Annotated in this window: 55 protein-coding genes (1 of these 55 running past the window's edge); 34 read left to right on the forward strand and 21 right to left on the reverse strand. The window is 69.0% G+C overall.

Features of this window, described 5'->3' with window-relative positions:
* The first annotated feature begins 123 nt into the window (after positions 1-123).
* Positions 124-747, forward strand: a complete 624-nt coding sequence (locus ACFXBC_RS04440; RefSeq protein WP_385018765.1) for a TetR/AcrR family transcriptional regulator — start codon at positions 124-126, stop codon at positions 745-747.
* Here ACFXBC_RS04440 and ACFXBC_RS04445 read toward each other — a convergent pair.
* From ACFXBC_RS04445 to ACFXBC_RS04455, 3 genes are all read right to left on the reverse strand, one after another.
* Complete coding sequence (locus tag ACFXBC_RS04445; RefSeq protein ID WP_385018571.1) at positions 707-1576, reverse strand: MaoC family dehydratase; 870 nt, start codon at positions 1574-1576, stop codon at positions 707-709. The two genes, ACFXBC_RS04440 and ACFXBC_RS04445, sit on opposite strands and share 41 nt — an antisense overlap.
* Positions 1577-1669: 93 nt before the next feature.
* Entirely contained in the window at positions 1670-1918 is a 249-nt protein-coding gene (locus tag ACFXBC_RS04450) for a DUF397 domain-containing protein (RefSeq protein WP_385018573.1), read from the reverse strand.
* Positions 1915-2784: a helix-turn-helix transcriptional regulator gene (locus ACFXBC_RS04455; RefSeq protein ID WP_385018576.1), complete on the reverse strand. Its 870-nt coding sequence runs from the start codon at positions 2782-2784 to the stop codon at positions 1915-1917. Before ACFXBC_RS04455 ends, ACFXBC_RS04450 begins: the two co-directional genes overlap by 4 nt.
* 124 nt (positions 2785-2908) lie before the next feature.
* Between ACFXBC_RS04455 and ACFXBC_RS04460 the strand changes: the two genes are divergently transcribed.
* The 5 genes from ACFXBC_RS04460 to ACFXBC_RS04480 all read left to right on the forward strand — a co-directional run bounded on the left by ACFXBC_RS04460 (position 2909) and on the right by ACFXBC_RS04480 (position 7432).
* A complete protein-coding gene (locus tag ACFXBC_RS04460) occupies positions 2909-3382 on the forward strand; it encodes an ATP-binding protein (RefSeq protein ID WP_385018578.1) in 474 nt (157 codons plus the stop codon).
* A gap of 223 nt (positions 3383-3605) precedes the next feature.
* Positions 3606-4631: an NlpC/P60 family protein gene (locus ACFXBC_RS04465; RefSeq protein ID WP_385018580.1), complete on the forward strand. Its 1026-nt coding sequence runs from the start codon at positions 3606-3608 to the stop codon at positions 4629-4631.
* 169 nt (positions 4632-4800) lie between these two features.
* Positions 4801-5139 carry a hypothetical protein gene (locus ACFXBC_RS04470; RefSeq protein ID WP_385018582.1) on the forward strand — a complete coding sequence of 113 codons (339 nt, stop codon included), beginning with the start codon at positions 4801-4803 and terminating at the stop codon, positions 5137-5139.
* Entirely contained in the window at positions 5136-6659 is a 1524-nt protein-coding gene (locus ACFXBC_RS04475; protein WP_385018584.1) for a C2 family cysteine protease, read from the forward strand. The genes ACFXBC_RS04470 and ACFXBC_RS04475 overlap by 4 nt, the downstream gene beginning before the upstream one ends.
* On the forward strand, positions 6656-7432 hold the full coding sequence (locus ACFXBC_RS04480) for a hypothetical protein (RefSeq protein ID WP_385018586.1): 777 nt from the start codon (positions 6656-6658) through the stop codon (positions 7430-7432). The genes ACFXBC_RS04475 and ACFXBC_RS04480 overlap by 4 nt, the downstream gene beginning before the upstream one ends.
* An 88-nt stretch (positions 7433-7520) precedes the next feature.
* Here ACFXBC_RS04480 and ACFXBC_RS04485 read toward each other — a convergent pair whose 3' ends face one another.
* Positions 7521-8921, reverse strand: coding sequence for a 3-oxoacyl-ACP reductase (locus ACFXBC_RS04485; RefSeq protein ID WP_385018588.1), 1401 nt, complete (start codon positions 8919-8921; stop codon positions 7521-7523).
* A gap of 71 nt (positions 8922-8992) precedes the next feature.
* Between ACFXBC_RS04485 and ACFXBC_RS04490 the strand changes: the two genes are divergently transcribed.
* Together ACFXBC_RS04490 and ACFXBC_RS04495 are read left to right on the forward strand one after the other, a co-directional pair.
* The gene (locus ACFXBC_RS04490; RefSeq protein ID WP_385018590.1) at positions 8993-10243 is read left to right on the forward strand and encodes an acetyl-CoA C-acetyltransferase; all 1251 of its coding nucleotides are present in this window, start codon (positions 8993-8995) and stop codon (positions 10241-10243) included.
* Between the two features lie 216 nt (positions 10244-10459).
* Complete coding sequence (locus ACFXBC_RS04495) at positions 10460-12349, forward strand: AMP-dependent synthetase/ligase (protein ID WP_385018592.1); 1890 nt, start codon at positions 10460-10462, stop codon at positions 12347-12349.
* A gap of 135 nt (positions 12350-12484) precedes the next feature.
* On the opposite strand, the gene ACFXBC_RS04500 is transcribed toward ACFXBC_RS04495, so the two are convergent.
* Positions 12485-12688, reverse strand: a complete 204-nt coding sequence (locus ACFXBC_RS04500; protein ID WP_008738468.1) for a cold-shock protein — start codon at positions 12686-12688, stop codon at positions 12485-12487.
* A 376-nt stretch (positions 12689-13064) separates the two neighbouring features.
* Here ACFXBC_RS04500 and ACFXBC_RS04505 point away from each other — a divergent pair, with 376 nt between their 5' ends.
* Entirely contained in the window at positions 13065-13877 is an 813-nt protein-coding gene (locus tag ACFXBC_RS04505) for a menaquinone biosynthetic enzyme MqnA/MqnD family protein (RefSeq protein ID WP_385018767.1), read from the forward strand.
* A gap of 223 nt (positions 13878-14100) precedes the next feature.
* Positions 14101-18597: an FtsK/SpoIIIE domain-containing protein gene (locus ACFXBC_RS04510; RefSeq protein ID WP_385018595.1), complete on the forward strand. Its 4497-nt coding sequence runs from the start codon at positions 14101-14103 to the stop codon at positions 18595-18597.
* A gap of 169 nt (positions 18598-18766) precedes the next feature.
* Here the strand turns inward: ACFXBC_RS04510 and ACFXBC_RS04515 are convergent, their stop codons facing one another.
* A complete protein-coding gene (locus ACFXBC_RS04515; RefSeq protein WP_328319006.1) occupies positions 18767-19027 on the reverse strand; it encodes a WXG100 family type VII secretion target in 261 nt (86 codons plus the stop codon).
* Between the two features lie 322 nt (positions 19028-19349).
* On the opposite strand from ACFXBC_RS04515, the gene ACFXBC_RS04520 reads away from it, so the two are divergent.
* The 4 genes from ACFXBC_RS04520 to ACFXBC_RS04535 all read left to right on the forward strand — a co-directional run bounded on the left by ACFXBC_RS04520 (position 19350) and on the right by ACFXBC_RS04535 (position 22616).
* Positions 19350-19610 (forward strand): WXG100 family type VII secretion target, encoded by a 261-nt coding sequence (locus ACFXBC_RS04520; protein WP_385018597.1) that lies wholly within the window; start codon positions 19350-19352, stop codon positions 19608-19610.
* 35 nt (positions 19611-19645) lie between these two features.
* Positions 19646-20479 carry a hypothetical protein gene (locus ACFXBC_RS04525; RefSeq protein ID WP_385018599.1) on the forward strand — a complete coding sequence of 278 codons (834 nt, stop codon included), beginning with the start codon at positions 19646-19648 and terminating at the stop codon, positions 20477-20479.
* A 356-nt stretch (positions 20480-20835) separates the two neighbouring features.
* Positions 20836-22029, forward strand: a complete 1194-nt coding sequence (locus ACFXBC_RS04530) for a PE-PGRS family protein (protein WP_385018601.1) — start codon at positions 20836-20838, stop codon at positions 22027-22029.
* Between the two features lie 11 nt (positions 22030-22040).
* Entirely contained in the window at positions 22041-22616 is a 576-nt protein-coding gene (locus tag ACFXBC_RS04535) for a hypothetical protein (protein WP_385018603.1), read from the forward strand.
* A 589-nt stretch (positions 22617-23205) separates the two neighbouring features.
* Here the strand turns inward: ACFXBC_RS04535 and ACFXBC_RS04540 are convergent.
* The 6 genes from ACFXBC_RS04540 to ACFXBC_RS04565 all read right to left on the reverse strand — a co-directional run bounded on the left by ACFXBC_RS04540 (position 23206) and on the right by ACFXBC_RS04565 (position 28876).
* Entirely contained in the window at positions 23206-24636 is a 1431-nt protein-coding gene (locus ACFXBC_RS04540; RefSeq protein WP_385018605.1) for a PE-PGRS family protein, read from the reverse strand.
* 149 nt (positions 24637-24785) lie between these two features.
* Positions 24786-25484, reverse strand: coding sequence for a hypothetical protein (locus ACFXBC_RS04545; protein WP_385018607.1), 699 nt, complete (start codon positions 25482-25484; stop codon positions 24786-24788).
* 237 nt (positions 25485-25721) lie between these two features.
* Positions 25722-26420 carry a hypothetical protein gene (locus tag ACFXBC_RS04550; protein ID WP_385018609.1) on the reverse strand — a complete coding sequence of 233 codons (699 nt, stop codon included), beginning with the start codon at positions 26418-26420 and terminating at the stop codon, positions 25722-25724.
* A gap of 128 nt (positions 26421-26548) precedes the next feature.
* Positions 26549-27082: a hypothetical protein gene (locus ACFXBC_RS04555; protein WP_385018611.1), complete on the reverse strand. Its 534-nt coding sequence runs from the start codon at positions 27080-27082 to the stop codon at positions 26549-26551.
* 103 nt (positions 27083-27185) lie between these two features.
* A complete protein-coding gene (locus ACFXBC_RS04560; protein ID WP_385018613.1) occupies positions 27186-28229 on the reverse strand; it encodes a hypothetical protein in 1044 nt (347 codons plus the stop codon).
* Complete coding sequence (locus ACFXBC_RS04565; protein ID WP_385018615.1) at positions 28217-28876, reverse strand: hypothetical protein; 660 nt, start codon at positions 28874-28876, stop codon at positions 28217-28219. The genes ACFXBC_RS04560 and ACFXBC_RS04565 overlap by 13 nt, the downstream gene beginning before the upstream one ends.
* Before the next feature lie 878 nt (positions 28877-29754).
* On the opposite strand from ACFXBC_RS04565, the gene ACFXBC_RS04570 reads away from it, so the two are divergent.
* The 12 genes from ACFXBC_RS04570 to ACFXBC_RS04625 all read left to right on the forward strand — a co-directional run bounded on the left by ACFXBC_RS04570 (position 29755) and on the right by ACFXBC_RS04625 (position 39139).
* Positions 29755-30498, forward strand: coding sequence for a hypothetical protein (locus ACFXBC_RS04570; protein WP_385018617.1), 744 nt, complete (start codon positions 29755-29757; stop codon positions 30496-30498).
* 59 nt (positions 30499-30557) lie between these two features.
* Positions 30558-31385: a hypothetical protein gene (locus ACFXBC_RS04575; RefSeq protein WP_385018619.1), complete on the forward strand. Its 828-nt coding sequence runs from the start codon at positions 30558-30560 to the stop codon at positions 31383-31385.
* Positions 31382-32692 carry a CpaF family protein gene (locus tag ACFXBC_RS04580; protein WP_385018621.1) on the forward strand — a complete coding sequence of 437 codons (1311 nt, stop codon included), beginning with the start codon at positions 31382-31384 and terminating at the stop codon, positions 32690-32692. Before ACFXBC_RS04575 ends, ACFXBC_RS04580 begins: the two co-directional genes overlap by 4 nt.
* Positions 32693-32702: 10 nt before the next feature.
* Positions 32703-33857 (forward strand): type II secretion system F family protein, encoded by a 1155-nt coding sequence (locus ACFXBC_RS04585; protein WP_385018623.1) that lies wholly within the window; start codon positions 32703-32705, stop codon positions 33855-33857.
* Entirely contained in the window at positions 33854-34783 is a 930-nt protein-coding gene (locus ACFXBC_RS04590; RefSeq protein WP_385018625.1) for a type II secretion system F family protein, read from the forward strand. The genes ACFXBC_RS04585 and ACFXBC_RS04590 overlap by 4 nt, the downstream gene beginning before the upstream one ends.
* A gap of 35 nt (positions 34784-34818) precedes the next feature.
* On the forward strand, positions 34819-35064 hold the full coding sequence (locus tag ACFXBC_RS04595) for a hypothetical protein (RefSeq protein ID WP_385018627.1): 246 nt from the start codon (positions 34819-34821) through the stop codon (positions 35062-35064).
* Positions 35065-35228: 164 nt separating this feature from the next.
* Positions 35229-35600 carry a TadE family protein gene (locus ACFXBC_RS04600; protein ID WP_385018769.1) on the forward strand — a complete coding sequence of 124 codons (372 nt, stop codon included), beginning with the start codon at positions 35229-35231 and terminating at the stop codon, positions 35598-35600.
* Positions 35601-35695: 95 nt separating this feature from the next.
* Complete coding sequence (locus ACFXBC_RS04605; protein WP_385018630.1) at positions 35696-36127, forward strand: TadE/TadG family type IV pilus assembly protein; 432 nt, start codon at positions 35696-35698, stop codon at positions 36125-36127.
* Between the two features lie 47 nt (positions 36128-36174).
* Positions 36175-36624, forward strand: a complete 450-nt coding sequence (locus tag ACFXBC_RS04610) for a pilus assembly protein TadG-related protein (RefSeq protein WP_385018771.1) — start codon at positions 36175-36177, stop codon at positions 36622-36624.
* Between the two features lie 51 nt (positions 36625-36675).
* The gene (locus tag ACFXBC_RS04615; RefSeq protein ID WP_385018632.1) at positions 36676-37359 is read left to right on the forward strand and encodes a hypothetical protein; all 684 of its coding nucleotides are present in this window, start codon (positions 36676-36678) and stop codon (positions 37357-37359) included.
* A gap of 59 nt (positions 37360-37418) precedes the next feature.
* On the forward strand, positions 37419-38387 hold the full coding sequence (locus tag ACFXBC_RS04620) for a hypothetical protein (protein ID WP_385018634.1): 969 nt from the start codon (positions 37419-37421) through the stop codon (positions 38385-38387).
* 32 nt (positions 38388-38419) lie between these two features.
* On the forward strand, positions 38420-39139 hold the full coding sequence (locus ACFXBC_RS04625; protein ID WP_385018636.1) for a hypothetical protein: 720 nt from the start codon (positions 38420-38422) through the stop codon (positions 39137-39139).
* Between the two features lie 116 nt (positions 39140-39255).
* Here the strand turns inward: ACFXBC_RS04625 and ACFXBC_RS04630 are convergent, their stop codons facing one another.
* The 6 genes from ACFXBC_RS04630 to ACFXBC_RS04655 form a co-directional block, all read right to left on the reverse strand.
* Complete coding sequence (locus ACFXBC_RS04630; RefSeq protein ID WP_385018638.1) at positions 39256-39969, reverse strand: hypothetical protein; 714 nt, start codon at positions 39967-39969, stop codon at positions 39256-39258.
* Positions 39966-40733, reverse strand: coding sequence for a hypothetical protein (locus ACFXBC_RS04635; protein WP_385018640.1), 768 nt, complete (start codon positions 40731-40733; stop codon positions 39966-39968). The genes ACFXBC_RS04630 and ACFXBC_RS04635 overlap by 4 nt, the downstream gene beginning before the upstream one ends.
* A gap of 23 nt (positions 40734-40756) precedes the next feature.
* Positions 40757-41992, reverse strand: a complete 1236-nt coding sequence (locus tag ACFXBC_RS04640) for a WXG100 family type VII secretion target (RefSeq protein ID WP_385018642.1) — start codon at positions 41990-41992, stop codon at positions 40757-40759.
* A complete protein-coding gene (locus tag ACFXBC_RS04645) occupies positions 41989-42216 on the reverse strand; it encodes a hypothetical protein (RefSeq protein WP_385018644.1) in 228 nt (75 codons plus the stop codon). The genes ACFXBC_RS04640 and ACFXBC_RS04645 overlap by 4 nt, the downstream gene beginning before the upstream one ends.
* Before the next feature lie 323 nt (positions 42217-42539).
* Positions 42540-43595, reverse strand: a complete 1056-nt coding sequence (locus tag ACFXBC_RS04650; RefSeq protein WP_385018646.1) for a hypothetical protein — start codon at positions 43593-43595, stop codon at positions 42540-42542.
* A complete protein-coding gene (locus ACFXBC_RS04655; RefSeq protein WP_385018648.1) occupies positions 43592-44245 on the reverse strand; it encodes a hypothetical protein in 654 nt (217 codons plus the stop codon). Before ACFXBC_RS04655 ends, ACFXBC_RS04650 begins: the two co-directional genes overlap by 4 nt.
* A gap of 230 nt (positions 44246-44475) precedes the next feature.
* On the opposite strand from ACFXBC_RS04655, the gene galE reads away from it, so the two are divergent.
* From galE to ACFXBC_RS04690, 7 genes are all read left to right on the forward strand, one after another.
* Positions 44476-45480 carry a UDP-glucose 4-epimerase GalE gene (gene galE, locus ACFXBC_RS04660; RefSeq protein ID WP_385018650.1) on the forward strand — a complete coding sequence of 335 codons (1005 nt, stop codon included), beginning with the start codon at positions 44476-44478 and terminating at the stop codon, positions 45478-45480.
* Positions 45481-45711: 231 nt separating this feature from the next.
* A complete protein-coding gene (locus ACFXBC_RS04665; RefSeq protein WP_385018773.1) occupies positions 45712-46563 on the forward strand; it encodes an aldo/keto reductase in 852 nt (283 codons plus the stop codon).
* Between the two features lie 274 nt (positions 46564-46837).
* Entirely contained in the window at positions 46838-49801 is a 2964-nt protein-coding gene (locus ACFXBC_RS04670) for a BTAD domain-containing putative transcriptional regulator (RefSeq protein WP_385018652.1), read from the forward strand.
* A 220-nt stretch (positions 49802-50021) separates the two neighbouring features.
* Positions 50022-51236 carry a cyclic dehypoxanthinyl futalosine synthase gene (gene mqnC / locus ACFXBC_RS04675; protein ID WP_385018654.1) on the forward strand — a complete coding sequence of 405 codons (1215 nt, stop codon included), beginning with the start codon at positions 50022-50024 and terminating at the stop codon, positions 51234-51236.
* A gap of 7 nt (positions 51237-51243) precedes the next feature.
* On the forward strand, positions 51244-51756 hold the full coding sequence (locus ACFXBC_RS04680; protein WP_385018656.1) for a hypothetical protein: 513 nt from the start codon (positions 51244-51246) through the stop codon (positions 51754-51756).
* A 111-nt stretch (positions 51757-51867) separates the two neighbouring features.
* The gene (locus tag ACFXBC_RS04685; protein WP_385018658.1) at positions 51868-52473 is read left to right on the forward strand and encodes a Uma2 family endonuclease; all 606 of its coding nucleotides are present in this window, start codon (positions 51868-51870) and stop codon (positions 52471-52473) included.
* Between the two features lie 88 nt (positions 52474-52561).
* Positions 52562-53260, forward strand: coding sequence for a demethylmenaquinone methyltransferase (locus ACFXBC_RS04690; protein ID WP_385018660.1), 699 nt, complete (start codon positions 52562-52564; stop codon positions 53258-53260).
* Between the two features lie 14 nt (positions 53261-53274).
* Here ACFXBC_RS04690 and ACFXBC_RS04695 read toward each other — a convergent pair whose 3' ends face one another.
* Positions 53275-53793 carry a GNAT family N-acetyltransferase gene (locus ACFXBC_RS04695; RefSeq protein ID WP_385018662.1) on the reverse strand — a complete coding sequence of 173 codons (519 nt, stop codon included), beginning with the start codon at positions 53791-53793 and terminating at the stop codon, positions 53275-53277.
* A 99-nt stretch (positions 53794-53892) separates the two neighbouring features.
* Here ACFXBC_RS04695 and ACFXBC_RS04700 point away from each other — a divergent pair, with 99 nt between their 5' ends.
* Positions 53893-55176 (forward strand): geranylgeranyl reductase family protein, encoded by a 1284-nt coding sequence (locus ACFXBC_RS04700; RefSeq protein ID WP_385018663.1) that lies wholly within the window; start codon positions 53893-53895, stop codon positions 55174-55176.
* Positions 55177-55254: 78 nt separating this feature from the next.
* Here ACFXBC_RS04700 and ACFXBC_RS04705 read toward each other — a convergent pair whose 3' ends face one another.
* On the reverse strand, positions 55255-56247 hold the full coding sequence (locus tag ACFXBC_RS04705) for a hypothetical protein (protein WP_385018665.1): 993 nt from the start codon (positions 56245-56247) through the stop codon (positions 55255-55257).
* Between the two features lie 199 nt (positions 56248-56446).
* On the reverse strand, positions 56447-56936 hold the final stretch of the coding sequence (locus ACFXBC_RS04710) for an MFS transporter (protein ID WP_385018667.1). It continues 770 nt past the right edge of the window; 490 of the gene's 1260 nt are visible here — the last part of the coding sequence; its start codon lies beyond the right edge, outside the window — the gene reads right to left on this strand; it ends in the stop codon at positions 56447-56449.

Below are 56936 nucleotides of genomic sequence, written 5' to 3' on the forward strand. Positions count from 1 at the left end.
AGACAGCCCCTCCTCCGTACGACGGGGAGGGGCCGGAGCCGTACCCTTGCCAGGTGCGTACCAATCGGCTGGAGGGGCTCTGAGGTGAGTGCGGTCAAGGCGGTCAAGGCCAAGGCCAAGCGGATGCCGAGGGCGGTGCGCGAGCGGCAGATGATGGACGCCGCCGTGCGGACGTTCGGGCAGCGCGGCTACCGGGCCGCCTCGATGGACGAGATCGCCGAACTGGCGGGCGTGTCCAAGCCGCTGGTCTATCTCTACCTCAACTCCAAGGAAGAGCTCTTCACCGCGTGCATCCGCCGCGAGGCGCAGTCCCTGGTCGCCGCGGTACGGGCCGGGGTGGACCCCGACGACCCGGCGGACCGGCAGCTGTGGCGCGGTGTCGGGGCCTTCTTCGAGCACACCGCGGGACACCCGGACGGCTGGAACGTCCTGAACCACCAGGCGCGTACGCACGGGGAGCCGTTCGCCGCCGAAGTCGCCGCGATGCGCGACGAGATGGTGAACTTCGCGACGGGCCTGATCGCGGCGGCGGCCCGTGAGGCGCACCGCGACCCGGCCCTGCCCGACGGCGACGTGGCGGGCCTGGCCCAGGCGTTGGTGGGCGCCGCCGAATCCCTTGCCGGGTGGGCGAACGGCACGCCCGGGGTCTCGGCCAAGGAGGCCGCGTCGACGCTGATGAACTTCGCCTGGGCGGGCCTGGAGAACCTTATGAACGGGGAGCGCTGGGCGCCGTCACCACGCCCGTGAGGTGCACCCGTTCCGCCCCGGGCGCCCCACTGCGCACCTCGAAGCCGCCCGCCCCTGCGGCGTACGTGACGGTCCCCGGCAGCAGCACCGGGGCCCGGAACTCGATGCGTACATGCACGGCCTCCGGGGTCCCGGCCTCGGCCAGGCAGCGGGCGGCCGTCCACATGCCGTGCGCGATGGCCCGCGGGAAGCCGAAGAGCCTCGCGGTCAGCGGGTGGAGGTGGATCGGGTTGCGGTCACCCGAAGCGGCGCCGTACCGCCGGCCGAGCCCGGCGGGCAGCTCCCAGGTGGCGGTGGCGCCCCCGTCGACGGGGCCCGGCCCGGGTGGGCCGGTACGGTCCACGGATCCGGCCGGGACGGCGTGCCGGGCCAGATAGGTGCTGCGGGACTCCCAGACCAGCTCTCCGCCGAGCCGTGCCCCGGTCACCATGACGACTTCGGTGCCGCGCCGGTGGGGTCGCAACTCCTCGGCGTACACAGTCAGTTCGGGTCGGCTGTCCAGCGGCAGGGCGCGCTGTTGAATGATCTCGATCCCGGTGTGGACGAGCCCGAGCACCGGCAGCGGGAAGGCGCGCGCCGTCATCAGCCGCATGGCCAGCGGGAAGCCGAGCACATGCGGATAGGTGAGGGGGAGCGGATCGGCTCGGTCGAACCCGCAGACCCGGGCGTACGAGGCGAGCCGCCCGGGATCGACCCGGACCCCGGGCCACACCAGCCGCCCCCCGGGCAGCCGCGCACCGGCCGCCACGCCCCGTTTGAAGGGCGAGGTCACCGCGCCACGCACCATGGAGGTCAGCAGGCCGGGAGGGCGCGTGAGGCGGTCACTCATGGTCCGGGCTCCCTGATCCGTAGGGTATTTACTCCGGAGTAAAGTTACCTGCGGGTCAGGTCCTGGTCGAGGCGTGCGTACGGGGCGGGTACGTCAGGCGTCGGTGCGGGCGTACGAGACGAACGCGGACCAGGAACCGGTGGCGACGGCGAGCTGCGGGCCGTCGGCGACCTTGGAGTCGCGGATGTGGATGGCGGTGGGGCATGCGGCGATTTCTACGCACTGGCCGCCTTCGCCGCTGCTGTAGCTGGACTTCTGCCAGTTGTAGGCGACTTCGAGGCAATCGCCTCCCGATCCGCCGCTGTAGCTGGACTTGAACCAAGTGAATATTTCGGTGTTCATCGATCTCCCAGCATTTTCTCGATCAGCGCCAGAGACTCCTGGGGCGTGAGTGCTTGGGCTCGGATCATCCCATAGCGATCAGCGAGTTCGCGCACCTCGCGCGCGTCGGTGATCAAGCGAGGGTGCCCTTGAACTTCCGTGTAGCCCAGTTGCTGTTCACGTCTGGTGGTCAGGAGATTGAATGCCCCCTCCATGGTGGGGTGTTGCTCGCAGTCGGTCGGCAGTACCTGGACCTCCACTGTTCGTAGACGGCCGAGGCGCACGATCTGGGATAGCTGTTGTCGATGCACGGTGCGGCCTCCGATGGTGCGTTGGAGTACCGCTTCCTCAAAGACGAAGCTGAAGGTCGGCGATGGCCAGTGTTCAAATACCTGCTGCCGGTAGAGCCGGTCAGCGACTCGCTTCTCGATGGTCTCCACGCTCAGCAGCGGGCGCTGCTGAGTGAAGATCGCCCTTGCGTAGTCCTCGGTCTGAAGCAGGCCGTGCACCACCTGATTGCCATAGTGCAGCAGCTCCACCGCCTCCGCCTCCAGCTTCGCGTAACCGCGATACCAGTCCGGATGCCGCGTCCGCGCCTTCTTCATCGCCTCCCGTACGTCCGGGATCGCCGCCCTCAGTACCCCGCGCGCCCCCAGCACCCCGTCCGCCTGATCCAGCCACTCCGGCTGCGGGGTCCGTACGCCCCGTTCCATCGCCGAGATCAGGTCGAGCCCGACGTGCGTGGCCGTGCCCAGTTCCTTCTGGCCGAGGCCGGCCAGCTCCCGGAACACCTTCACCTGTCTGCCGACCGCCCGGAACAGATGGGCCGTACCGTCCGCCTCTGCGGGCAATTCCGGGCGCGCTTCCCGGTCTGCGGAATCCGTCATCGTGTTACGGCCTTTCCGGTCACGGCCGACGTGCCGTACAGGGCGCCGTCCGAACCCGTACAGCTACGCAGCGTGCGTATGTCACTACTGGTCAGGATAGGCGGGAGCGGCCACGCTCAGTCACATGAATGCTGAAATCGCCTCTGCCGCAGCCGTGTTCGTCCAACGCTTCAGCTCCACCCGTCGCGGTGCGCGCCTCGCCCGCAGGCTCGCCGTGCACCAACTCGACCAGTGGGCCGTGCCGCACGCGAGCACCCAGTCCGGTGCGGTCGAACTCGTCGTGGCCGAACTCGCCGCGAACGCCGTGACGCACGGGCACGTGGCCGGGCGGGACTTCGAGCTGAGGCTCGTGCTGTTCGACGACGGCGCCGTGCGGGTGGAGGTGGCGGACACCAGGGGCGAGCGGCGGCCCCGACTGCACCTCGGGCCGCCCGGTGTGACCGAGGGCGGCTACGGGCTGCTGCTGGTGGAGGCGCTGGCCGATGCCTGGGGGGTGGCCGAGCGCAGTGTCGGCAAAGTGGTCTGGGCGCGGATCGGGGTGGGGCCGGGCAGTTCCGCGACGGGCGGTCAAGTCGCCACTACGCGCAGTGTGTTGTGAGTAAAGAAGTGGGTCCTGTGCCGATTTTCTGACCGTTTTCCGGCCGTGCAGATTGGCATGGTCACAGGATGGTCACTAGGTTGACTCTCGAACCTTCGCACGGTTGATCACCCATCCGGGGTGGCGGCGAAGGCACCGCCGCGTCCGTGATGAGCACGGAGCCGGGGATTCATTTCCCCCCACAGCCCGGTAGGCGGCTCTGAGGAAGAAGGAGCCCGCCTCCGTGGCGTCCCACCGTCGTCCCAAGCAGCCGAGCCGTACCCGCGTGACCGTGCTCACCGCGACCGCCGCTGCCGCCGTGGCCCTGTCCTCCCAGGCCGCCCAGGCCGATCCCAAGCCGAGCAAGAGCGAGGTGAAGGCGAAGGTCGACAAGCTCTACGACGAGGCGGAGGTGGCCACCGAGCACTACAACGCGGCCAAGGAGCAGCAGCAGAAGCTGGAGAAGCAGACCGGCGAGCTCCAGGACAGGGTGGCCCGGGGGCAGCAGGAGCTCAACACACTCCGGGCCGGGCTCGGTTCGATCGCCGCCTCGCAGTACCGCGACGGAGGGATCGACCCCTCGGTGCAGCTCTTCCTCGACTCCGACCCGGACAGCTTCCTCGACCGGGCCTCCGCACTCGACCAGCTGACGGCCCGCCAGGCCGAGTCGCTGACGAAGATCCAGAAGAAGCAGCGCCTGCTCGCGCAGCAGCGCAAGGAGGCCCAGGGCAAGCTGAGCGACCTCTCGGCCGTCCGCAAGACGCTCGGCGAGCGGAAACAGCAGCAGCAGGTCAAGCTCGCCGAGGCGCGGAAGGTGCTCAACACCCTGACCGTCGCCGAGCGGGCGAAGATGCGCGAGGACGACACGCGGGCCAGCCGCTCAGCCGGTGAGCGGGTCGAACTCGGCCACGAGGCCCCCGCGTCGGCCCTCGGCGCCGCCGCCCTCCAGGCCGCCGCGACCAGGGTGGGCAAGCCGTACGTACGCAGCGCCACCGGCCCCAACGCCTTCGACTGCTCGGGCCTGACCCAGTGGTCGTACGCCCAGGCCGGCGCCCAGATCACCCGCACCACGTTCACCCAGATCAACGAGGGCACCCGCATCGCGCGCAGCCAGCTGAAACCGGGCGACCTGGTCTTCTTCAACAACACCCAGCACGTGGGGCTCTACGCGGGGAACAACACCGTGCTCCACGCGCCGTACCCGGGCGCCTACGTCCGCTACGAGTCGATGAACACCATCGGGTCCTTCCAGGCCGCGGTGCGTATCTGACCGGGGCCTGAGCCTGGGCGGCTCCGGCCGACCCGTGGGCCCCGGCTCCCTGCTCCGCGTGAGGTCCGGCAGTGCCTGTGAGCTCCCCCTTGTTCCCAAGTCCCGCGGTCGAGGGGGGTGTTAGCCTGGCCAGCCGCTCTGGGAGGTCCATGGGCAAGGGGGATGCACAGTGGCACGACCGGACGATCCGGCTGGGGAGACGCCGGAGCAGCTGAAGAAGCGTGCCGGTGATCTGCGGGCCTGCGCGCGCAAGGCCCGTTCGCTCGCCAAGAAGCTCGGACCCCATCTCGACGGCGCAGCGAAGAAGGCCCGGCAGACCGATCCGCCGGTCTGGCGCGGGCCGTTCGCCGCGCAGTCGACGCGGCAGATCGTGAACCGCAGGGGCACGCTGAGGCAGATGGCGTCCGCGCTCATGAACGACGCCGGCCGCTGGGACACCGAGGCGGACCGGCTCGACGATCAGGCGAAGACCGCGTCGGCCAAGCGGAAGACGGGACCGGGGCATTGACCGAGTTCCGTGGCTTCGACAGCGCCGAGATACGCTCCCTCGCTTCCAGTCTGCGCAGACTGGGTGGGGACGCCCGCGGTCTGCACCGGGACGTGGCCTCCGTCCTCACCGAGGCGGCCCAGCTCATGAAGGGCAAACCGGCCACCACGGACCCGCTCCTGGAGCCGCTGGTGGGGCAGGTCTTCTTCATGCCGTCGCTCTTCGGCGGCGGCCCCACACAGATGCCGGGAGTGCTCGACGGCGAACTCGGCGACATGGCCGACTCGATGGACCGCCGCAGCAAGCAGCTCGACGAGTGCAAGGTCCTGATCGACCACGGCTACGCGGTCGATCCGGCTCTGCTCTTCGCGGACGAGGCCCCCGCCGATGAGCAGCACATCAAGGACGCGCTGAAGCAGCTGAAGGACCTCGAAGGCAAGGATTTCGGCACCAACGGCAACCGCGACGACCTGAAGAAGGTCGAGAGCATGCTGGACGGGATGACCTCCGCCGAGCTGGACGCCTTCTTCGACCAGGCTTCCGCAGCTGATCTGAAGCGCTACAACGACCTGATCAACGACACGGACGACAGCGGCTGGAAGTGGTGGGACGAGAACGGCCTGCCCGAGGGCGAGCGCCGTGACCATCTCAGCGGGATCCTGGCGAAGCTCGGCCCCGCACACTGGGCCAAGGCCCAGGCGGCCTTTCCCGGAACGCAACCGGGATTCGACACGACGGACGCCTACCTGGACGGCAAGAATTCCCAGTCCGGTGCGGATGCCAAGGGAATGCACTGGGGTGTGCCGTCCGATCCGTTGTTCGCCCCCGGATCGGACGGCAAGGACATCACCGCGGCCGACATCAACCAGGGCCGGTTCGGCGACTGCTGGTACATCGCGTCGCTCACGTCGACGGCCCAGGTGAACCCGCAATTCATCCGTGACGGGATCAAACAGAATCCCAATGGGACCGTCAATGTCCGCATCTGGGACAAGGACGGCAATCAGAGATGGGTCACCGTCACCCCGGACGTACCGCTCGACAAGGACGGCACCCCCATGACGGCTCACGCCAAGGGAGCCATGTGGCCCGCCTATTACGAGAAGGCCTTCGCCCTCGTCTACGGTGACGACGACGGCGGTGCGCCCGACGGCCACGAGGGCGACAAGCGCTACGACCGCACCGAGCACGGGTCGTACGGGGCGATCGAGTGGGACTACAACGAGAAGGCCCCTCCCTATGTCACCGGTCACGATTCCCAGGGCATCGACAACGACGTCGACTCCGTACGGAACAGTTTCGAATCCGGACACCCGGTCATCGTCAGCACGGGCAGCGGGGACGATGTGAACAAGAAGGGCCAGGGCAAATGGGGAACGACGTTCTCCACCCGGCACGTGTACTTCGTCAAGGGGTTCAGGGGCGGCAAGATCGTCCTCGGTAACCCGTGGGGCCCGCCCAACAAGGACATCGAGGCCACGCCCGACGAGTACCAGGAGTTCTTCAACAATCCGCAGGCTCTGGAGGTGCCCACGTCATGAAGGCTGTCCGATCCGCCGCGGCCTGCGGTTGTGTGCTGCTCGCCGTGGGCTGTGGTGCGTCGTCCGGGAAGCAGGCCGCTTCCTCGCCGTCCCCCAGTGCTTCCGCGACGCGTCCCGTACCCCCCGCCGACAAGGGCCCGGTGTGCGCCGGGGACGCGGCGGCGAAGGGGCTCCATGTGCTGCGCGGCGGCTCCGCCGAGCTGCCCGGTGGCGGGGGGACCGTGTCGTACAAGGAGGCGCGGGCGGACGGCTCGGCCCGTACCGCGGTGCTGACCGGCGGGGCGGGGGCCGGTGGGCAGGGGACCGGTGGGTCGGGAGCCGGTTCCGGGGCGCGGACCGTGAAGCCCGGCCAGGACGTCACTCTGGGCGGCGCCGCATTCACGGTGGCGCAGATCTGCACGTACCGCGTCGTACTCACACCGAAGGGCCAGAAGCACGTGACCGAACCACCGCAGCCCAGCTCCGCGGCCACCTGGCCGTCCCTGACCGAGGGGCGTTTCCGCCTCAGGTGGCACGTGCCGGACAACGAGTACAGCGGGCAGTACAGCGCCGTGGTGACGGAGATCAACCCCGGTCCGCGCGCCGACATCGGCATTTCCAGCCGGGACGGCGGGGACGCCGCCTACCGGGACGCCCGCGTGGGCGACACCCTGGAATTCGCCGGGCGGCTGTGGAAGGTGGCGGCCATCGAGACCGGGGACGGCAGCCCGGCCGAGAGCAACCCGCACTCCGGGTGGGTGGACCTCCAGCTGGTCGGTCCTGCGGGAGGCTGATCCCTCCCCCTGGCTCCCTCGCCGCGGCTGCACGGCCCAAGGCTCCCGCGTTCCGGTCCCTCCGGCATGCGCTCCCCGCTGTGCCCCCTCACGCCCCCAGCAGGCTCTGTCCGCAGACCCGTACGACCTGGCCGTTCACGCCGCCCGACGCGGGGTGGGCGAACCAGGCCGTCGTCTCCGCGACGTCCACCGGGAGGCCGCCCTGGCCCAGGGAGTTCATCCGGCGGCCCGCCTCGCGGATGAAGAGCGGGACCGCGGCCGTCATCTTCGTCTCGATGAAGCCGGGCGCCACCGCGTTGAGCGTGATGCCCTGTTCCGCGAGCCGGGGGGCCAGCGTCCGTACCAGGCCGATGATGCCCGCCTTGCTGGCCGCGTAGTTGGTCTGGCCGGTGTTCCCCGCGATCCCGGCGATCGACGCGGTGGCGACGATCCGGCCGCCCGGCCGCAGCGCGTCCGCCGCGAGCAGGGCGTCCGTGGTCCGCAGCACGCTGTCCAGGTTCACGTCCAGCACGCTCGCCCAGCGGTCGGTCGCCATGTTGGCGAGGCGGCGGTCGCGGGTGATGCCCGCGTTGTGGACCAGGATGTCCAGACCGCCCGGGACCGCGGCGGCGATCCGCTCCGCCGCGTCGGGCGCGGTGATGTCCAGCGGGAGCGCGGTCGCCCCGAGCGAGTCCGCCGTACGCGCCAACTCGTCCCGGGACTGCGGGACATCGAGGCAGACCAGCCGTGCCCCGTCCCGGGCGAGGGTCGCCGCCACCGAGGCGCCGATACCGCGTGCGGAGCCGGTGACCAGCGCCGTGCGCCCGGCGAGCGGCAGCTCCCAGCTCTCCGGGGCGGTGGTCGCCGCATCCGGTCCGGCCGCGCCGATCTCGATGACCTGCCCGCTCACGTACGCGGACTTCGGCGACAGCAGGAACCGCAGCGTCGACTCGGCCGCCGCCGCGGAGACCGTCCTGACCAGCTGGACCGTGCGGCCCCGGCCGATCTCCTTGCCCAGCGAGCGCACGAAGCCCTCCAGGGCCTGCTGCGCGGCCGCCTGGTGGTGGTCGTCGCCGGAGAGCGGCGCGCCCAGCACCACGACCCGGCCGCCCGGCGCGAGGGACCGTACGACGGGGTGCAGCGCGCCGTGCACCTCCGCGAGGGCGGCCACCGTGGTGACACCGGTCGCGTCGACCACTACGGCGGCCGGGCGTTCGCCCTCCGCCACGGTTCCGGAAGGCCCGGCGGTCCCGGAAGCCCGGGAGGTCGCGGACGCCCTGGCGGTCCCGGCCGTCCCGGAGGCCCCGGCGGCCTCCAGTCCGGTGCGGGCGAGTATGTCGGTGAGGCCCGCCAGACCCGGCACGCCCGCCGTCCGGTGCAGCAAGGTGCCGTCCAGGCGCGGGTGTTCGGGCGACCAGCGGCGCAGCTGCGCCGGTTGCGGCAGCCCGAGCCGCCCCGTCAGGAAACGGCCGGGCGCTGTGCCGGTGAAGTGCAGATAGCGATCGGCCATTGTCCAGGCTCCTTGCGGCATCGTAGATTTACTGTTGAGTAAGGTTACTCAAGAGTCAGGAGCTGGTCGAGATGGTGCCCCTCAAGGTCGCTGTGATCGGAGGCAACCGCCTCCCCTTCGCGCGCTCGGACGGCCCGTACGCCACCGTGTCCAACCAGGCCATGCTGACGGCGGCGCTGGACGGACTCGTCGAGCGCTTCGGCCTGGAGGGCGAGCGGATCGGCGAGTTCGCCGCGGGCGCGGTCCTCAAGCACAGCCGCGACTTCAACCTCGCCCGGGAGACCGTGCTCGGCTCACGCCTCGACCCGCGCACACCCGCGTACGACATCCAGCAGGCGTGCGGTACGGGCCTCCAGGCCGTCATCGCCACCGCCAACAAGATCGCGCTCGGCGCCATCGACTCGGCGGTCGCCGGTGGTTCGGACACCGCGAGCGACGCGCCCATCGGCGTCAACGACCAGCTGCGGAAGATCCTCCTGGAGGCGCGCAGAGCCCCCTCAACGGCCGGGCGGCTCAAGGCACTCGCCCGTATCCGCCCCGGCCATCTCGTCCCCGACATCCCGCGCAACGCCGAGCCCCGTACCGGGCTCTCGATGGGGGAGCACGCGGCGCGCACCGCGCGCGAATGGGAGATCGGCCGCGCCGATCAGGACGCGCTGGCCGCCGCCAGCCACCAGCGGCTCGCAGCCGCGTACGAACGGGGCTTCTTCCAGGACCTGGTCACCCCCTTCCACGGCCTGGACCGGGACCAGAACCTGCGCCCCGGCTCCACCGTCCAGAAACTCGCCACGCTGAAGCCGGTGTTCGGCAACGGGCAGCCCAACGCGACCATGACGGCGGGCAATTCGACCCCGCTCACCGACGGCGCGGCGACGGTGCTCCTGGCGAGCGAGGAGTGGGCGCGCGAACGGGGACTCGAACCGCTGGCGTATCTGACGCTGTACGAGACGGCGGCCGTCGACTACGTCAACGGTCCTGACGGGCTGCTGATGGCGCCCGCGTACGCCGTCCCGCGCCTGCTGGAGCGGGCCGGCCTCGCCCTGGACGACTTCGACCTCTTCGAGATCCACGAGGCGTTCGCGTCCCAGGTGCTCGCCACGCTGGCCGCCTGGGAGAAACAGGGACTTCCCCCGGTCGACCGTACGAAGCTCAACGTCGCGGGCTCCTCGCTCGCCACCGGCCACCCCTTCGCGGCGACCGGAGCCCGCATCGTCGCCACCCTGGCCAAGCTGCTCGCGGAGCGGGAGGCTCCGGGGCGGGGGCTGATCTCCCTCTGCGCGGCGGGCGGGCAGGGCGTGGCGGCGGTACTCGAACGCCCCTGAGCGGTCGCCGGTGACCGGTGCACCACGCCCCCCTGACCGGTCGGACGCACCACGCCCCCTGACCGGTCGGACGCACCACGCCCCCTGACCGGTCGGACGCACCCCCCGACGTACCGGACGGCCGGCCTGCCCGACGTACCAGGACGGCCGCCCCGACATACCAGCCGACCTCACGCACCACGCCCACCTGACGTACCAGGACATGAGGAGCCGCATGTGACCGTGTCAGAGTCCGTACAGCAGCTGGAACCGCGGAAGCGGCGGGTGGACGGAGTGGTGCGGGAGGTCTCCGTACCACCGCTGGTCCGGCCCGTCGCCTGCGGTTCGCTCGCCGACATCCCCTTCGACAACGCCCACCAGGCACCCGACGAGCCGGTCCTCAGCCGGAAGCAGCCCGACGGCCGCTGGGCCGATGTGTCCGCCATGGAGTTCGCCGTCGAGGTGCAGGCCGTCGCCAAGGGGCTGATCGCGTCGGGCCTGGCGGCGGGCGACCGCCTCGCGATCATGGCCAGGACCACCTACGAGTGGACGCTCCTGGACTTCGCCTCCTGGGCGGCCGGTCTCGTCACCGTCCCGGTCTACCCCACGTCCTCCGCCTTCCAGGCCCGCTGGATCCTCCAGGACTCCGGCGCGGTCGCCTGCGCCGTCGAGAACAAGGAGCAGGCCCGGCTGGTCAGCGTCGAGCGCCGCCAGCTGCCCGCCCTGGCCCACCTCTGGGAGTTCGACACCGGCGCGATCCGCATCCTGAAGGACGCCGGCCGGGACGTCCCCGACGAGGCGGTGGCCGAACGCCGCTCCCGCCGCACGCCGTCCTCCGCCGCCACCCTGATCTACACCTCGGGCACCACGGGCCGCCCCAAGGGCTGCGTTCTCACCCACGCCAACTTCTTCGCCGAGGTGGACAACGCGGTCGAGCTGCTCCACCCGGTCTTCAGATCGGTGAGCAAGGACCCCGCTTCGACCCTGCTCTTCCTGCCGCTCTCGCATGTCTTCGGGCGGATGGTGGCGATCGGCTGTATGCGGGCCCGGGTGCGCCTCGGGCACGCCCCCAGCATCAGCACCGACGACCTCCTCGCCGACCTCGCCGGATTCCGTCCGACGTTCCTGCTGGCGATCCCGTACGTCCTGGAGAAGGTCTACAACACCGGCCGCGCCACCGCCGAGAAGATGGGCCGGGCCGCGTCCTTCGACCGCGCCGCGCGGATCGCTCGGCGGTACGGGGAGGCGCTGGAGGCCGCCGAGCACGGCACCGGGTCCGGACCCGGCCCCGGGCTGCGGCTGGCGCACGCCGTGTACGACCCGCTGGTCTACCGGCGGATCCGGGCGGCGCTCGGCGGCCGGGTGCGGTACGCGATCTGCGGCGGCTCACCGCTCGGCCGGCGGCTCGCGGCGTTCTACGCGGGCGCCGGGATCCAGATCTTCGAGGGGTACGGCCTCACCGAGACGACCGCGGCGGCGACGGTCACCCCGCCGCTGCGGCCCCGGCTCGGCACGGTCGGCTGGCCGCTGCCCGGCACCGCGGTCCGGATCGCGGACGACGGCGAGGTGCTGCTCAGCGGCGGCCAGGTCTTCGGCGGCTACTGGGACGGGCAGCGCGGCGAGCCCGCCGGGAACGCCGCCGGCCAGTGGTTCGCCACGGGCGACGTGGGCGAGCTGGACGAGGACGGCTACCTCACGATCACCGGCCGCAAGAAGGACCTCATCATCACATCGGGCGGCAAGAACGTGGCGCCCGCGCCCCTGGAGGACTGGCTGCGGGCACACCCGCTGGTCGGCCAGTGCATGGTGGTCGGTGACAACCGCAGCTATGTCACCGCGCTGATCACCCTGGAGCCGGACGGCCTGGCGCACTGGCGGCAGATGCGGAAGAAGACGGGGGTCCCGATGCGGGAACTGGTCGTGGACGAGGAGCTGCGCGCGGCCCTGCAACGCGCGGTCGACGAGGCGAACCGGCTGGTGTCGCGGGCCGAGTCGATCCGGAAGTTCACGGTGCTCCCGGTGGACTTCACCGAGGAGAGCGGGCATCTGACGCCCTCGCTGAAGCTGAAGCGGGCGGCGATAGCCAAGGACTTCGCGGAGCAGATCGAGGAGCTGTACCGGCGGTAGGCCCCCTGGTCCGGGCCTCTCGTCCCGGTGCTGCGGCACGGGCACAGAGGCAGGAGCCCCTTCCGGTACGCGAACGTACCGGAAGGGGCTCCTTGGGTGGTGCTATCCCGACCGCGATCCGATCGGCCCGGGCAACTAGGCCGGGGTGACGTTCTCCGCCTGCGGACCCTTCGGGCCCTGCGTGACGTCGAAGTTCACGAGCTGGTTCTCCTCAAGCGAGCGGAAACCAGACGCGTTGATCGCGGAATAGTGGACGAAGACATCCGGGCCGCCGCCGTCCTGGGCGATGAAGCCGAAGCCCTTTTCAGCGTTGAACCACTTGACGGTTCCGGTAGCCATAAGCCCTCCTTGGGCCAAAGGGTTGCCCTGCTCCAGAACCTGCTAAGAAGTCTGAAAACTACAAAAGCCTGCGGGTCACATGCTCCGCAGGCTCTGTACTGCAAGGGAAACCAAACTGCAACTTGCGGCGAGCCTAGCACGCGCCCGCGCGCACGCGGTAGAGGTGAAGATCACTTCACCCGGACGTTTGGCCGCAGTGCGTCGCGCTGACGGACCACCCTGCGTTTTCCAGCGTACAACGCGGGTCTAGCCTCACGATGTGGACAATTCATACGCCGAACAGGCCACCGCACCCGCCGCCGGACACGCCGCAGGGAACGCCCAGGACCACGCCGCCGCAGCCGACCACCGTCGCGCCCGGCCCCGCGTCGGTCACATCCAGTTCCTGAACTGTCTCCCGCTCTACTGGGGGCTGGCCCGCACCGGCACCCTGCTGGACCTGGAGCTGACCAAGGACACCCCCGAGAAGCTCAGCGAGCAGCTGGTGCGGGGCGACCTCGACATCGCGCCCGTCACCCTCGTCGAGTTCCTGAAGAACGCCGACGACCTGGTGGCCTTCCCCGACCTGGCGGTCGGCTGCGACGGCCCCGTGATGTCCTGCGTGATCGTCTCCAAGAAGCCGCTGGAGCAGCTCGACGGCGCCCGCGTCGCACTCGGCTCCACCTCACGCACCTCCGTACGGCTCGCACAGCTCCTGCTCGCCGAGCGGTACGAGGTCACCCCCGACTACTACCGCTGCCCGCCCGACCTGGGCGTGATGATGCAGGAGGCCGACGCCGCCGTCCTCATCGGCGACGCCGCACTGCGCGCCGCGCTGCACGACGCCCCCAAGCTCGGCCTCCAGGTCCACGACCTGGGCCAGATGTGGAAGGAGTGGACGGGCCTGCCGTTCGTCTTCGCGGTCTGGGCGGCCCGCAAGGACTACGCCGCCCGCGAGCCCGAGGTCGTGAAGGCGGTCCACGAGGCGTTCCTGTCCTCCCGCGACGTCTCGCTGGAGGAGGTCACCAAGGTCGCCGAGCAGGCATCGCACTGGGAGGTCTTCGACGCGGAGCTGCTTGAGCGCTACTTCACGACGCTGGACTTCCGCTTCGGGCCCGACCAGCTGAAGGGCGTCAGGGAGTTCGCCCGCCGGGTCGGCGCCACGACGGGCTTCCCGTCGGACGTGCATGTCGAACTGCTGGGGTCCTGAGGGGGGTTGCGGAAGCCGGGCCCGGTGCGAGGAGACACGGGAGGCCACCGGGCCCGCCTTCCTCCCCGAACCGCCCGGCCGTGCCGCACCCGCGCGGTGCCCGGTGCCGTACGGGCATGTGTTCCTGCCCGCGTTCGCAAGCATTAGCCTCAGTGAACCCATAGGACGAGCGCGACACCCAGGGCCGGCGGACCACCCGGGGCCGGCAGGGAGGGACACGACCATGCGAGTGCTGGTGACAGTCGTACGGGAGGGGGAGGAGCCGCAGGACGTCCTGGTCAACACGGACGACGCGGCCACCGCCGGCGACGTGGCGGAGGTACTCGCGGCCACGCGGGGAGCCCAGCAGCGGCAGCCGCACGAAGCGGTCCCCTCCGTCGTCGTACCCATGCCGGGCACGACCCTCGACCCCCGCTACAGCTACGCGGACCAGGCACCGGCCGCCCCCACCCTCTGGGCCGACGGCCACCGCTGCGATCCGCGCACCCCGGTGGGCTCCGTGCTGCGCGACGGCATGCGGGTCTCCGTCGACGACTCCATCGGACCGCTGCTGCGCCGGGGCGAGCCGGTCGGCCGCTACGAGGTACGGGTCGCCGCCGGAGCCTCATCCGGCCGGGTGGTCCGGCTGGCCGCCGGGTCCGCGACCATCGGCTCCGCCCCGACCTGCACCCTCGCCGTCGCGGACGGACAACTCCCGCCGCTGGCGGCCAGGTTGGCCGTCGACGTACAGGGCAGGGCCACCATCACGCCCCAGGCCGGCGTGGCTGTCCAGCTGGACGACGTTCCCGTCACCGCCGAACAGGACTGGCCGCTCGGAGGAGTCGTCCGTATCGGCGACTCGCTCCTCATACTCGACGAGGTCGGCGAACCGGACGCCCACCTCTCCGACACCGGCGAAGGCGGCCTCGCGTACAACCGGCCCCCGCGCCTCTCGCCGCTCAGGCCCCGCGCCCGGATCGTCGTCCCCGCGCCGCCGTCCAAGGGCGAACGCGCGCGCTTCCAGCTGATCGCGGCGTTCATGCCGCTGCTCTTCGGCCTCGCCATGTACTTCGTCACCAAGCAGATCTACATGCTGATGTTCTGCCTGATGAGCCCTGTGATGATGCTCGGCCAGTGGATCAGCGACAACCGCGAGGGCAAGAAGAAGAACAAGACATCGGCCAAGCAGTACAAGAAGGACGTCGCCGCGTACGAGGCCGAGCTGGCCAGGGCGGCCAAGGACGAGCAGAACAGACTGCGCGCCCAGAACCCCGACCCGGCCGAGATCCTGCTCTTCGCCACCGGCCCCCGCCGCAGGCTCTGGGAGCGGCGCCTCACCGACCTGGACGTCCTCAGGCTGCGGATCGGCGTCGGCACCGTACCGGCCGACATCGAGCTCGCCCTGGGGCGCGGCGACCACCAGGACGAGGCCCCGGAACCGCCCCGCATCCCGGACGTACCGATCACGCTGCCCTTCCCCGAGATCGGCGTCGTCGGCGTCGCGGGCGACCGGCCCCGCGCCCTCTCGTCGGCCCGCTGGCTCGCCGTACAGGCGGCAGTGCTGCACAGCCCGCGCGAACTCTCCCTGGTCGTCCTCTCATCGGCGCGGGACGCCGCCACCGAGTGGAACTGGGCGCACTGGATCCCGCACACCGCGCCCCAGCAGGGCCAGGACTGTCTGGCCCTCATCGGATCCGACTCCGAGGCCGTAGCCCGGCGGGTCAACGAACTGCTCAACGAGCTCGGCCGCCGCAAGGCCATCCGGGAGAACGCCGGCGGCATGGCGGGGGCGCTCGGCGCCGACCCGCACATCCTCCTCGTACTCGACGGCGCACGGTTGCTGCGCCGGATGGCCGGGGTGCCCCAACTCCTCCAGGAGGGGCCCGCGCTCGGCATCTTCGCGCTCTGCCTGGACGAGGACGAGCGGCTGCTCCCCGAGGAGTGCCGGGCCGTGGTCTGCTGGACCCCCGACTCCGCCGCACATGTGCGGCTGCGCGGCTCGGGCCTCGAACTGGCCGGTGAGGTACTGGCCGACCAGGTGGCCCCGGACTGGTGCGAGCTGCTGGCCCGTTCCCTCGCGCCGGTCCGTGACGTCAGCCGCGACGACGCCGACAGCGGTCTGCCCACCGCGGCCAGGCTGCTCAACCTCATCGGCATGCCCGACCCGACCGGCGACGACATCGAACGCGTCTGGCTGGCCGGCGGCTCCACGACGGCCGCCCCGATCGGTGTCGCGGCCGACGGGCCCTTCGTACTCGACATCCGGCGCGACGGACCGCACGCGCTCGTCGCGGGCACGACCGGCGCCGGCAAGTCCGAACTGCTCCAGACGATCATCGCCTCGCTCGCCGTCGCCAACCGGCCCGACGCCCTCAACTACGTCCTCATCGACTACAAGGGCGGCAGCGCCTTCATGGACTGCGCCCGCCTCCCGCACACCGTCGGCATGGTCAGCGACCTCGACGCGCATCTGACCGAGCGGGCCCTCGCCTCGCTCGCCGCCGAACTGCACCGCCGCGAGACGATCCTCTTCGACACCGGCACCAAGGACATCGAGGACTACAACGACACCCGCAGGCTCCGCCCGGAGCTCGAACCGATGCCCCGACTGGTGCTGGTCATCGACGAGTTCGCCTCGCTCGTCGCCGAACTGCCCGACTTCATCGCGGGGCTGGTCGACATCGCCAGGCGAGGCCGTTCGCTCGGGGTGCACCTGGTGCTCGCCACGCAGCGCCCGGCCGGTGTCGTCAGCGCCGACATCCGGGCCAACACCAACCTCCGGATCGCCCTGCGGGTGACCGACGGAGCCGAGTCGCAGGACGTCATCGACGCGGCGGACGCCGGAGCCATCGCCAAGTCGACGCCCGGCCGCGCCTATGTGCGCTCCGGGGCCCAGTCGCTGGTCGGCGTGCAGTCGGCCCGTATCGGAGGCCGCAGGCCCGCCACCGGCGGCAGCGGGCCCAAGGCGACACTCGCACCGCTCACCTGGCCGATGTACAGCCGGCCCGCGCCCAAGGGTTCGTCCGAGGCGGAGGACGACGGCACGATGGTCACCGACCTCGCCGTACTGGTCGACGCGGTCCGGGCCGGCTCCGAGAAGATGGGCTTCCCCGCCCCACGCAGCCCGTGGCTGCCGCCGCTCGCCGAACACGTCACCCTCGACGAACTGGCCGAATTCGACGGACCTGCCGATCTCCAGGACCCCTCAGGGGCGTACCGGGACGTTCCGCCGATCGGCTACGGACTCACCGACCTGCCCGCCCAGCAGGCCCGCAAGCCGCTCGCGGTCGACCTCGTCCACGGGGAGCACACACTCCTCGTGGGCGGCGCCAGGTCCGGCCGCTCCACGGCGCTGCGCACCCTGGGCGGAGCCATCGGCCGGGAGACCTCCCCGTACGACGTCCATGTGTACGCCATCGACTGCGGCTCCAACGCGCTGCTGCCGCTGGTGCGGATGCCGCACGTCGGGGCCGTCGTCAACCGCGACGAACCCGACCGGGTACGGCGGCTGATCGACCGGCTGCTCGGCGAGATCGCCAGGCGCCAGCAGATGCTCGCCATGGAGGGCGCGTCCAGCGCCGCCGAACAGCGGGCCGGGGCGGCACCCGAAGACCGGCTGCCCTGGATGGTGCTGCTGATCGACAGCTGGGAGGGGTTCGTCTCCACCTTCGAGAACTACAACTACGGCCAGCTCATCGAGCAGGCCCAGCGCATCTTCCGGGAGGGCTCGGCGGCCGGGGTCAAGGTGGTCATGACCGCCGACCGTTCCGGGCTCAGCGGCAATGTCGCGTCGGCCTTCGTCGACCGTCTCGTCATGCGCTTCGCCGACCCGAACGACTACGGCATGGCGGGGCTCCACGCGCGCGAGGTCCCGAAGAACATGCCACCGGGGCGCGCGCTGCGCATCACCGACACCGGCGTCGACGAGACCCAGATCGGCCTGCTCGACGCGGACCCCGCGGGCCAGGCGCAGGTCCGCAGGCTGCGGGAGATCGCCGAGACCGTACAGGCGCAGCACGGAAGGCTCCCGGCCGGCCGCGGCCCGATGCGGGTGGACGCCCTGCCCGCACGTATCACCGCGGAGCAGGCGATGGCCCTCGACCCGGAGGCGGCCCCGGCGTCGCCTCTGTGGGCGCTGCTCTGCGTGGGCGGGGACGAACTGCGGCCGATGGGCGTCGACCTGGTGGAGTCCGGACCCGGATTCGTCATCGCGGGCCCGCCGAAGTCGGGCCGCTCCAACGCCCTGGTCTGCGCGGCGGAGTCGCTGCTGGCCAGGGGCACGCCGCTGGTCCTCATCACCCCGCGCCGCTCGCCGCTGCGGGAGCTGGAGGGGCGGCCGGGTGTGCTGGGCCTGCTCAACGCGGAGCACGACGAGGACGACCTCAACGAGTTGCTGGAGCAAGCGCAGGGGCGTCCGTACGTGGTGGTCGTCGACGACGCGGAACTGCTCTACGACACCGAACTGGACGAGGCCCTGGAGACGGTCGTCAAGAAGGGCGCGGACGGCGACCACGGGCTGATCGCCGCAGGTACGACGGACTCGCTGTCCTCGCAGTACCGGGGCTTCGCCACGGAGTCCCGGAAGTCCCGCAACGGCCTGCTGCTGACCCCGCAGACCCCGCAGGAGGGCGAGCTCTTCAGCATCCGCCTGCCGTCGAACTCCGGCGCGGGACCCGTGGGCAGCGGTCTTCTGGTGGCGGGCGGCACGATGACACCGGTCCAGGGGGTGCTGCGGGGATGAGCCGGGGGCCCGGGACGACGGGATACCGGCCCGGCTGTGACGCGGGGCTGAGTCCGGGGTCGGGGGGCGGCTGAGCGCGGGGCCCGGGACAACAGGAAGCCGGGGCGGTCACCTCATCAGGTGTCCGCCCCGGCTTCCTGCGTACAGCCGGCCGTACAGCCGACCTCGATCAGGTGGCGCGCTCGATGTTGTCGGCGCTGGTGTTCGCCGACTTGTGGGCGTCGGCCAGCGTCTCGACCCACTTCTCGAAGGTGGGGCGGACGTTCTCCCAGTCACTGCGGAACCGGTCGGCCTTCGGGCCCTTCCAGTAGCCGGTGCTGCCGGACGTCGCCGTGTTCAGGCTCTTGATGAGCTTGTGAAGGTCAGTCGAGCTGTGCTGGAACTTCTTGGCCAAGTCCCGGAGTTGACTAAGATCTGCACCGCGATCCATCGCGATCCTCCCCGTTGTCACTGAGGTAAACGGACTATCCGTTTGCAACAGTGGACGCTACCGCACAGCGGCCAGTTCCCGTAAAGGGTCTTAGGGCTTCGGGGTGGCCGGAGTTGGGCGAATGCCATCCGGCGCGACGGATGGGAATTTTGTCCAGATTGGGTTGGAGTGGCGTCATAAAACGTAGTGCTGTCGGCACCACTCCGGGAGCGTGCGCAACAAGTCCGTACGCCGGGTAGTGCACGTCCTTGAACTGCGCTTTGCCCCCTCTTGGAGTCCGTCTATGCTTGTCGGCAGTCTGTGAGACAGCGGGGGAGCTGCAATGGGTAATCCGGACATCCAGGAACTAAATTCGCGCGCCGCGTCCCTGAGGTCGCTGGCCGACCACATCGATTCGCTGGTCGACTCGCCGCACACTCAGAGCACCACAGTGATGAAGACGTGGGCCGGGCCGAACGCCGACCATGTGCGTGGAAAGCTGAAGAGCTGGCGGACCACCTGCACCACGGTCGCGAAGTCGCTGCGCGAGGAGGCTCACAAGGCCTCGCAGTCCGCCAAGGACCTGCAGAATCCAAAAAAGTGAGCCGTGCGGCCGTCAGGCCCCGGGGAGGACGAGACATGCCTTCGTACGACAGTTCCCGAGGCCGCCTGCGCCTGGCCGACCGCCACATCGGTGTCTTCGCACACCTGCTGGACGGCGAGACCCCGCCGGACGAGCTGTGGCCCTCCCTGGTCGAGCTCCAGCAGATCGGCCTGGTCGGCGAGGAGGGCGAACTGGCCCCGCTGATGCGCGACCTGCTCGGCGCGCTCGCCGACCCGATGGTCATGATCACGGTCGAGGTCACGGGCGAGCACGGCCCGGTCAACCACGGCGTCATCGTCGGCCAGAACGCGGTCATCTCCCACGACGGCTGGCCCGGCGACGAGGAGTCCGAGTACGTACCACTGGAGCCGAGCACGCTGGTCTGGGAGCTGGCCCGGAAGGTGAACCTCCGCAGCGGCGACAGCGAGACGCCGGCGGTCGACCGGATAGAGACGTCGATGGGCGCCCTGGACGCCGCCTTCGTGGCGCTGGGCGAGGGCGACGGAGTCGACGAGGACGCGACACGCGCCCTGGTGCGCAAGGCCCTGGTGGCGGCCGACAGCAGCCTGAAGGACCCGGGCCTGGCTCAGTTCACGGACCTCGTCCTCGCCATGAACGCGACCTGGCGCATCACCACGGCCTGGGACGGCAACCACGAGGGCGAACGCTCCGCGATGCTCCGCGCCCTCGCGGTCTGGGACTGCGGCCCCCGGGGCTACTGGATCCGCGAAAAGCCCGAGGAGCCGATCCTGCCCGGTCAGGTGACCCCGGAAAGCGCGCTGGTACTGGTCCGCTCAAACGCGGGAGAGATCTGGGAGAAGCTGGCGGACCTGCTGCCGGACAAGACGGATCTGATCGACGAGAGCTGAAGCCCGAAAGGCAGGATCGGGGCGGAATCAGGATTTTCCTGGATCGGGGATCGTTAAAAGAAAGCCGAGCGAACTGAATCGTGAGAACCGTTAACCCTGCCGACCTGGACCAGCTCGCCCGGCTCTTTGATGGTCGCGGTGGCGTCACGGACAAGATTGACGAGGCTTTCACTAGAGCGTCCCGGCTTGGGGTGACTGGTCATCTGAGCGCTCTGAAACCGATGCGTCCGTGGGCAGTTGAGACTGCACCAGACCTGCGGAAGCGTGCTGCGGTCGCGCGCCTCGAGAGCGGGGATCCGAACGCTGGAGTCCAATGGGCTGGGTTCAGTGTCAAGGAAATCGCGAAGGCGGGGTTGATGTTCAAGGCCCCTGATGTTCTTCTGCTGATTGACGCCGTAGCCTTGAGTGACGATCGCGAGTCCTCCGTCTTTCGACGCAAGTCGAATGAATCCCTGGACCACTGGGTGGACCGTATTCGGGCTCACGCCTTGGCTTCGATTCCAGGCCTTGGACCATACGAAAACGAAATCGCTGAGATTCTCGGTGACGTCGGTGACGTAATGGGTGTGCTCTCGCATAGTGGAGTTGCGCTTTATCGGGCCCAATCCATCACCAAAGTCCTTATTGGGAACTCGGTTGCCCGCGGTTGGCTCAAACCGGCAAGCCTATGGACTGCGGCAAAACTCCAAAATTTCCCGGAACGCTATACCTGGATGCCCGCCCGCGTAGCGCGTTGGGGAGAAAATTTGGAGGAATGGAATCCAGCTATTCGTTCTCTGTCCTACCCGGGTAGCTGGCTGCCCAGTCACCTTGCCGCGTTGGGCTCTGGAAGTAGGGCCTATACAGATGCGAATCGAATTCCATTTGTCAGTGGGTTGATTGGTGATCAAATCGGACTCGGTGTGAATTATTTACGCCGAAGTAGTGCAATGACTTCCCCGATTGTTTTCAACGTGACCGGCAACAAAGTAATCGACTTTCTTGTCGGATCAGATCGGCTTGCCTCCATTTATGGAGGGCTCACGCATTCTGGGCAGATTCCTCGTAGGGCTGTTCAGGCCAGCCTGTACCAGATTGGAAAGAATGTTTACAAAGACGCTCGGGTGGTAGGTGGCGGCCGCATGGGCGCCCTGGTTGATAGCCTCAAGGTGACGGGTAAGGCTGGTGGGTTTCTTCGCGCGACCGGTGTGTTCGGTGGTGTCTATTCAACGGCTTACAGTGCGGTCAACGTGTACAAGCAGGGAAACCCTCGCGCGCACTTCGATAACAGAGAGGCAGGAGCCTCATATGTCGCAGATTGGGCTGAGCTTGGATTCAATGCTTCTTCCACCTGGGCCATGGTAAGTCCTAATCAGTACACCGTTGGCGCCACTGCCGTGACAGGGGCCGTCTGGGCCGGTGCCAAAGTGGTCGAGCACTGGGACGATGTTAAAAAGGGAGCTCACGCCACCCGCGATTGGATTAAGGATAAGTCGTCTGGCGCGGTTTCAAAATTGGCAGGCGGCATAAATTCATTTGCTGCGGCCGGCGGCGCTCTGAACCTCCTGTGAGATGTGAAGACATGAGTGTATTCGAATTCGAACTTGAACCCGTGAGAAATGATCGCGGTCATGGATACCGTGGCCAGGTGGGAAAATTCGGGGACGTAGATGTGTTCCGTGACGTCAGACCGCTGAGGCATGAGTCGCGGAGGCAGGCCGCATTGCATGGCCTCCAGTTCCCGGACACCTTGTTCAGCGGAGGGGCTGGAAACATCCCGTCATTGGACGGTGGGTGGCTACGCGTCGATGGGGATATTGTCGACTTGAACTTGAAAATAAATGGTCTACGTCGAGGCGGCAGATGGCTGGAGATGAAGCATCGCCAACACATCTACGAATACATGATCATGAAAAAAGAAGCTCACCTTCGCAGGGGTGAGGATGTAGCCATCGCGATGAGGCGAGGCAGCTATGTGCCTAATGTCGGCGGGACCAGGATCGGTCGAGTGAATGGCGACGCCAACGCTACGGACCTCGCGATCGCGATTATCATGGAAACGGTGGACACTTCGGCGTTGTCGACGCTCGACGCTTTGCTTGCAGCTCCTGTGAACTTTCTCTTCCGGCGTCGGCAAGACGGAGGATCAGAATGGTAGTCCGTGTCAGTGATGAGCCGAGAGTTCCGATCCTTGATCGAAAACTGATGTACGTAGCCCATGGATGCGTGGGCGAGGGCGCCTGATCAACATTCGTTAGGCATTGCCCGGTGGATCGTTGCCCAAGATCTTTGAGGCAGGGTTTCGTAGTCCCGCGCATGCCGCCGGGTTTGCAACTCGAGCGGATGCCCAGGTCGGCATCATTCTGGAACACACCGGTCTGGTAATCGCCATCCGCCTAAACGCTTGTCGCGGTGAGACGCGTGACAGCCAACTCGTCCAGTAGCTGTTTCCGACCGGCCGATCATGCACCGTGGCAATCGTGACGGGGGCCGAGAACTGGGTCGACAGTTAGCACGGCAAGTACGGCCGACGACGGTCACCTCCGCGCGGTGAGGCGTACGGACGTGCCACATCCTCCGTCTACTGCGTTGACGACTCCAATGGCTGCCCAGGAAGAGTCGTCCCAGACAGCGCGTCACGCTGGTCGAAGACCCAGCCGGGTAGTTGGCCCCAGGGCTGGTCGGTTCGGCCGTCAGTCCCGGGGGGCGGGAGCGCTACTTCACGCGCTCATGAGCCGGCGCGAGGGTCAGAACCAGCTCATGGGATTCGCGTGTTTGGCAAGACTCTTCGCGCCGTTCGCGATGCCAGATCCGACCTTCTTGGCCTTGTCTCCCACCCAGTCCGCGGCCTTCCCGGCACCCTTCTTGATGTCGTCCCAGTGTTCGACGACCTTGGCGCCACCGTAGATAAGTCCTGTTCCGACGGCGAGGCCGATGGTGATCGGGTTCGGGGCGATCATGGCGGCCGTCATGGAGGCGTTGAAGCCCACCTCGGCGACGTCCGCGACGTAACCCGCGCCCTTCTTCTTGAAGGCCGTGACGGGATTGCCCTGCGCGATCACGTTCGCCGCGCTGAACACGGTCGACGCCGCGCTTCCGGCGATGCCCAGGCCGCGCATGGCCCCGGTGACCTTGCTGGCGGCCCCGAGGCCCTTGGTCAGTGATGCGGTGCGGCTGAGGCTGGCGAGGCGTCCGTCCTTGAAGGCGTTGGCGCCGACTCTGATCAGGTTCGCGTTGCCGGCCCGGCTGACCGCCTGGCCGGCGTGGGTGAGACCGCCGTATTTGGCGGCCAACTCATCCGAACCCACAAGGAAGTTGATGGCCTTGTTGACCGTCACGCCCTTCCAGATGGGCGAATCCATGAAGTTCAGCCCGCGCGCCGCGTCGTAGGCGGTGCCGGTCCAGTCACCCACCATGCCCCGGGTGCCGGGGATCTTCTGCGCGAACTGGCTGAGTTTGCTGGGGAACCAGCTGCCGGGCGCACCCAGTGAGCGGATCTTCGGGGCGTAGTTGATGATCTTGTTGCCGGACCACTTCAGCAGGCTGTTGTTGCGGCCCGCGAGCACCGTGCCGATCCGGTTCTTCCAGGGGACGAGCACGCCCGACTTCAGCGAGTTGCCGATCAGGACCTTGGTCAGCGCCGCACCCTGCATTGTGACCGTGGCCGTGGTGCCGCCGACCGACTTCCAGTCGCCGTAGAGATCGAGAATGGAGACGATCGTCGCGGCGTGCGGTGCGAGCCCCGGTATCTGTTCCAGGGCGTGCGCCTTGATGCGGCTGATCCAGTCGTTCAGTGACTCGTTGGACTGCCTCTTGAACGCGTCCGCCTTTGGATCGTCGCTCGCCGCAACCGAGTTGGCCAGCAGGATCTCGTCGGGTGTGAGCCCTTTTCCGTTGTGTTCCTTGAGGTACTTGGCGAGGTCCTTGGGGGAGAAGCCGGCCCACCGCGCACCGGCCTCGGGGTCACCGCTTTCGAGGCGGGCGATCGAGGCGCGCTTCCGGAGATCGGGACCGGTGTCCTTGACCCAGGACCGCAGAGGTTTGAGGGAGGTGAGGTGACTGGTGACGCCGAGATTCGACGCCCGGGTAAACGCCTCGTCAAGTTTGTCCTCTACGCCACCTTTGCCATCGATGAGCTTGGCAAGATGATCGAGGTCATCCGGATTGGCCATCCGCATGGCTTCTGTCCCCCTCAGAACTGTCTGCTGCTGTTCCCGGAACTGCTCGCGTCCGGGCGGCCAGGATATCCGCGGGGCCGCGTCGACACATCGGACGCCGACGGAACATCCACGGTTCCTGCCCCGTTACGGATTGCCCTGTTCCGGCCCTACTTGTCGCCGACGAGAGTAAATGCGAAGGCCAGGCGGCGGTCGATCCAGTCGGCCTCGATGGTCATCTCATTGCTCCCCTCGGAGACCATCACCACGTCGTCACCGGCCCGCCATTCCAGGGTGCGGGGGCGCATGGGCTGGTCACCGCCGTCCCCGCCTCCGTCGAGTACGGAAGTCACCAGCCCCAGAGTGGCCTTGATGGCGACGCGCGCCACCCGCTCCGTCTTGGAGTCGCCGCCGGCCAGTTCGTTGCGGCCGACGATCTCCGGATGTCCGGGCTGGTCGATACGCCAGGTGTGCCGGAACGGCTTCTTGGACGGCGGGACACGGCGCAGGGTGCCGATCACCTGCCCCTGGCTGTCGCGTACGACGTGATGGCGCTCGTCGCCCACTTCCTCGGGGGCGTCGACCGAGCAGAGCAATCGCCGGTTCTCCGCGTCCTCGTACAGGGTGTGGTCGCCGGCCGGGGACTCCGTACCGAACTGGGCGGTGCGCGCCAGATACGCGCAGGGCACGTTGACCGGGAATTCGAGCCCCCCCTGCGGTACGCGGAGTGCGCGCGGCCCGCTGACGGCCTTCTTCCGCTTATGGGTGGCAGGGCGTTCCACGATGCCGACGATGAACTTCCCGACGGTCGCCCAGTCGACAGGCTCCATCACGGGCTCCTCGGCCTTCTTCCCCTTGCCGAACGCCACCGTTACCTCCAGGACCGAACTGACGGGCGAGACGGTCCGACCCTAACGGCTGGGGGAGGGGGGCGGGGTGGGCGGCCGGGCGGGGGCCGTGCGGTGCGGGTGCCCGTGGGCACGGCCCTCAGGAAAGCGGAAGGCCGCGGCGCGGTGGGTTGAGCAGCTGTGCGTCAGAGCCAGTTCATTGGGTTCGCGTGCTCGGCAAGATGGTCCAGATCATCTGGATTCGCCATCCTCATTTTTCTATTTGTCACCGACAAGGGCGAATGCGAAGGCCAGGCGTCGATCTACCCACTCGGCCCTGACTGTGATTTCGCGGCTCCCTTCCGACATCATCACTATCTTTTCCTCCGCACGCCACTCAAGAGTCCGGGGGTTTGTCGGCTGATCGCTGTTGCCGCCAGCGATGTCGGCCACCAGGCCGGTCACGAACCCGAAGGCGACCCGCGTCGCGGCCCGTCCGACAACCTCTTTTGTGGATTCGCCACTGGCCCACTCGTTGCGCCCCACGATCTCCGGGTGTCCCGGCTGATCGATACGCCAGGTGTGCCGAAAGGGCCGCTTGGGTGGAATACGGCGCAAGGTGCCGATGGAGTGCCCCTGTGAGTCGTGCACAACATGATGACGCTCACCGTTCACCTCTGTGGGAGCGCCCACGTAACACAACAGGCTCTGAGCCTCGGGGTCTTCATACAACGTGAGATGGCTGCGGGAGGGGCCTGCGGCCGGGCGGGAGGCCGGAGCGAGGTACGCGCAAGGGGCATTGACCCGGTACTCCATGCTCCCCTTGGGAACGCGTACCGCGCGCAGGCCGTACACGGCCCTCTTGCGCTTGGTGGTCTCGGGACGCTCCACGGTGTCGATGATGAACTTGTGGACGTTCGCCCACGCGACGGGCTCTACCGGCGGCTCCACTGCCCTCTTGGCCTTGCCGAACGCCACCGTTACCTCCTGGGCCGAACCTCGGACGAGAGGATTTGACTCTACCGGCAGGGATTCACGCCGAGTTGGTCTGCGGATTCGTCACCAGGTGCACTCGGTGTGGTTCGGCTTGAACGATGCCTTGTGGGTCAGAAACCAGGCGTTGTCACCTGAGCCGTCGCGTTCGCCAGGGCCGTGAGAAAAGCGGTGCGGTCCCGGGTGGCGATCAGTAGTGATTCCCCCTGACGAGTGGAGATCGTCACGCTGTCCATGCCCATCGGGACGGCCCAGCCGCCGCCGACCAGCCGAGGGCCGGCGCGCTCGGCCGAGCGCAGGCCGGGGACCGGTGCGTCGATGGTGGCTGTTGATGCCGCGTAGCGCTCGACCGGTGTCGGTGCGGCGCCCTGGAGGGCGGCCTGGACCGATACCGGGTCCAGGGTGGCGAGCGGAATGCGCTCGCGGCCCACCCGCAGGGTCTCTCCGTCGATGTGGATGCGCTGATAGATGGCCTTGGAGACCGGGACGGCCAGGCAGGGCAGCAGGAGAAGGAGGAACAGTGCTGAAAGCCCCAGCCACAGGCCGATTTCTTCCGGAATGGTGTCCACGCCCATATAGGCGATCCCCGCCAGGTAGAGAGAGACGCAGATGGTCGACCAGGTCTTGGGGGACTTTTCCAGATACATGGCGCTTGGTTCTGCCTCAGTGATTGACGATAGTGGAGGTGGTTGACGACGCCGGATCGGATCGTGCCGGGGCGGGGACGTAAATTGCTCTCGCCGGGGCCCATTAGCGGTTGATGGCCTGGATTTCGTCGACTGTTACGTCCTGGGTGGTGCCGAAGGTGCCGTCAGGGAGGCCCTTCGGGGCGGGTTGCCCGGTGCCGGTCCAGCTGATCTTCCATGTGATGGTTGCCTTCAGCTTGTACGGGCCGTTGCCGCCCGAAGCGCGAAGGTAAGTGAGGCCGCAGGGCGGGGTCTTGTCCGCGTCGCCCTTTACGTAGGGGGTGCCGATCGAACCATCGCCGTTGAAGGTGCATTCGCCGGAACCCGGATAGGTCTCGGCATCCGAGGTGCCCGGTTCGAGCTTCAAGGAGACAGGCTTGGCCACTGTTGTGGCCTCAATGCCGAGAACGGGTACGGAGGCTGTGACAGATACAGGTTTGAAATCTGATTTATCCAGCCAAGCCCAAGTTGGGAGGTTAACTTTTGTGGCGTTGCTAGGGGCCATATCTACTTTGGTCCCTGGAACCCGGACTTCGGCATAGGCGAGGTGCGCAAGAATTTCCGGTGTTACTGCCTCGGCGGTGGGCGGAGGTGCCCCCTTGTCTACCCAGAAGTCCGGCTCGTCGCAAGCGTCCCAGCCTGGAGGAAAGTTTTCGTTGGCGAACGATGTCCACCAGTAGCCATCATCCGCCTTGCTGAGGTTGAAGTTTTTGTACGGGTGACCGTCCACATATCGCTTGCGCTGCTGGGCATCCCACTCAGGACCGGTTGACTCGGCTTCCCAAATGGGCTCCTCGTATGCCTTGAACTGGGCGGCGGTGTATTTCGGTGCATACCAACAGGCCGGCGGCGTCCATGTCCCTGCCGCCGCGAGCGGACCGGCAGTTGGGCCGGTTCCGTTCTTGGACCGATCGAACGCGATGCCGCTCGCGGACGCCGCGATGGTCCCGTGGTTGCCTTCGTTCTTGGAGCTACCGCTTGCGGGGTTCGAGTTTTCCCGGCCTCCACCCGGCACGGTGACTCCGGCAGAGGCGTAGGGTGCCGCAGCAGCCAGAAGAAGTCCGGAAAGCGCACAGGCTACGCATACCGATCTGGTCATTTCACGCATGAGGCATCCCCTGCGGTTGAAACGATCTGACTGGTCTGCCACACGCCATCACTGTTCTTCACGAGTCCAGTCCGGTAAAGGATGAAATCATTCTTAGAGGGTGCCGTAGTGATGATCTTCCCGGTCTTGATCTTCTTTGAATATGCCTTGCTCTCATCCGCACAGAAGGTGAGGGAAGCGGACTTACCGGACTCGATGGTCGCGTGTCGATTGAAGTACGAGATCGAGCCTGTGATCGAGAGATCGGCTTTCTTGAACTTTTCGACCCAACTCGACGACTCCACCAGTGCTTTACCAGTGTTGTAGAAGTTCAGGGCTGCGTATTTGGGATCTGTGCCGCCGACCGCCCCGTTGATTGCGCGCATGCGTTCCGCGCCGTCCGACAGAACGGCGTCCTTGGTGGGGTCCCCCGTGTTCGCCTGCTCGAAGGTCATTTTCAGATCGGACGGCAGAGTGACCTTCGGGCGCCCAGGGGCGTCGCTCGAAGCCGAAGCGCTCGGCGAAGCCGACTTCGACGCCCCTTGGTCCGCGCCCGCGATCTTGTCCGAGTCCTTCGGCTTGTTGTCACCGCCCCCGTCGCACGCGGTGAGGAGGAGTGCCGCTGCGGTCGCGAGTGCGGCGGCAGCGGGCAAGGATCGGCGGTTCACTGGCGACTCCCGGTGAGGGCTGTTGCGGGTTGAGTGAATTGACGCTATCCGGGACGTACTTGGTTTCACCAGAGCGAACTCGCGGTGCGGGCCGTGAGACAGGTGATGATTGGGATGAATGGTGCGTGCGTCAGGGCGTGGTGGGCCGATCCCGACAGCTGTTGCCTGTGGCTCTACGGGGCCCGGGCGCCTCGGGCCGGGGTGAAGGTTCCGGCTTGATTACGCTTGGTTCACGCTTCATCTATATGCGGCGGCGCGTCCGCTCCGTTGCACCCGGCCGGTGCGCGCTCCGTGTTCGCGCCGGGGTTCGCGCCGGATTCGCACCGAAGCGCCTGTGTCCCGCGCCTCCCGGGACGGCCCAGTTGTGACGGTGATCCACACATCCGTAACCGCCCCTCTTTGCGGGTGCATCCGTCGCGCCCCGTCGGCGGGCAGCCTGGAGGGCTCTGATTCGGTCGGACCCGGGAAGCCTTGGCGGGTGCAACCGCCGATCCCTTGTTGTGCAGTGTCTACGGGGAAATCTCGTGAAACTTTGAGGGGCTCGCAAGGACCGTCGATTCTGACCGGTTTGGACCGATCCTGACGATGCGCGTGAAGTTCGCGATCCTTATCTCGTCTTGAGGCGCTTATGTGCTGCTGCTACGGTGCGATGACTTGACAGCCTCCGGTGTCCTGGGGATCGGAACCGGATGAATGGCGGCGAAGTCGACTCGCTTATGGCGTGCACGTCATGGCGACCTGGCGTCGTAGTGATCCAGCCACATCAGCCACACCAGTCACATCAGCCACACCAGTCACATCAGCCAGATCAGTTACAACCAGCCAGATCAGCTACACCAGCCACACCAGTCGCAGAGAACATTCGGGGGAGAAGCGGCGTGAAGGTCCAGGAGCGCACGGGTGCAGGCAACCACAGGGTTCCCTCACCCGCCCAGCCGTCCGGTGAACGGCTTCCCACGGTCGCCCGGGAACGTAAGCCCGCTCTCGCCGCTCTCGCCGTCCTCCTGATCCTCGTCGGCGCGCTGGGAGCCACCGTGCTGGTGCTGCGCGCCGGGAACCGTATCGAGGTCGCCAAGCTGACGCGTGACGTCGAGGCCGGCGCGGCCATCAAGGACAGCGACGTCACCTCGGTGATGGTCGCCGACGACGACTCGATCCACTACATCAAGTGGAGCCAGCTCGGCCAGGTCGAGAAGACCCTCACCGCCAAGAGCGCCCTCTCCCACGGCTCCCTCCTGGTCGGCGAGATGTTCACCGGCGCGAAGGGCACCCCCGCGGGCAAGGCCGTCGTCGGGCTCTCCCTCAAGGACGGTCAGTACCCCGTCGGCATCAAGGTCGGCGACACCGTCACCATCTACCGGGTGGGCGACCGCAGCGGCTCCAGCAGCTCCGGCAACAGCAACAGCCAGTCCGGCTCGTCCGGCAGCACCGGTTCCTCCGGCGGCGGCATCATCGTGGACCGGGCCACCGTGAGCCACGCCGACTCACCCAACGCCTCCACCATCAGCAGCGGCAACCTCGCGGTCACCGTCCTGGTCGACAAAGCCGACGCCGCGGCCCTCTCACAGGCCGCGTCCGCGGGGGAGGCCGCGATCGTCTCGGTGCCCTCCCACGACGGCTGACCGACGCCCACAGAGGCCCCCACAGGACCCTCAGAGGAACCCAGAGGAACGCAGAAGACATGGCGCTCATCGCCCTCGCCGCAGACAAGGGTTCGCCCGGAGTCACCACGGCCGCCCTCGCCCTCGCCGCCGTCTGGCCCCGGCGGGCGCTGCTCGCCGAAGCCGACCCGGCCGGCGGAGACCTCGTCTACCGCACCACCGCCTCCAACGGCGGCCCGCTCAACCCGAACACCGGCCTGCTCTCCATCGCCGCCGCCGCCCGCCGGGGGCTCGCCGCCGACCAGCTCTGGGACCACGCCCAGCCGATGGCCGGCGGCCTTGAGCTGCTCGTCGGCATCGGCTCCGCCGAGCAGGCCGCCGGGCTTGCCGGTGTCTGGCCCACCCTCGGACACGCCTTCTCCACCCTCGGCGACTCACCGCACGCGCCCGCCGACGTGATAGCCGACTGCGGCCGGATCGCCGGGGGTTCGCCCGCCGTCGACCTGCTGCCGCACGCCGGTCTGGTCCTGCTTGTCGCGCGTACGGAACCGGAGCACATCGCCCGCGTACGGGACCGGGCCGCCGCCCTCGCCCACCAGCTGCACGGCGGACAGCGCGGGATGTCGCAGCTCGCCACCCCGCTCATCGGCGTTCTGCTCGTCGTCGATTCGAGCGCGTCCGGAAAGATCGCCCACCAGGTCAACGACATGCTCGTCGCCGCGCAGACCGGCGCCCGGGTACTCGGCACCCTCGCCCACGACACCTCCGGCGCGGCGCTGCTCTCCGGGCGCGGCCGGGGCCGGCTCGACAAGTCGCTGCTGATCCGCAGCGCCCGCAAGGTCGCCGCCGATGTCTACCAGCAGTTCGGCGCGGCCTGGTCGCAGCCGGGTGCCGGGGCCGGTCGATGAGCGACGCCGTCGACCACAGCCTGGTCAAGCGGTACCGGCAGGAGGCCGGCGACCGGATCGCCGAGCAGCGCCGTATCGACCAGGTCAGCAACACGCCGCCGATGTCCGGGGAGGACGAGCGGCAGTACGCGCGCGCCGTCATCGCCCAGATACTGGAGGAGTACGCGCGCGCGGAGATCAACGCCGGGCGTACCCCCTTCGACGCGGAGACCGAGGAGCAGTACGCGGCGGCCGTGCACGCGGCGCTCTTCGGGGTCGGGCGCCTCCAGCCGCTGCTCGACGACCCCGAGGTCGAGAACATCGACATCAACGGCTGCGACCAGGTCTTCGTCGGTTACGCCGACGGGCGCGAGGCCCGTGTCGACCCGGTGGCCGACACCGACGAGGAACTCGTCGAGCTCATCCAGGTGCTCGGCGCCTACTCGGGGCTCTCCTCGCGCCCCTTCGACTCCGCCAACCCCCAGCTCGACCTGCGGCTCCCCGACGGCTCACGGCTCTCCGCCGTCATGGAGGTGGCCCGCAGGCCCGCCCTCTCCATCCGCCGCGCCCGGATGGGCAAGGTCTTCATGGCGGACCTCGTCGGCAACGGCACGCTCACCCCGGAACTGGCCCACTTCCTCGCCTGCGCCGTACGCGCCCGTAAGAACATCATGATCGCGGGCGCCACCAACGCGGGCAAGACCACACTCCTGCGGGCCCTCGCCAACGAGATCCCGCCGGTCGAACGGCTCGTCACAGTGGAGCGCGCCCTGGAGCTGGGGCTCGACCAGTTCCCCGAACTCCACCCCAACGTAGTGGCGTTCGAGGAGCGGCTGCCCAACTCCGAGGGGCTCGGCCAGATCTCGATGGGCGAGCTGGTCCGCCGGTCGCTCCGTATGAACCCCTCGCGCGTCATCGTCGGTGAGGTGCTCGGCGACGAGATCGTCACCATGCTCAACGCGATGTCGCAGGGCAACGACGGCTCGCTCTCCACGATCCACGCCAACAGCTCCAGCGAGGTCTTCAACCGTATTTCCACCTACGCGCTCCAGGCCAACGAGCGGCTGCCCATCGAGGCCAGCCAGATGCTCATCGCCGGAGCCGTCAACTTCGTCGTCTTCGTGCAGCGCCGCAACAACTTCGAGAGCGGCGGGCGCCTGCAGCGTGCCGTCACCTCGGTCCGTGAGGTCAACGGCGTCGACGGCCGCGTCCTCTCCAGTGAGGTCTTCGCCGAGACGCCCGACGGGCGTGTGGTGCCGCACGCCCCGGTGGCGTGCCTCGACGACCTCGCCGTACACGGCTACCGCCCCTCAGGGGCCTGGGGGTGAAGGAGACCGTATGAATGGCATCTCCTCGTTGGGCGGGTTCTTCGATCCGCAGCTGCTGTACGCACTGGGGTGCGGGATCGCGGCGGGCGGCGGCCTCGCGCTGCTGATCCTCGCGATCCGCGGCTTCGAGCCCAAACCCGGCCATGTGAAGGCGGAGCGCGGCGAACGCGCCCGCGACATGCTCCAGTTCGTCGGCCGACGCGGTTCCATCGCCGTCGGTGTCGGCCTGGTGGTGCTGCTGCTGACCCGCTGGGCCGTGGCCGGGGTCGCCGCCGGGCTGCTCGTCTTCTTCTGGGACCGCCTCTTCGGCGGCGCCGCCCAGGAGAAGATCGCCATGCGTCGGGTGGAGGCGCTCGCGGGCTGGACCGAGTCGCTGCGTGACACCATCGCGGGGGCGGTCGGCCTCGAACAGGCCATCCCCGCATCCGCGCGCGCCGCGGCCCCGGCCCTGCGCCCGCACCTCGACGCGCTGGTCGACCGGTTGCGCGCCCGGATGCCGCTGCCGGAGGCGCTCCAGTTCCTCGCCGACGAGATCAACGACGCGTCGGCCGACATCATCGTGGCCGCGCTCATCCTCAACGCCAAGCTGCGCGGCCCCGGCCTGCGCCAGGTGCTCGGCGCGCTCTCCAAGTCGGCGCGCGAGGAGATCGACATGCGGCACCGGGTGATGGCGCAGCGTTCATCGACCCGGCGCAGTGTGCAGATCGTGGTCGTGGTCTCGGTGGCGTTCGTCCTGGGACTGGCTGTGTTCAACCGGGACTTCGTCTCCCCGTACGGCTCGACGATGGGCCAGCTGGTGCTGGCGGGTGTGTGCGGCCTGTTCGCGCTGGGCTTCTGGTGGCTGCGGAAGCTGTCGGTGATCGAGACGCCGGAGCGCTTCCTGGTCCGCGCGGAGCCGGAGGTCCGGTTCGTACGGCCCGAGGCGTCGCAGCAGCAGCCGGGCGGACAGCACGGCGGTCAGCAGGGTCAGCAGGGGCCGTACGGTCAGCCCGGTGGCGGTCAGCAGGGTCAGCACGGGCAGTACGGTGCCGGCCAGCAGGGTCAGTACGGAGCGCCCCAGGCGGGCGCGCCCCAGGGCGGTCCGTACCCGGGCAGTGCGCACCCCGGTGGTCAGCAGCCGCCGCAGACCTCGCCGTTCAACCATGGCCAGGGGGCGCCGCGATGATCGACATTCTCACCGCACCGGTACTGATCGGGGCCGTCCTCGGCCTCGGTGTCTTCGTCCTCGTCCGGGCCCTGTCCCGTACGAAGCGCTCCGCGGTCTCGCAGGTGCAGCGCATCGACGCGCTGCGGGCGGCCGGTTCCGGGTACGAGCGGCCGGGCGACCACGAGACCCACGACGGCCGGCTCGGATCGCTGCGGGCCCGGGTCGGGGTACGGATCGCCGACCTCTACTTCCAGCAGGGCTGGGAGCAGCGCTCGCTCCGCTCCGACCTGGCGGTCCTCGACCGCGGCTGGGAAGGGTTCCTGGCGACCAAGGTGCTGCTCGGAGTGGTCGGGCTGGTCTTCGGCCCGATGCTCTTCGCCATCGTCGTGGTGATCGGCTTCAGCAGGAGCCCGATCATCCCGGTCTGGCTCGCGCTCGTCTGCGGTCTGCTCTTCTTCTTCCTGCCGGATCTCGAAGTGCGCCGGGACGCGGCGGACAAGCGCAAGGACCTGCGCCGCGTCATCGGGGCGTATCTGGACCTGGTCTCGATGAACCTGGCAGGCGGGCGCGGTCTGCCCGAGGCGCTGATGGCCGCGGCCGAGGTCAGCGACGGCTGGGCGCTGCGCCGGATCCGTAACGCGCTCGCGGACGCCCGGATCACCGGCACCAGCCAGTGGCTCGCGCTCGGCAGGCTCGGTGAGGATCTGGGTATCGAGGAACTGAAGGACCTGTCGTCGTCGCTGGCGCTCGTCGCCGACGACGGGGCGAAGGTACGAGAGTCGCTGGCCTCCAGGGCCGAGACGATGCGCCACCGCGAAATGGCCGAGATCGAGGGGGCGGCGGGTGAGAAGTCGCAGTCGATGCTTGTCGCACAGCTGCTCCTCTGCGCCGGCTTCCTGGTCTTCCTCATCTATCCGGCCGCGATGCGCGTCTTCCAGGTCTGATCCCGCTTCCCCTTCTCTTGAGAGGATTTCATCCCATGTTCGGACGCCGCTTCAGTCACCCGACTGTCGACTTTCTGATGACGTTCCTGCAGGCACGCGTCGAGCGCGCCCGCTCCGATGAGACCGACCGCGGCGCGTCAGCCGTGGAGTGGGTCATCATCTCGGCGGTCGTCGTCGCGATCGTCGGCGTGGTCGCCGCGATCATCAACTCCGCGCTGAGCGACGGCGCCAACAAGGTCGGCGACTGCATCAAGGGAGCGAGCGCGAGCGGCACCTGCTGAGGCGCGGGGCCGCCCGGGATCCTGCCGGGCCTGCTCCCGCGTCCCCTGTTCATTCCCGAGTCCGGTCGATCGGACGAGTCACTGAGTCGGTGCTGGTGCGTCAGAGGATCAGAGCGTTCGTACGCCGCAGGGTGGAGGCAGCCTCCGCCCGCGGCGACTCCGGCATGACCGCGATCGAGTTCGTCTTCCTCACGCCGGTCCTGTTCTTCATGATCTTCGCGACGGTGCAGTTCGCGCTGTACTTCTTCGCCGACCATGTGGCCCAGGCGGCGGCGCAGGCCGGTGCGCGCAAGGCGCGGGCCGAGGCGGACGAGAACCCCGGCGGCTGGCGCGGGGACGCGGGCGACGTCGTACAGAGCTATATCCACCAGCTCGGCTCGAAGCTGGTGCTGGGCCCGGACGTGACGATGCTCCAGCCGGACCAGGACACGGTCGGCGTGGAGATCACCGCGAAGGTCCCCAATGTCTTCCCGGGCCTGGGCCTCACGGTGCACGCGCAGTCGCGGGGGCCCGTCGAGCGGTTCGTACGGGACTGATGAGAGGCCAACGGGTGGCGGGGCGTAAGGCGTTCTTGGGTACGGGGAGTGGCCGTACGGGCAGGTGTGCGCGGTGTGTGCCGCGTGCGCCCCGTGTGCCCCGTGCGATACGGACCTGGCTGGACCGCACGGGCGCCGCCGGGGCCGACCGGGGCCTGTCCACCATCGAGGTGGTCATCCTCGCCCCCGTCATGATCCTCTTCATTCTGGTGCTGGTGGGCTTCGGGCAGCTGGTCGAGGGCCGCGGCGCCGTGGACAGCGCCGCGCGTGACGCCGCCCGCGCCGGCTCGATCCAGAAGGACGGCGGCGTCGCGATGTCCGAGGCGCGCAGGGCAGCCGAGGCGGACCTCACCGATGTCTGCTCCGGCCCGGTGTCCGTCACGGCCAAGGGATTCGTCAAGGGCGGCTTCTTCACCGTCGACGTGAGCTGCCGGATCCGTGGTCTGGCCATGCTCGGCCTGGACATCCCCACCACCCTCAGCGGGCACTCCACCTCGCCGATCGACCCGTACCGGAGGACGCAGTGAACGCGCTCACCGGAGCAGCGAACGCGCAGACGGGGGCAGCGAACACCCTGACCGGATGGATCGATACCCGCAAGGCCCGCCTGGACGACCGGGGTTCGGGCGCGGCGGCCGTCATCATCTTCGCGTTCCTGTTCCTGGCCCTGGCCGCGTTCGTGGTGGACGGCGGCCTGTCCATCTCGCAGCGGGAACGGGCCGCGGACATCGCGGAGCAGGCCGCACGGTACGCGGCCCAGGACATCGACCGGGAGTCCCTGTACGGCAACCATGGCGGCCCCGCGCCGATCAACTACCAGAACTGCGACGCACGGGTGCACGCCTTCGCGGTCGAGATGGGCATGTCCGCCCGGGACATCGGCGCCTCGCACTGCACGGCGGCCAACACACAGCGGGTCGAGGTGACCGTGCAGCTGACGTACGAGCCGGTGCTGACGGGCCTGTTCTACAGCCACTCGATCACCGTGCACGGGTCTTCGGTCGCCGAGTCGGTCACGGGTTGACGGTGACGCGTTCACCGGGTTCCCGGTGCAGATGGAAAGGCACACACTCTCATGCATGACACAACCCCCTCACGTCTCGCGCGCCGCGGGGCCGGCGCGGCGGCGGTCGCGGTCGCGGCTGCGCTGGTGCTGTCGGCCTGCGGCGGCGGTCATTCGTCGTCCTCCGGCAAGGCGGGCAAGAACGACAAGATCGCTGGGGCGGACACGGGGGCGACGGCGGCCCCCTCCGCTTCGGCTTCCCCGGACGGGATCGAGCGGCCGAAGGTCGTGCTGCCGAAGGGCGTGAGCAACGTCTTCGAGGGCGGTAAGACCGGGGATCCGAAGCAGGACGCGATCCTCGCCGACAACGCGCGGAGCCTCGACGCGATCAACGCTGCGATCACCACTGATGACAAGAAGCTGCTACCGGCGGTGCGGTTCTACAACAAGGGCGATGCCCTTACCTCGGCGCTCTCCTACATCCAGGGGTTCTATGACGACGGCAGGTCCTACGTGGGAACTGCTCGTTACTACAACCGGAAGGTCACCCCTCTGAAGGACGGAGCCGTGGCGGTGACCTACTGCCAGGACGCGACGAAGACGTACCCGAAGAACCGCAAGACCGGCAAGGTGAGCCACCCCGCGGCCTCGTCGGGGGACTACACCTTCTTCAACGAGCGTCTGGAGAAGAACGACAAGGGCGTCTGGCAGTCCGCCAATGTGATCTCGGGTGAGGGGGGCAAGAAGTGCGCCTGACGCGCCGGGCCGGTTCGAGATACCTGTTGGTCCCGGGGCTGGCGCTGACCCTTTTGTCCGTGCCCACTTCCGCGTTTGCCAGCGGCGGGCTCGGAGGTAGGGGCGACCAGCGCGCCCACTCCGCGGGCGGCTCGGCCAACGGCAAGATCACCGTACACACGCGCATCCGGACCACCACCAACGGCAGTCCCGGCACCGCGAAGACCGGCTCGCTCTCCTCCACGGACAGCAACTGGACTCCGCCCGCGTGCTGGTACGAGCCGGCCTTCTCACCGAAGGAGATCCAGGCCACCGTCAAGTCCTGGCGAAAGGTGGGCTTCTTCGGTATCGGCGACATCGTGGGTGGCTTCCTCGACAGTTACTACAAGGACGGCAAGTACAAGAACTACAACCTTGACCAGCAGGGCAAGGGAATGTTCTGGGCGGCCGCCATCAATCCGAAGCGCAAGGACGACCCCCAGGCAAACTCCTGCGACAAACCGCCGTTCTGGGTCCCGAACAACACAACCCCCGACGAGCCCCTCGCCGTCAGCCCGAAGGTGCTCGCCGAGTACGCCTATGACGAACTCCCCGTCCCCGACACACAGATCGAGGCCGCCCCGGCGGGAAAGTCCACGGTCAACCTGCCCACCTGGGTCTGGCTGGACAAGGCCCGCTTCAAGCCGGTCTCTGTGACCGCCTCACTGCCTGGGACCGGGCTCTCCGCGACCACGACCGCCACCCCTGCCGCGCTCCGCCTGGACCCGGGCACGGCCGATGCGGAGGTCCACCCGGCGGGCGGCGACTGTCCACTCAACGCGGACAAGTCCATCGGTACCCCGTACATCCGGGGCTCCGCCGACCGAACGCCGCCCTGCGGGGTGACGTACCTGCGCTCGTCGGGCGGAGGGACGTATCCACTGCGGGCGACGCTCACCTGGAAGATCACCTGGACCAGCACCACGGGAGAGGGCGACACGCTGCCCGATGGAACCTACGGGGACACGAAGGACGTCGCCGTCCAGGAGATCCTGTCGGTCAACCGCTGAATACCCGTGCCACCCGAGGAGAGAAGCGAGCGATGCCGTTCGGAAGGCAGCGGCGGCCCCCCGAGCCGCCCGTCGAGCCGATGCCCTGGGAAAGCATCGGCTGGTTCGTGGTCAGCGATGTGGAACAGCCGGCCACGTTCCGCCGTAAAGCGGTGACCGGACCGCGGGCGATACGTGTGCGGTCGGTCGACGGGCCCGTACGGTGCTTCGCGCCTGCCGTGCTTGTCGTCCAGCCTGACCCGGAGACCAAGGCGTACGACCTCTACGCGGCCCGGGATCCCCGTCAGCCGATCTGCGCGCTCGCGTCCATGACCGGCGGGAAGGGCGGCGAGCAGTACCGGGTGGCGGACGGAGCGGGGCAGGAGATCGGCACCGTGCACCGTACTGTCGCCGCGAAGCGCACGATCCAGCACACCTGGTGGCTGCGGCAGCCCGGTCACCCGGATGTCGTGGCCCGCTACCACTGGGCCAAGGGCAGTGCCAAGGAGGTTGCGTCGCGGGGCAAGGCGGCTGTGGCGCGGCAGGCGGGGAGCCTTGCCGAAAGCGTCGTGGATTCCTTGATCTTCGGTGGTGACGACAGCGGCGGCCAGAGCGGCAACCACATCCGCAAGCCGGTGACCTGGCGGGCGGGCGAGGACGAAGTGGCCCTCACGTCGGATCACACGGACCGCGGGGTCAACACCTATATGCCGAAGGCCGGCTGGCTGGACCTGCGACTGGTGTTCGCGCTGGCGGTGCTGCGGGAGGGCTGACCGTACGCGGGCAGGTTGCCGTCGTCGGCGGGCAGCGGCTGTCCGTCTGCTTCTCCCGGGCCTCTTCATGTCGTGCCCGAGGTCTGGCCCGTACGGGACAACTGGCGCCGTTCGTGTCAGCGCCGTGCCTGCGCCCCCGCCCGCTCCAGCGCCGCCCGGAGCTTCTCCGGGTGGCGGGTGGGGGCCGACCAGACCGGATGGAACGTGAACTGCTGTGGAGCCGATGTCCTGAACCAGTACCGCCTCGTGTCCGGGGGCTGGAACTCCGGCACAGCAGCCGCGGAGAGATCGACGGCGAAGACGAGAGCGGCGCGCGTGTAGGGGGCCGTCAGCGGGCCCACCAGAACGGTTCCGGCAGCGGCCGATGAGCGGTTCGCCCCCACACTCCTGCCCAGCCTGGCGAGCTTCCGGATTTCCTGGCGCTCCGTGACCACTTCGACCTGCTGGAGCGCGTGCCAGGGACAGAAGTACACCTGCCGCCGCCGCGCTCTGACCCGAGGCAGCTTGTCTCCTTGCTTGCGGCCTTGCCCGTGCTCGCGCGTCCGCCTGCGCGCGGCCTGACTGAGGCCGCCGATCCAGATACCTGCCTGGTCGACGCGGATACCGATCGGCCAGACCTGGCCCAGGTACAGGCCGCCAAGAGTCATGGACCCGAACCAGCCCACGATCACTCCGGGGATGTACACCGAGGGGTTGTCGGTCAGCAGCAGAGCAACGAACGAGCCGATCAGCAGCAGGGGCCAGAAGAAGCCGTGGAACACCAGTGGTGGGCGGAGTCCGGAGCGCTCCTCGGTGTAGTAGGCAGGCTCGTGCATCTCAGGCAGGTTCATGCGGTGCGTCCAGCGAACAGATCGGTCAGGAGGCGGCCGAGCGCTTGATCGTCACAGTCGGTCGTGGTCGGCGCTGTACCGACCCCTTCGTGCTCCACGCGCAGCCCGGATGAGCCAACCCGTACTGCGATACGGTCGCGTGCGGGGCCCGAGCCCTTGTCCGGCTGATACACATCGATCACCCTGGGCAGGCGGCGGCCGAGCTTGCGAGCCGGGGCCCTGCCGACCCAGCGCAGCAGGGAGCTGACGGCTTCCTCCGGGCTGATCAGCGCGTACTCGTAGGCCGGGCCGAATCGCGACACGTGGTTCCCGGTGGCCACCTCGGCCAGCACGGCCCGCAGCCCACGGCCTTCGTCGGCGATTCCGTACAGCCGCATACGCTCGGGCTCGCCCATGGGGCCCTCGCGGCGGAGGACGACGAACGCGGGCCGGCCCCGGCCGGCCAGGATCATCGCGAGCAGCGGACGAACCGGAAGGTCCACGTTCTCGGCGATGGGGCCGGCAGCACCGGACTCAGGCTCATCGAGCAGACCGCGGTGGACCAGGAACTTCAGCGCCATGGCCGAGAGCCCGATCCGCTCCGCGTCCAGCATGTCGGACCACCAGGAGCGGGCGTCCTCGTCAACGAGCGTGGCCTGCATGGCTCCGAGTACGTACAGCTCGGCTGCCGACAGAGCGGGCAGCTGGACCGCACCGTCCTGCTCGACCTGGTCCAGCAACGCTTGCGAAGCTTCGACATCTGCTTGTCGGGGGTCACCCGTCATGTGGTGCTGCCTCCATCGGCTGCTCAGAGAAAACTGGTGACCGCATGCCAGGTGCTCTTGGCCGCTGACGCCACGGCGTGACCGGTGGCGTTGCACACGTTCTTGAACGGCTTCCAGTGGTGGTAGAGGTAGGTGCCGCCCAGATAGAGGCCGGTGCCGACCATGACGGCTTCGCCCACGACCGGTACGGCGTCCACGACCTGGAGAGCGGCGAGCGTGTCCCAGGTGGCGAGACCGGCGTTGACACCGGCCGCTCCGCGGTCCACCCAGCCCATCGCGCCCTTGTCCTCGGGCTTCCACATGGTGTAGAAGTCGCCCGCGATGGCCAGACCGTTCAGCCCCACGGTCGCCCCGCGCAGCCACGGAAGCCGCGCCGCTTCCCCGAGGCCGGCCAGCTTCGTGCCCTCGTTCCACTTGCCGATCGCTTCCCAGTCCTTGGCGAAGTCGTCGATCGCCTGGGCGAGATCGGCCTCGGTGGCCGCCCCGCTGCTCATGGCGTTCATGATCGGCCGGGCCATCTTCGGGAAGTCGGCCTCCATCAGTTCCGGGATCCGGGCCGCGAACTGCTCAGCGGTCGTGACGCTCTCCTCCGCGCCCTCCGCGCCGCTCATCAGCTTGAGCAGCACCATGTCGGCGTACGGGGCAGGTACGGCGTGCAGACGCTCGTCCCATTTCCGCAGTTCGCCCTCGGGGCCGAAGAGCTTCTCCCAGAGCCCCGGGTTCTCCTCCTTCAACTCCTCGCCCGCCTTCGCCACCTGCTCCTTGAGCTGCTTGGCGGAGAGGGTGTCAGGACAGGTCCTGGCGAGCGTCGTCTCCGCGTGGCTCAGCGCGGTCGCACACGCACCCGCGGCGCGGTTCAGGTCGGAACTCGCGTCGCTGACCTTCTGGCCGAGTGCTTTGGTGGACCGGCCCGGGGCAGAGGACGCATGGTGCGAGGCGTGGGAGTGGTTGTCGGCGCTGGTGTTGGCGCCCTTCACCGCCTTCTGTGCGGTCTCCAGCGCCCCGGCGTAGGTATGCAGTGCGTCGTACGCGGCGCCTGCCGCCGCATGGACTGCCTTGAAACGCGGATACACGCCTTCGGCCGCCGTCCGGTACTGCTTGGACAGTGGGCCCGACCAGCCCTTGAGTACGGCTTCCACATGCCGCTGGAACGTCGTCAGCAGTGCGGAATGGTCATGGGCCAGCGATTTGAACCGGCCGGCGGCGGTCCGCAGTGTCTCTGGATTCCCGGCCGGAACGGTGTACGTGGGAGGCGTCATCTGCCGCCTCCGCCCGCCTTCTTGAGGTTGGCGGCGGTCGTCCGGGCGACATCGCCGAGATCACTGACGGAGGTTCCGGTATCGTCGGCTGCCTTCGCGATTGCACCGGCCAGCGAGCTGATCGCGGTGGCCACCCGGTGGTCCCCGGCGGCGCCGGCTGCCTGCTTGCCGGCCGCCGCGCCGGCCTTGGAATGGCTGTTGGCCGAGGTAACGACCGCTTTCATGGATGAAGCCGACGCCTGTATGTGCTCGGCGTCACCACCCCGGTACCCCACTGCTTCCCCCCACCCCGTTTTCTCTGCCCGGTCCCGGCTGATCCGTCCCAGCCCCGGCTCCGGCATCCGACGGTGCTCGGCGGGCCAGGCCCAGTCAACGCCGGAAGAGGCGCATCGCCCACTCTTGGCCGGGCGGTGAGGGGAACTTTGCAATCGTGTGGCCTGGGGAAAAGAGTGGGGCGGGGAGAGCCACTTGCCGGCCGCCGGTGGATGGTCCTGACCTAAGGCCCGCCCGGCGCTTGCCGCCCGGGTGAGCGGGTGAGCAGGGCCCCTCAGCGGTTGATCGTCTGGATCTCCTGAACGTTCATGTCCTGGGTGGTCTGGAAGGTCCCGTCGGGCAGGTCGCCGCCCGCGCCCCCCGTGCCCTGCCAGCTGATCTTCCAGGTGATCGACGCCTTGAGCTGGTACGGCTGCCCGTCCGTCGCATGCAGGTAGTTGATGCCGCAGGGCGGGTTCTGGTTGGCGTCGCCCGCCTTGTACGGCGTGCCGATGGAGCCGTCCTTGTGGAAGGTGCAGGTGCCCGATGCGGGGAAGGTGTCCGCGTCGTCCGTTCCGGGGTCCAGGTGGAGGCTCACTGGCTTCGCGGTGGTCTCGGCCCAGAGCCCGGTGTTGGGGAGCTCGGCGCGGACGACCACGTCCTTGAAGGTGCCCTTGTCCAGCCAGACCCAGGTGGGTAGGTTCACGGTGGACTTGGTCTGCGGCTTCAGCTCGATCTTGGTCTCGGGGACCTTGACCTTGTTGTACGCGTACTCGGCGAGCATCTTCGGGGTGGGCGCGTGCGGGATCTTCGGGACCTGGCCTGGGGGCTGCCAGAACATGATGCGGCCGCACTGCCAGGAATCGGGGTCGGATTCGTCGGGCGCCACGCTCCGCCAGAAATAGCCGCCCTTGCCGATGTTGTAGTTCTTGTATCCGTCGGCCATCGAGTTGGGGTCGTCGAAGTTGGCCTCGGGTTTGCCGTCCTTGTAGTGGTCGGTCCAGAGGGTCTTGCCGTACCACGACTCGTGAATTCCGACATCGCCCGCGCCGTCCGTCTTGTCGACGAACGCCTTGAGCGCCTCGGGTGTGAAGACGGGCTCGTACCAGCACGCCGGAGGCTTCCAATTGGGGTCGACCGCACCCAGACTGCCCCTTTTTCCGCTTCCGCCGCCGCCCTTGGGGTAGCTGAGGCGGATTTGGGAGTGGGTGGCGGAGGCGCTGACGTTGCCCTGGTCGTCCGAGTCGCCCTTCGTGCCACCTCCCCCGATAGCGAGGGCCGGTCCGGAGGAGAGTGCAACCGCAGTCAGCGAGACCACGGCGAGCGCCGTCATCCTGCGCTGGGAGTTCACGACGGGCAGCCTCCCCTCTTGGAATTGGTGGACACGGTCTGCCATACGCCTTGTGAGCTTTTCTGCATGGTGGCCGTGTAGTACACCTTGGGATTCGTGCCTGCCGGATTCCCCTCGACCTTTCCTGTCTTGCGGTCCTTTGTGTATGCCTTGCTCTCGTCCATGCAGTAGCTGAGGACCGCTCGTGTCTTGTTGCCGCCGAGCATGCTCGCCTTGGCGTCGTATACCGGCGCCTTGCCGATGAGGGTCAGGTTCTTGCCCGTGTAGGTCTTGATCCACTTCTGGTCCTGGGAAAGACCGGCCGCAGTGTCGTAGAACTTGAGGTAGTCGGCATCGGGGGCGTTGGCGATGATGGCCGCGTATCCGGCCCGTACCTGTTCCCTGCCGTCGTTGAGAACGGCCTGCTCTTCGGAGTCGCCGCTGTTCCAGCCCTGGAAGTCCAGCTGGAAAGCGTGCGGAATCGTGATCTCCGGCCGCGCCGCACCCGGCGCCGCAGAGGTGGACGCCGAAGCGGACGGGCTCTTCGTCCCCTCGTCCGCTCCCTTGATCTTGTCCTTGGAGGCGTCACTGCTGCTGCCCCCGCAAGCGGTCAGCAGCAGGGCCGCACTGACGGTGAGTGCGGCGGCGATGGTTGGAGTGCGGCGGGCCACGAGATGTTCTCCCCCGGTTGATCGGCAGCAGGTCGGCAGTCCGGACTGCAAACCCGCAGGGAAATCGAAGCTACCAGCCGGGTGTAAAGGGCAGCAGGGGGCGTTCGGCGGATTCCGTGCCAGGTACGGGAGGCGTGACCCGGTCGTGGCGAATCCGTCGTGGGGCGGAGGTTTCACGCGTTCCGCGGGGCCGTGTGCATGTGCGACGCGGCTCGGGGAGAATCCCGCGTATGACCAAGGTTCTGATCACCGGCGGTGCCGGATTCATCGGCAGTACCGTCGCTTCCGCCCTCATCGAACAGGGCATCACCCCGGTCATCCTCGATGACCTTTCCAAGGGGCGCCGGGAGTTCGTACACGGCCGTGACTTCTACCAGGGCGACATCGCCGACCAGGCCCTGCTTGACAAGGTGTTCGCCGACCATCCCGACATCGACGCGACCCTGCACTGCGCCGCCAGGATCGTCGTCCCGGAGTCGGTCGAGCGGCCGCTGCACTACTACCGGGAGAACGTCGCCAAGACCGTCGACCTCCTTGAGGCCCTCCAGCGCAATGGCTGCGGTCGCGTCGTCTTCAGCAGCTCCGCCTCCATCTACGCGCCCACCGCCGACGCCCGGGTTGACGAGAGCTGCCCGGTGGCCGCTTCGAGCCCCTACGCCCGTACCAAGCAGATGATGGAGCAGGTGCTCCAGGACTGGACGGTCGCGGCCCCCGTACGAGTCATCGCGTTGCGGTACTTCAACCCGGTCGGGGCCGACCCCCAGCTGCGTACGGGGTTGCAGGACCTGCACCCGACCCACGCGCTGGGAAAGCTCATCGAGGCGTACACGGAGGGGACGCCGTTCACCGTGACCGGCGTGGACTGGGCCACCCGGGACGGCAGCGGTATCCGTGACTACATCCATGTCTGGGATCTCGCCCGCGCGCATGTCGCGGCCCTCACACGCTTCGACGAGGTCGTCGGGCCCGCGGCCGACGACCGGTACCGGGTCATCAACGTCGGCACCGGACTGGGCACCACCGTGCGGGAACTCGTCACGGCCTTCGAGGAGGCCGTGGGGGAGACCCTCGACGTCCGGGAGGCGGGTCCGCGCCCAGGGGACGTGATCGGCTGTTACACCGCAAGCGACCGGGCCCGTGAACTCCTGGGCTGGGAAGCGCACAAGAGCATGGTGGAAGGTGTACGGGACGCACTGGCGTGGCGGGCGAAGTGGGCTGCCCAGGTGGCCGGTTGAGCAGGTGGCGGTCGGTTGACCGTTCCACCGGTTGACGGGACGATGCCGGGCGGTGGGCTTCGCGCGGCGGGGATGTGGTGCGCGACGCGGGGAACCAGGCACGAACGCAGGAACGGGGAGAGCGTGAACTTGAATGTGAACAACACCGTGTCGGACGCCCAGGCGTCGGACGCCGCCCTCGCATCGGGCACTGACGCGTCCGGTACCGCCGCATCGGGCGCCGGCGCCTGGATGCTCGGTGACCGGAGCGTGAACCGGATAGGTCTGGGCACCATGCGCCTCACCGGCAGCTCGGCCTTCGACCTCGGAGAGCCCGGGGACCGCGACGTATCGGTCCGGGTGCTCCGCCGCGCCGTCGAACTCGGCGTCAACCACATCGACACCGCCTCGTTCTACTTCTCACGGCTGCGCTCGGCCAACGAGCTGCTCAACACCGCCCTGTCCCCGTACCCGGATGACCTGGTCATCGTCACCAAGGTCGGACCCGGCCGCGACCCCTCGGGCGAGTGGTACGAGGCCACGCCCGAGCAGCTGCGCGGCCAGGTGGAGGAGAACCTGCGCCAGCTTGGCCGCGACCACCTCGACGTGGTCAACTTCCGCCGGATGTCCGAGGACTCGATCGCCGAGCACTTCGGCGCGCTCGCCGACCTCCGTGACGCCGGGCTGATCCGGCACCTCGGGATCTCCAGCGTCAGGCCGGAGCATCTGGCCGAGGCGCAGGCCATCGCGCCGGTGGTGTGCGTACAGAACCAGTTCAGCCTCGATGTCCGGAGGAACGGCGAACTGCTGCGCCAGTGCGGGGAGCAGGGCATCGCGTTCGTGCCCTTCTTCTCGATCGCCGGGGAGGGGCGTGACGAGGGCGCCGGGGCGAGGGGCGGGGAGAGCACGGCCGTACGTGAGGTCGCCGCGGCCCACGGTGTGTCCGCCGCCCAGGTCCGCCTGGCGTGGACGCTGCGGCAGGGGCGCCATGTCCTGGCGATCCCGGGCACCGGCAACCCCGTACATCTGGAGGAGAACGTGGCGGCGGGGGCGCTGCACCTCACCAGTGAGGACATGGATCTGCTGCAGACCGCCGGGGGCTGAGAGGGGCCAGGGGGCGGGGCCGGTCCCGTGACGGGCTCCGCCCGGTCTGCGGTACGCAATCGGGGCAAGCGTCAACGGTTCTGTCATTTCGGGCACGTTGTGTCCTCCGGGCCCCTGTCTGGCCTTCGAAACCCTCCGTACCATCTCGATAGGCTCGCCGAGTACCGCGCAGTACGTACCGAGCACCCAAGCACCAAGCACCCAAGCACCAAGCACCCAAGCACCAAGCACCCCGACGATCCCGAACCCGCTCCCTCCCCACAGGAAACCCGCCATGGCGCGCAATACTCCCGGTTCGACGGGCCCGACCAACCGGACGCCCCAGCCTCTGCCCCGCCAACGGACCGCGGGTGACTTCGCCAAGGCGTTCTTCGCGTTTCTCGCCCTCGCGGGGCTGCTGCTCGCCGTGCCGCTGGCCCTGTCCACGCAGGGCTGGCCGCTGCCGCACGGCATGCCGTCCTTCGACATGGTGCAGCAGCAGATCACCGTCGATACGTTCGTGCACATCCTGGTCTGCGTGGTGTGGCTGGCCTGGGCGCAGTTCGCCGCGTGCGTCATCGTCGAGATCAAGGCCGCCGTCTCCGGTGTCGGGATGCCCTCGCACATTCCCGGTGCGGGTCCGAGCCAGTTGCTGGCGCGGCAGCTCATCGCCGCGCTGCTCCTGGTCAGCGCCACCGCCGCGAGCTTCGCGCCGGGTATCTCACAGCTGGGGCAGTCCCTGGAGTCGACGCACAAGCCGACCGTCGCCGCCGCGCAGCAGGCCCCGGGGATCGGGGTCGCGCAGCAGGCGCAGGCAGCGGTGGCCTCGCAGGCCGACGCGCAGGCCCACGCCGAGCAGGCGAACGCGAGGACCGGGGCCGAGGGGGCGACGAAGTTCTACCGGATCAGCCCGCCCGAGGGCCGCCACCACGACTCGCTCTGGGAGATAGCCCAGCGCCACCTCGGGGACGGCCGCAGGTACAAGGAGATCTACCAGCTCAACAAGGACCGGATGCAGCCCGACGGCACCAAGCTGTCCGAGGCGAGTCTGATCCGGCCCGGCTGGATCATGGAGATGCCGGCCGACGCCCACGGCGGCGAGGTCGTGGAGATGCCCGACCAGGCGCCCAAGGTCTCCGAGCAGGTACGCCACCAGATCGACCAGTACGCCAAGTCCGGCAACCACCAGCAGCAGCCCGCGCAGCACCAGGGCGGCAGCCGCGGCGACAGCCCGACGGCGCAGATCTCCGTACCGGAGCAGCGCCTTCCGAACGCGCCCTCGACGGGCAACACGCCCTCGACGGGCAACGCGCCCGGCGCCGGATCGGGCGCCGTCGCCGAGGCCCCTGCGCAGAGCTCCGGGTCAGGGTTCGGCCTCTCCACCGCCCTCATCGGCGCCCCGCTGCTCGCCGCCGGTGTGCTCGGCGCGCTGGGCCGCCGCCGCCGCATGGCGCTGTGGCAGTCGGCGATGACCGCGGTGGCGGGCCGGCGCGGTATGGAGCCGCCGGTCCCGACCGGCGACGAGGCCGATGTGCACGACGCGCTGCTCGTCGGGGCCGACCCCGACGCCGTCCGCTTCCTCGATCTGGCGCTGCGCGGGCTCTCCGCCTCGCTCGGCCGGGAGAGCCGTCCGCTGCCTGTCGTGTACGCGGCGTGGCTCACCGACGACGACCTGCACCTCCAGCTCGCCCAGCCCTCGGGGACCCCGCCCGCGCCCTGGGAGCAGGGCCAGGACCAGACGTTCTGGCGCCTTGAGCGGTCGGCCGTCGCGGCGTACGAGGGGATCGACCCGGACACCGCGGCCGCCCCGTACCCGGGTCTGGTCAGCCTCGGCACCCGGGACGACGCACGGCTGCTGCTGAACCTGGAGGCCGTGCCCGGTCTCGTCGCGCTCACCGGAGCCGACGCCGACCGCGCGGCCGTCCTCTCGTCCGTCGCCGCCGAACTCGCCACCAACGGCTGGTCGGACCGGATGACCGTCACGGTCGTCGGCTTCGGCGCGGAGCTGAGCCCGCTGGCCCCGACCCGGCTGCGCCACCTCGCCTCCGTCGACGAACTCGTCGAGACGCTCGGCGCGGAGGTCGGGCAGCGCCGCAGCGCGCTCGGCGCGGCGGGCCACGACTCGGTCCTCACCGGGCGGACCGGACCCGCCCAGCAGACCCGCTGGGCCCCGCATCTGGTGCTGGTCGCGGACGAGCCCACCGCCGATGAGGCCACCGCGCTCGCCGAACTGACCGCCGACTCCGGCCGGTTGGGCATCGGCTGTCTGATCGGCGCTGGTTCGGATGGTCAACTGCCGGGCGCAACATGGGACTTGCAGATCACGGGTGAGGGGAGGCTGCTCGCGCCGCTGCTCGGTCTCGAACTCGACGCGCAGCTGCTTCCGCAGGCCCAGCACGAAGCGGTCGTACGTCTCTTCGCGGACGCCGACCCGGACGGCGAAGGGCCGGAACCGGCCCGCCCGTTCCTGGTCGACATCACCGAGCAGGGCCGCCCCGCGGTGTACGCGCGGCTGGTCGGCCCGTACGAGATCATCGGCCTGGACGCCCCGGACAGCGAGCGTAGCGCCCTGCTGCACGAAGCGCTCGCGCTGCTCCTGCTGCACCGCGAGGGCGTCCACCCGCGGGTCCTCGCCTCCGCGATGTGGCCGCGGGGAGTCACCCCCGAGGTGTGCGACGCGCTCATCGAGCGGCTGCGGCTCTGGCTCGGCACGGACGAGGACGGCTCGGCCCGGCTCCGTACGGACAGCACCGGGCGGCTCATGCTCGCCCCGTCCGTCGTCTCCGACCTGGACGTGCTCCGCTCGCTGCACCACGAGGCGACCGAGGGCCGGGGCGCACGGCGCGCCTCGGTGCGGGAGCGGCTGCTCACCGACGCGCTCGGGCTGGTACGGGGGCCGCTGCTCGCCGACCGTACGGAGGGCCGCTACACCTGGCTGACCCACGAGATCATCGACACCCAGCTGCCGCTGCTCGTGGCGGACGTGGCGCTGGCCCTGTCGGCGCACCACCTGGAGCAGGAACAGCCGGAGAAGGCGATCGCCGCGCTGCGGGCGGCGGTCTCCGGATCGTCGGCCGACGAGCGGTTGTGGAACGAGATGCTGCGCGCGACACACGCGACGGGCGACGAGGCGCGGCTGCGGGAGCTGGCGGCGGACCTGGTGGTACGGGGCGGGGAGCGGGGGGTGCCGCCGCGTACGGAGGCGCTGCTGGACGAGTTGCTTCCGGGGTGGCGTGGGGGTGTTGCGGCGGCGGGGTGACCTTACGCGTGGCGGGGTGCGGGTGCGGTGGTGCGGGCCTTTCGGGGCTCCGCCCCGGGCCCCGGTCCTCAATCGCCGGACGGGCTTGGTTGTGCCGCCGGTGCCCTCTGGACATGCTTGAGCGCCGTATGTATCCGGACAAAGGGGGCGCAGGATTTCGTGCGGGGCCCTGGCGTAGGCTGGATCGGTCGTCTGTAGCCCCTTGGGAAGGACCCGCCCGGTGACCGAGAACGCCGACCTTACGTCTGTAAATGTCGCAGCCGTCCTCGACCGTGCCGCCGCAGGCGGGCGCATCACCCCCGAGGAAGCGGTCGTGCTGTACCGCGACGCCCCGCTGCACGCGCTGGGCGCGGCGGCCGATGCCGTACGGCGCCGGCGGTATGCCGGGACCGAGCACATCGCCACGTACATCATCGAGCGCAACATCAACTACACGAACCTCTGCGTCACCGCCTGCAAGTTCTGCGCCTTCTACGCGGCCCCGAAGGACACCGAGAAGGGCTGGACGCGCGACCTCGACGACATCCTGCGCCGCTGCGCCGAGACCATCGAGCTCGGTGGCACGCAGATCATGTTCCAGGGCGGGCACCACCCCGACTTCGGTGTGGAGTACTACGAGGAGCACTTCGCGGCGATCAAGAAGGCCTACCCGGAGCTGGTCATCCACTCCCTCGGGGCCTCCGAGGTCGAGCACATGGCGCGTATCTCCAAGGTCTCGGTCGAAGAGGCCGTCTCGCGGATCCACGCGGCCGGGCTCGACTCCTTCGCGGGCGCGGGCGCCGAACTGCTGCCCGCGCGGCCCCGTACGGCCATCGCACCGCTCAAGGAGTCCGGCGAGCGGTGGCTGGAGATCATGGAGGTGGCGCACGGCCTGGGCGTCGAGTCCACGTCGACCATGCTGATGGGCACCGGCGAGACCAACGCCGAGCGCATCGAGCACCTCCGCATGATCCGTGACGTGCAGGACCGGACGGGCGGGTTCCGTGCCTTCATCCCGTACACCTACCAGCCCGAGAACAACCACCTGAAGGGCCGGACGCAGGCCACCCTCTTCGAGTACCTGCGCATGATCGCCATCGCCCGGCTCTTCCTCGACAACGTCGCCCATATCCAGGGCTCCTGGCTGACGACCGGCAAGGAGGTCGGCCAGCTGTCGCTGCACTACGGCGCGGACGACCTCGGCTCGATCATGCTGGAGGAGAACGTCGTCTCGTCGGCCGGTGCCAGGCACCGGTCGAACCGGATGGAGATCATCGACCTCATCCGCAAGGCCGGCCGCGTTCCCGCGCAGCGCGCGACGACGTACGAGCACCTGGTCGTGCACGAGGACCCGGCGAACGACCCGGTCGACGACCGCGTCGTCTCGCACATCTCGTCCACGGCGATCGAGGGCGGCACGGCCCACCCCGAGCTGAAGCTCCTCGACGCCAACTGAGGCCCCGTTGCTGACGCTTCACCGGGCGCGCGCGGACGCGGTCGTCATCGACGGCGACCGTATCGCGGCGCTCGGCCCGTACGAGGAGCTGGAGTCGGTGTACGGGGAGCGGGCCCGGCTGCGCAGCTGGGACGGGGTGCTCACCCCCGGCCGTCACGAGCCGGACGCGCCCGCGCTCCTCGAAGCGGCCTACTGGCCCGACCCCCGCGAGGACCTCGGCCCCGACCCGCTGACCGGCGACGCCCTGGCCGCGCTCGGCATGACCGAGGTCCGCTGGGGTGCGAGCGCCCGGCGCGGCCTGCAACGGCTGCTGGCGGCGGGGACCACGTCGCTCGCCGGCCCCTTCGCCCGCCCGGCGGTCCGCACCGCCGTCGAGCGCTCGGGCCTCACGGTGACCACCGGGACCGGCGCCCCGCGCCCCCTCGCGGTCTCCGGGCGGGCCGACTTCGCGGTGTACGGCGATGACGGGAGCTGTCTCGTGACGTGCGTCGCGGGGCGGATGGTGCACCGGGCGCGGTGACGGCCTACCCGTCAATGGCGCGCTACCGGCTCACGACTTCGGGTGACGGTACCGTCGTACACAGGACCGCATTCCCTCTCTCCGTTCACACTCAGGTCCATGGGAGCAGTCATGGCTATCGCACGCCGGGCGGAACAGGCCACCGAGGACAACTGGATGTTCCCGCCCCCCGCGGGGTGGGTCGTCGAGCAGGTGACGGATCTCGAGCTGCCCTTCGACTGGGAACTCGTGGACGGAGTGATCGTGGCCCGTGGGCAGACAAAGGTGTGGCACAACCGGGTGCGCGACAGCATCGCACGCCGTCTGGAGGACGCACGGGCCGAACCGTACGCCGTCCTCACCGAGCAGTGCGTCCTGGTGGATCCGTACAACGCGCCGCGCCCCGACGTGATCGTCTACGACCCCACCGGGCTGGACGTCTTCGAGCTGGAGTGCATCCCGGTGAGCCGGGTCGCCCTCGCGGTCGAGGTGGTCTCGCCCGAGTCCCGGCAGGACGACCGGGTGCGCAAGCCGGCGCTCTTCGCGGAATCCAAGATCCCGTACTACTGGCGGGTCGAGCTGGGCAAGGACGACGGCCTGAGCATTCACGAGTACTGGCTGCACCACGAGCGGCATGAGTACATCCCCGCGGTCACCCACCCGGTGCACACCAAGCGGCTGGTCACGGACCAGCCGTTCGCCGTCGAGTTCGACGTGTCCGCGCTGCTGGAACTCTGAGCCTTCCCGTGCGCGGCGGCACGCCGTTCTGCCACGCGGGTACGACCCTGTGGCCGCTCTCCATGGGGACGCACGACACAATGGCCGGGTGACCCGAGCATCCCTGGACAAGCAGCCGCACGAAGTCGCCTCGATGTTCGACGACGTGGCGGCGAACTACGACCTCACCAACGACGTGCTGTCCCTCGGGCAGACGCGGCTGTGGCGCAAGGAGGTGGCCCGGGCCGTCGGGGCCCGGCCCGCGCAGAAGATCCTCGATCTGGCCGCCGGGACCGCGACGTCCTCGCTGCCGTTCGCGCAGACCGGTGCGTACGTCGTGCCCTGCGACTTCTCGATCGGCATGCTCCGGGTCGGCAAGGAGCGCCATCCGCACCTCCCGCTGACGGCCGGTGACGCGACGAAACTGCCCTTCCGCGACGGGGTCTTCGACGCCGTGACGATCTCCTTCGGGCTGCGCAACGTCCAGGAGACGGATGCCGCGCTGCGGGAGCTGTACCGGGTCACCAAGCCCGGCGGGCGGGTCGTGATCTGCGAGTTCTCGCAGCCCACCTGGGCGCCGTTCCGTACCGTCTACACCGAGTATCTGATGCGGGCGCTGCCCCCGGTGGCGACCGCCGTCTCGTCCAACCCGGACGCGTACGTCTATCTCGCCGAGTCGATCCGCGCCTGGCCCGACCAGCCCGCGCTCGCCGCCCGCCTCCAGCAGGCAGGCTGGGCGGATGTCGCCTGGCGGAATCTGACCGGCGGCATCGTCGCCCTGCACCGGGGCTTCAAGCGGACCGACTGAGACCGGCGGCAGGCTCAGTCTGTCGACAGGTCCAGCCGGAAGCAGTGGCCCGTCCGCTTCGACACCGGAGTCGTGAAGGTCTCGTGCAGCTCCATGCCGAGCCGCCGGGTCACCGCGACCGACCGGGCGTTCTCGGCGTCGACCATCGCGAACACCTCACCGACACCGGCCGCCCGTACCCGCTCCAGCGTCATACGGGCGGCCGTCGTCACATAGCCGTGGCCCCAGTGGGCCCGCCCGAGCCGCCAGCCGATCTCGACCTGGCCGACCGGGCCGAAGTTCTCGTACGGCCAGGGCTGCGCGCCGGTGAAGCCCAGCACCTCGCCGTCCCCGTCGAGCACCGTCCACAGGCAGAAACCGCGCTCCGCGTCGTGTCTGCGCTGCCGTGCGGTCAACTCCTCGTACTCCGACAACTCCTTCGACGCACCCCCGTGGAACTCCATGACGTCGGGGTCGTCGAACACCCGGTGCCAGGCGTGGGCGTCCTCCTCGGTGGGGACGCGGAGCCGGACGACCGGCGCGGGCTTGTTCACTTCGCAGAACCCTTCAGCTGATCGATCAGGAGGTCCCCATAGACTGCACCTGTCCAGTGCCCCGTGGCACGTGAAATCGAGTCTTCCGGAGTTCCCGCCGTGACCGAGCCCCTCTCCGAGCACACCGCAGATGTGATCGTCGTCGGGGCAGGCCCTGCCGGCTCGACGACCGCGTACTACCTGGCCAAGGCGGGGCTCGACGTCCTGCTCCTGGAGAAGACCGCCTTCCCGCGCGAGAAGGTCTGCGGTGACGGCCTGACGCCGCGCGCCACCAAGCAGCTGGTCTCCATGGGCATCGACATCTCCGAAGAGGCCGGCTGGCTGCGGAACAAGGGCCTGCGGATCATCGGCGGCGGCGTACGCCTCCAGCTGGACTGGCCGGAGCTCGCCTCGTACCCGGACTACGGACTGGTCCGCAAGCGGGACGACTTCGACGAGCAACTGGCGCGCCAGGCACAGAAGGCGGGCGCCCGGCTGCACGAGCGGTGCAACGTCGGCGCCCCGATCACCGACCCCCGTACCGGCCGGATCACCGGCGTCAACGCCAAGATGGGCGAGGAGAAGACCCCGGTCACCTTCCACGCCCCGCTGGTGGTCGCCGCCGACGGCAACTCCACCCGGCTCTCCATCGGCATGGGCCTGCACCGCCGCGACGACCGGCCGATGGGGATCGCGGTCCGTACGTACTTCACCTCGCCGCGTCACGACGACGACTACCTGGAGTCCTGGCTGGAGCTGTGGGACCGGCGCGGTGCCCAGGAGCGGCTGCTCCCCGGGTACGGCTGGATCTTCGGCATGGGCGACGGCACCTCCAACGTCGGCCTCGGCATCCTCGACTCGTCGGCCGCCTTCCGGGAGCTGGACTGGCGTGAGGTGCTGAAGACGTGGTGCGCGTCGATGCCGGAGGACTGGGGATTCGTCCCCGACAACATGACGATGCCGATCCGTGGCGCAGCCCTGCCGATGGCGTTCAACCGGCAGCCGCACTACACCAAGGGCCTGCTGCTCGTGGGCGACGCGGGCGGCATGATCAACCCGTTCAACGGTGAGGGCATCGCGTACGCCATGGAGTCCGGCCAGATCGCGGCCGACGTGATCGTCCAGGCCACGGCGCGGGCGACCCCGGCGCAGCGTGAGATGGCGCTGCACAACTACCCGAAGATCCTCAAGGAGACCTACGGCGGGTACTACACGCTGGGCCGCGCCTTCGTGAAGCTGATCGGCAACCCGAAGGTGATGAAGCTCATCACCGAGCGCGGTCTGACCCACCCGGTGCTGATGAAGTTCACCCTCAAGATGCTGGCGAACCTGACGGATCCGACGGGCGGGGACGCGATGGACCGGATCATCAACGGGCTGTCGAAGGTGGCCCCGAACTCCTGACGGCGGGGCCTGCCGCCTCCGCGGAGCTCCTTCCCCGGCGCCGGGCGCCGGGGAAGGCTCATGCGCGGCGGTGTTCCGTCAGCCGACGGCCTTCCAGTGGTCGTACGCGCTGACCATCTGGTAGGTGCGGTCGGGGCAGTAGAAGGAGCCGGCCGGGGAGTCGTAGGCGGTGTCGGAGTTGTCCGCCGACGCGCGGGTCCAACTGCCGTTGATCCGGACCGTTATGTTGCTGGACTCGAAGGTCTGGCCCGCCATGTCGACACAGGCGTCCGAGCGGCCCGAGCTGCCGACCGAGGAGTACAGCTCGTTGATGTCCCAGCCGGTGTCGCGCCCCGACTGGTTCTGGCCCGACTGGCTGAAGAGGGTGTCCCAGGAGCCGGTCCGGTAGTTGTAGAGCTGCGAGGTCCAGGCGTTGGTGGCGGCGTCGGTCTTGATGACGCGGCCGGTATACGCGCTGGACGAGCCGTCCGTGTAGGTGCTCAGGAAGGTGCTGTCGATGGGCACCGACGCCTCGAAGGCGACGCTGCCGCACCAGTCCCAGGCCGAGACGGAGGGGCCGGACTGCGTGTAGACGGTGACCAGTTCGATGCAGGAGCCGCCCGCCGGGTACATGGTGGGGGTGTAGATCGTCGTGGAGCCGCTCCGGACGTGCAGGGCCGTGGACACCGACTGGGTCGCGCAGGAGCCGTCGCTGCCCGCGATCGCCTTGAAGGACGTGCCCTGGGCCGGGTGGATGTCGGTCGCCAGCGTGCGGTCCGGTGCGCCGCCCCGCAGGGGGCCCTTGTCGGGCAGGCCGGACGCGGGGTAGCCGCGGGCCTCGCGGTGGGGCGTGGTCAGGGCGGCGAGCTGATGGTGCACCTGGGTACGGGAGAGCGCCCCGCCGACCGTACGGCCGGATGCGGCGCCCGCGGACGCGCAGACCGCGGCGGCCTGTTGGTGCGCGGTGGCGGTGGCGGTGGCGGTGTGGCCCGGTACGGGTGCGGCGTCGGCGGTGGCGCTGCCGAGACCGCAGGCCAGGAGCAGCAGAGTGGTGGCGCCGAGCGCGGCTGCCGTGGATGTCAGACGTCTCACGGGGATGCGTTCCTCTCAGGGTGGGGGCCGAGGAGTACGCGGAAAACCATGCTCATGACAGATCGCTGAGTCAATCGAAACGGGAATCTTTGGCCAGCTCTTGTCTGATTGCGACAGCACGGATTGCGGCAGGCCGGATAACGGCCGTCCCGATTGCGGCCGTCCCGATTGCGGCCGTTCCGGCTGGGGCCGTTTCCGATTACGGCAGCGGGGAGGCGGTCGGTTCGGGTTCGGGTTCGGGTTCGGGTCGTGGTGCGGGGGCGCGCCGGGGGAGCAGCAGCGGGGTCGCCAGGAGGAGCAGACCGGCGACGGCGATCGCGGTGCGGGGGCCGGTGACCGCGGCCAGCAGGCCCCACAGGGCGGTCATGGCAGCGATGGAGGTCTTGCTGGTGACCGACCAGGCGGAGAGCGTACGGGCGATCCGGTCCGGCGCGGTCTGTTCGAGGCGGTAGGTGGCGAGCACCGGGTTGAACACCCCGGAGCAGGTGATCAGCCCCAGCTCGACGGCCATCACGAGCACCAGCCCGGCCACGCCCGGCCCGACGAAGGCGAGTCCGACCGACCAGCAGGCCCGCAGTGCCCCGGCGGTCAGCAGGACCCGGTGCTGCCCGAACCGCGCGACGAGCCCGCGGGCCACCCGGGAGCCGATCAGACCGCCGACGCAGGGCCCGGCGAAGGCAAGACCGTAC

It is taken from the genome of Streptomyces sp. NPDC059398, from assembly GCF_042751845.1.
Taxonomy (GTDB): Bacteria; Actinomycetota; Actinomycetes; order Streptomycetales; family Streptomycetaceae; genus Streptomyces.

Coding starts and splice junctions, on each gene's coding strand:
- ACFXBC_RS04670 (WP_385018652.1), top strand. CDS start 46,838: ATGGCGCGCAATACTCCCGGTTCGACGGGCCCGACCAACCGGACGCCC.
- ACFXBC_RS04635 (WP_385018640.1), bottom strand. CDS start 40,733: ATGACGGGTGACCCCCGACAAGCAGATGTCGAAGCTTCGCAAGCGTTG.
- ACFXBC_RS04455 (WP_385018576.1), bottom strand. CDS start 2,784: ATGACGGATTCCGCAGACCGGGAAGCGCGCCCGGAATTGCCCGCAGAG.
- ACFXBC_RS04510 (WP_385018595.1), top strand. CDS start 14,101: ATGCGAGTGCTGGTGACAGTCGTACGGGAGGGGGAGGAGCCGCAGGAC.
- ACFXBC_RS04525 (WP_385018599.1), top strand. CDS start 19,646: ATGCCTTCGTACGACAGTTCCCGAGGCCGCCTGCGCCTGGCCGACCGC.
- ACFXBC_RS04640 (WP_385018642.1), bottom strand. CDS start 41,992: ATGACGCCTCCCACGTACACCGTTCCGGCCGGGAATCCAGAGACACTG.
- ACFXBC_RS04555 (WP_385018611.1), bottom strand. CDS start 27,082: ATGTATCTGGAAAAGTCCCCCAAGACCTGGTCGACCATCTGCGTCTCT.
- ACFXBC_RS04480 (WP_385018586.1), top strand. CDS start 6,656: ATGAAGGCTGTCCGATCCGCCGCGGCCTGCGGTTGTGTGCTGCTCGCC.
- ACFXBC_RS04460 (WP_385018578.1), top strand. CDS start 2,909: ATGAATGCTGAAATCGCCTCTGCCGCAGCCGTGTTCGTCCAACGCTTC.
- ACFXBC_RS04575 (WP_385018619.1), top strand. CDS start 30,558: ATGGCGCTCATCGCCCTCGCCGCAGACAAGGGTTCGCCCGGAGTCACC.
- ACFXBC_RS04520 (WP_385018597.1), top strand. CDS start 19,350: ATGGGTAATCCGGACATCCAGGAACTAAATTCGCGCGCCGCGTCCCTG.
- ACFXBC_RS04485 (WP_385018588.1), bottom strand. CDS start 8,921: ATGGCCGATCGCTATCTGCACTTCACCGGCACAGCGCCCGGCCGTTTC.
- ACFXBC_RS04595 (WP_385018627.1), top strand. CDS start 34,819: ATGTTCGGACGCCGCTTCAGTCACCCGACTGTCGACTTTCTGATGACG.
- ACFXBC_RS04500 (WP_008738468.1), bottom strand. CDS start 12,688: ATGGCTACCGGAACCGTCAAGTGGTTCAACGCTGAAAAGGGCTTCGGC.
- ACFXBC_RS04625 (WP_385018636.1), top strand. CDS start 38,420: ATGCCGTTCGGAAGGCAGCGGCGGCCCCCCGAGCCGCCCGTCGAGCCG.
- ACFXBC_RS04535 (WP_385018603.1), top strand. CDS start 22,041: ATGAGTGTATTCGAATTCGAACTTGAACCCGTGAGAAATGATCGCGGT.
- ACFXBC_RS04440 (WP_385018765.1), top strand. CDS start 124: ATGCCGAGGGCGGTGCGCGAGCGGCAGATGATGGACGCCGCCGTGCGG.
- ACFXBC_RS04580 (WP_385018621.1), top strand. CDS start 31,382: ATGAGCGACGCCGTCGACCACAGCCTGGTCAAGCGGTACCGGCAGGAG.
- ACFXBC_RS04540 (WP_385018605.1), bottom strand. CDS start 24,636: ATGCGGATGGCCAATCCGGATGACCTCGATCATCTTGCCAAGCTCATC.
- ACFXBC_RS04665 (WP_385018773.1), top strand. CDS start 45,712: ATGCTCGGTGACCGGAGCGTGAACCGGATAGGTCTGGGCACCATGCGC.
- ACFXBC_RS04530 (WP_385018601.1), top strand. CDS start 20,836: ATGTTCAAGGCCCCTGATGTTCTTCTGCTGATTGACGCCGTAGCCTTG.
- ACFXBC_RS04585 (WP_385018623.1), top strand. CDS start 32,703: ATGAATGGCATCTCCTCGTTGGGCGGGTTCTTCGATCCGCAGCTGCTG.
- ACFXBC_RS04450 (WP_385018573.1), bottom strand. CDS start 1,918: ATGAACACCGAAATATTCACTTGGTTCAAGTCCAGCTACAGCGGCGGA.
- ACFXBC_RS04445 (WP_385018571.1), bottom strand. CDS start 1,576: ATGAGTGACCGCCTCACGCGCCCTCCCGGCCTGCTGACCTCCATGGTG.
- ACFXBC_RS04515 (WP_328319006.1), bottom strand. CDS start 19,027: ATGGATCGCGGTGCAGATCTTAGTCAACTCCGGGACTTGGCCAAGAAG.
- ACFXBC_RS04615 (WP_385018632.1), top strand. CDS start 36,676: ATGCATGACACAACCCCCTCACGTCTCGCGCGCCGCGGGGCCGGCGCG.
- ACFXBC_RS04590 (WP_385018625.1), top strand. CDS start 33,854: ATGATCGACATTCTCACCGCACCGGTACTGATCGGGGCCGTCCTCGGC.
- ACFXBC_RS04630 (WP_385018638.1), bottom strand. CDS start 39,969: ATGAACCTGCCTGAGATGCACGAGCCTGCCTACTACACCGAGGAGCGC.
- ACFXBC_RS04600 (WP_385018769.1), top strand. CDS start 35,229: ATGACCGCGATCGAGTTCGTCTTCCTCACGCCGGTCCTGTTCTTCATG.
- ACFXBC_RS04685 (WP_385018658.1), top strand. CDS start 51,868: ATGGCTATCGCACGCCGGGCGGAACAGGCCACCGAGGACAACTGGATG.
- galE (WP_385018650.1), top strand. CDS start 44,476: ATGACCAAGGTTCTGATCACCGGCGGTGCCGGATTCATCGGCAGTACC.
- ACFXBC_RS04560 (WP_385018613.1), bottom strand. CDS start 28,229: ATGCGTGAAATGACCAGATCGGTATGCGTAGCCTGTGCGCTTTCCGGA.
- ACFXBC_RS04645 (WP_385018644.1), bottom strand. CDS start 42,216: ATGAAAGCGGTCGTTACCTCGGCCAACAGCCATTCCAAGGCCGGCGCG.
- ACFXBC_RS04490 (WP_385018590.1), top strand. CDS start 8,993: ATGGTGCCCCTCAAGGTCGCTGTGATCGGAGGCAACCGCCTCCCCTTC.